Below are 57,671 nucleotides of genomic sequence, written 5' to 3'. Positions count from 1 at the left end.
CGCGTGGCGTTCGAGTACGGGCAGACCTGGTGCGCCTGCTCGACGAGGGACTCGGCCGTCGCCTGGTCGACCCCGCCGATCTCCACGTGCAGGGCGGCACCGAGCCCGTACCCCGCCGCGCCCTCCGCGCGCTGCAGCGTCACCTCGGCGACGACCGCGGAGTCGCTGACGGTGATCCGGCGCTCCGCGGCGACGCCCTTGAGGGCGGAGTGGAAGCAGGCGGCCCAGCCGGCGGCGAAGAGCTGCTCCGGGTTGGTGCCGCCGCCGGCGCCGCCCATCGCGGCGGGCACGGCGAGGGTGACGTCGAGGGCGCCGTCGTCGCTCGTGGCGCGACCGCCGCGGCGGCCCTCGCCGGTGGACGTCGCGACGGCGGTGTAGATGCCGGCCATGCAGTGCTCCTCATCGGTGGCGCCGCGGCACCACGCAGGTAGACGAACTAGTACGTCTGCCATCTCACCACAAGTCGGGGCGCCGGGTGCCATGCTGGGCGGTGTGACCACCGACGTGACCGAGGCGCCGCCCGGTCGGGCCCCGTCGTCGGTCGCGCGGAGGATCCTGGACGCGGCCACGCCGCTGCTGTACGCGCACGGGCTGCGCGCCGTCAGCGCCGACCGGGTCATCGCCGCGGCCGGCGTCAGCAAGGTGACCTTCTACCGGCACTTCCCGACGAAGGACGCGCTCGTCGCGGCCTACCTGGAGAGCTGGCTGGCCCGCGAGCAGGAGGCCACGGCGGCCCTGCTCGCGGAGCACCCCGACCCGGTCGAGGCGCTCGACGCGCTCGGCCGGGCCCTCGCCGACCAGCCCTGCGCGCCCGGCTACCGCGGGTGCGCCTTCGTGCACGCCGCCTCGGAGCTGCCCGACGAGGTCCACCCCGCACGGGCGGTCGTCACCCGGCACCGCGACGGGTGGACGGCTGCCGTGGCGGACCTGCTGGGCCGGGCGGGGGCCGGCGACGCCGACGACGTCGCACGGCGGCTGCTCGTCGTGCGCGACGGGATGCTCGTGGCGGGAGACGCCGCCGCGGCCGCCGGCACCGCCGCGGCGGGCCTGGCCGTCTGGCGCGCGGTCGTCGCCGGAGCCCTCGGCGGCCGCGCGACCTGAGCCGGTGTGCCGGTCGCAGGCGCTACCGTCTGGCCACCCGTCGTCGGCAGGAGGAGCCCCGCATGTCCCTCGTCACCCACTGGATCGACGGGGGGCCCGTGCGTGGCTCCGGGGACGCGACGCAGCCGGTCCACGACCCGTCGACGGGGCAGGTCGTCGCCGAGCTCGGGCTCGGCACGGCGGAGGACGTCGACCGGGCGGTGGCGAGCGCCGTGGTGGCGGCCGAGGCGTGGGCGCAGGTGCCCCTCGGCAAGCGGGCGTCCGTGCTGTTCCGGTTCCGCGAGCTGCTCGTGGCGTCGACGGACGAGCTGGCGGCCCTCGTCTCGCGCGAGCACGGCAAGACCGTGCCGGACGCGAGGGGCGAGATCGCGCGCGGCCTCGAGGTGGTCGAGTTCGCGGCCGGCATCCCGCAGCTGCTCAAGGGGGAGCACTCGGAGCAGGCCGCGACGGGCATCGACGTGTTCTCCACGCGCGAGCCCCTCGGCGTCGTCGCCGGTATCACGCCCTTCAACTTCCCCGTCATGGTGCCGCTGTGGATGAGCCCGGTCGCCATCGCCACGGGCAACGCCTTCGTCCTCAAGCCGTCCGAGCGCGACCCCTCGGCGTCCCTGCTCCTCGCGGACCTCTGGGCGCAGGCGGGGCTGCCGGCCGGCGTCTTCACCGTCGTGCAGGGCGACAAGGTCGTGGTCGACGCGCTGCTGCACCACCCGGACGTCGCGGCCGTCTCGTTCGTCGGGTCGACGCCCGTCGCCCGGTACATCCACGCGACGGCGTCCGCCCAGGGCAAGCGCGTGCAGGCGCTGGGCGGCGCCAAGAACCACGGCGTGGTCCTGGCGGACGCGGACCTCGACGACGCCGCGGACCAGCTGACGGCCGCCGCGTTCGGCGCCGCGGGCGAGCGCTGCATGGCGCTGTCCGTCGCGGTCGTCGAGGAGTCGGTGGCCGACGCCCTCGTCGAGCGGCTGGCGGCGAAGGCCCGGGCCGTCCGCGTCACCGCGGGCGACCAGCCCGGCGCCGACATGGGTCCCGTCATCACGGCGGCGGCCAAGGAGCGCATCGAGGGGCTCATCACCTCGGCGGAGGAGCAGGGGGCGACGCTGGTCGTCGACGGGCGCGGGCTCGTCGTGGACGGGTACGAGGGCGGCTTCTTCGTCGGGCCCACGGTCGTCGACCACGTCCGGCCCGAGCACGACGTGTACCAGCAGGAGGTCTTCGGGCCCGTGCTCGACGTCGTCCGCGTCGCCGGCCTCGACGAGGCGATCGACGTCGTGAACGCCAACCCCTACGGCAACGGGACGGCCGTCTTCACGGCGTCGGGCGAGGCGGCCCGCACGTTCCGCCGCCGGGTGCGGGTCGGCATGGTCGGCGTCAACGTGCCCATCCCCGTGCCGGTGGCCTGGCACTCCTTCGGCGGGTGGAAGGACTCGCTGTTCGGTGAGTCGCACGTGTACGGGCCCGAGGGCGTGCGGTTCTACACGCGCGGCAAGGTCGTCACCGAGCGGTGGCCGCAGCGGACCGCGCCCGCACCGACCGCGTCCTTCCACTTCTCGGGCGACAGCCAGAAGTAGGTCGCTCGCGGGTCCGGTCGGCGGGGTCAGCCGGCGACGAGCGCCGCCCAGCGGTGGACCCGGCCGCCGGCGCCGACGAACACGCCGGACGTCCCCGCCACGCGCGCGAGCGCGGCCGGGGCGTCGTCGGCGAGGACGAGGGCCGCGGTGGCCCACACGTCCGCCCAGAGCGCCGAGCCGGCGACGACGGTCGCAAAGGACCATGTCGGCGCGGCCGGCGTGCCGGTGCGCGGGTCGACGACGTGCGCGCCGCGGGCAGCCGTCCCCGACGTGGCGACCCCGCCGTCGCGGACGTCCACCCACGCGAGCACGCGGCGGCGGTCCGCCGGGTCCTCGACGCCGACGCGCCAGGGCAGCCCGCTCGTCGAGCGGACCGCCAGGTCACCGCCGGCGACGACCGCCACGTCGCCGGGGACGTCGGCGAGGGCGACGAGCGCGCGGTCGAGCGCCCAGCCCTTCGTCAGGCCGGTCGGGTCGAAGCCGTCGCGCCAGGCCCAGGCGTCGACGACGCCGTCCGTGCGCTCGCGGGCCAGCAGGCACAGGTCCCAGACCTCGCGCAGGCCGGCGGGCGCGTCGGGCAGGTGCAGCTCGCCGCGGCGCAGGCGGCTCAGCGCCGAGTCGGTGCGGAAGGGGCTGAGCTCGGCGTCGGCCGCCGCGACGCCGGCGAGGGCGGTGGCGACGGCGTCGGCGGTGGCGGGGGCGTCGGCCGCGTCGCCGCGGACGTGGACGCTCCACGGCATGGCCATGTGGTGCTCGACCCAGGCCCGCCGCGGCAGGGTCGCCGCCGCGGCGACGGCCTCGTCGTCCGTCAGCGGGGGCGCGGCCGTGCCGGCACCGGTGCTCATGCCGAGAACGCCTGGTCGATGGCCGCCTGCAGCGCCTGCTCGTACGCCTGCGAGGTGTAGGTGGCGTGCGAGACGAGCGCGATGGACGCGCTCTGCGCCGACACGGCCTCGGAGGCCAGGACCGGCAGCGCCTGCGCGGCGATCTGCTGGGAGTGCCCGTCGCGCGAGCTCTGCGAGCCCGTCGCGTCGGTGATCGTCCCGTCGCTGACGGTGAGCGTGACGGTCACGGTGCCCTACCGCATGGAGGCCGACGAGGTGTAGGTGCCGGACACGGCGGCGGAGGAGCCCGACGAGGAGCCCGAGGACGTGCCGGTCGAGGCGTCCGACGAGGAGCCCGACGACGTGCCGGTCGACGTGTCCGACGACGTGTCCGACGACCCGGTGGCCGGCTCCGTCGTCGGGAGCGTGGACGGCGAGGTCGTCGTGCCCGACGTGGAGCCCGAGGCGGCGCTCGTCGTCCCGCCGGAGGCGGTCGTCGTGCCGCTGGACGTGACGCCGACGACCCCGTTCGTGCTCGTCGGGTAGGAGAAGAGGAGGACCAGGCCGGCGGCCGTGGCAGACAGGGAGAGGAGGATGCGACGCACGGTGACCTACCAGCTGTAGCTCTCGACGTGGACGGTGGACGGGTCGGCGCCGGCGGCCAGGACGTCGGCGACGACGGCGCGGCTCCACGCGGGCGGGCCGCAGACGAAGACGTCGTGGGCGGGCAGGTCCGGGACGAGCCGTCGGACGGCCTCGGGCCCGGGCACGTGCCCGAGCTCCGCGGGCAGCCACGACGTGCCGGTGCGTGACCGCGGGCCGGGCAGCTCGACCAGGCGCAGGCCCGTGTGGTCCACGAGCCAGCGGGTGTCGGCGCGCAGGGGGACGTGCTCGGGGCTCCGCGACCGCAGGACCAGCGTGTCCGCGCCGGGCTCGTAGGCGTTGTCCTGCAGCAGCCCGACGAGCGGGGCCGCCCCGGCGCCGGCCGCAACGCCGCGATGCGCCGGCGGGTGCGGGTGCTGGTCGTCGTCCGGCCGTACGGGCCCTCGACCAGGACGGGCGTGCCGGGGCGCAGCGTCGCCAGGCGGGCGCCGTCGTCGCCCCGCAGGTCCACGGTGACGCGCAGGCCGGCGGTGGTGGGCTGACCGGACAGGCTGAGGGGGTGCCCGCGCGTCCAGCCGGCGCCGGTGCGGAACCGCCAGACGAAGAACTGGCCGGCCTCGGCGCGCAGCCGGGCCAGGTCGCGGCCCGTCACCGTGACCGTGAGCAGGCCGTGCCCGTCCGGGACCGCGGATGCGACGCGGAAGTCGTGCCGACGGGAGACGACCAGCGGGACCGCGACCCGCCACACGAGCACGGCCACCGCCGCCGCGCCCCACAGCCCCCACCAGTAGGCGGCCGCCCAGGGCCGGCCGACGAAGCTCGTGCCGGTCCAGAGCTGGTGCGGCACCGCCAGGCCCGCGCCGAGGTAGGCGTACAGGTGCAGCAGGTGCCAGGACTCGTAGCGCAGCCGGCGCCGCGCCGCCCGGACGGAGGTGACGACGACGAGGACGAGCAGCGCCGTGCCCGCGGTGGCCAGCAGCATGCCGGGCAGGGTGAGGACCATGCTCACCGCCTCGGCGACGAGCCCCTTCCCCTCCGCCATCGCGTAGGACACGAGCAGCGTGGCGAGGTGCACGCCCAGCAGCCAGAAGGACGTGAACCCCGCCCAGCGGTGCCAGCGCACCAGCCGGTCCTGGCCGACGGCGCGCTCCGCCCACGGGATGCGGGCCATGCCGAGCACCTGCAGGAGCAGGAGCGCGGAGGACCACAGCCCCGCGAGCCGGCCGACCGAGCCCAGCGCCGCCGCCGTCCCACCGAGCAGCGCCGCCGGGCCGCCCGCGGTCGCCCACAGCGCGGTCACGACGAGCCCGTGCGCGCCGACCGTGCCGGCGACGGCATCGCGCCACCAGGCCCGGCGGACCGGCGGCAGGAGGCGGGCGACGTGGGGGCTGGGGGCCGGCACAGGGGTCGGCGCAGGGGGCGGGGCGGGTGGTGGCGCGGACGAGCCGGGCGCGGCGGGCAGGGTCGGCGCGGTCATCGGCGCTCCTCGAGGAGGACGGGAGGCCCCCGGACGGAGGGCGACGAGCCGAACCTCGTGCGCGTCGCTGTGCGGTCGCTGGGACGACGCCCGGACCGGGCTGCGTGGACCGACGAGGTGAGAGGGTGGGCGCGTGCCGGTCCGACCCCTCCTGCTGGCCGCGGTCGTCGCGGTGGTGTTCCTCGTCGCCCTGCGGGTGCTGTCGGGGGTGGTCGCGTGGCAGGACGTGCCGGTCGCGCTGGTGTTCGGGGCGCTGTTCGCGGCCGTCGACCAGCTCCGGCGGCGCATGGCCGACAAGGAGCGACGGCTGCGGGAGCGCGGCGGACGGTAGCGAGGGTGCCCGCCGCGTCCGGGGCTGGGCTATCCTCGTGCCGACCCCTCGTGCGGCGTCATCCCGCTGAACCCCCCCAGGGCCGGAAGGCAGCAAGGGCAGGTGGGCTCTGGCGGGTGTGCGGGGGGTCCTCGCACGTCCGGGGGTGACGCGGGCCGTCGCGCCGAGCACGCCCTGCACAGGGGGCGGAGGGCCCCTGCCGGATGTCAGGGGCGGCACGTAGGGTGCGGGCGTGACGACAGCCCTGTACCGGCGGTACCGCCCCGAGACCTTCGCGGAGGTCATCGGGCAGGACCACGTGACGGCCCCGCTGCGGCAGGCGCTGCGCACCGGCCAGGTCAACCACGCGTACCTGTTCTCCGGCCCGCGCGGGTGCGGCAAGACGTCGTCGGCGCGCATCCTCGCGCGCATCCTCAACTGCGCGCGCAACACCGCCGAGCACCCGACGGACACCCCCTGCGGCGTCTGCGAGTCCTGCGTCGAGCTGGCCCGCGGCGGCCCCGGCAGCCTCGACGTGGTGGAGATCGACGCGGCCAGCCACGGCGGCGTCGACGACGCGCGGGAGCTGCGCGAGCGCGCGACGTTCGCGCCCGCCCGGGACCGGTTCAAGGTCTTCATCCTCGACGAGGCGCACATGGTCTCGCCGCAGGGCTTCAACGCGCTGCTGAAGATCGTCGAGGAGCCGCCGCCCCACGTCCGCTTCATCTTCGCCACCACGGAGCCGGACAAGGTCATCGGGACCATCCGCTCGCGGACCCACCACTACCCCTTCCGTCTCGTCCCGCCGGACGTGCTCGTGCCGTTCCTCGAGACCGTGTGCGGGCAGGAGGGTGTGACGGTCGGTCCGGGCGTGCTGCCGCTCGTCGTGCGCGCCGGCGGAGGGTCCGTCCGGGACACGCTGTCCGTGCTCGACCAGCTCATCGCGGGGTCCGACGAGCGCGGGCTGCAGTACGAGGGGGCGGTCTCGCTCCTGGGCTACACGCACGCCTCCCTGCTCGACGACCTCGTCGACGCCGTGGCCGCGCGCGACGGCGGGGCGGCCTTCCGCGTGGTCGAGCGCGTCATCGCGACCGGGCACGAGCCGCGGCGCTTCGTCGAGGACGTGCTGGAGCGGCTGCGGGACCTCATCGTCATCGCGGCGTCGGGGGACGCGGCCGCCGCCGCCCTCGGTGACCTGCCGGCGGACCAGCTCGCGCGCATGCGGGCGCAGGCGCAGCACCTGGGCATGTCGGAGCTGTCGCGGTCCGCGGACCTGGCCAACGCCGCGCTGACAGAGATGGTCGGGGCGACCTCGCCGCGCCTGCACCTCGAGCTGCTCATGGCCCGGCTCCTGCTGCCCGCCGCCGACGACACGCACGTCGGCCTGGGTGCGCGGCTCGACCGCCTCGAGCGCGTGCGCGCCGCGACGGACCCGGCGCCCTGGCCCGACGAGGGGTCGACCCCCGCCCGACCCGGCGCGCGCGTGCCGGCGGACCCGACCGCCACCGCTGCGCCCTCGGGTGCCGCCGGTGCGGTGCCGCTGGGACGCGTGCGCGTGCCGGAGGAGGCCTCGCCCGCACCGGCCACCCGCCCGGCGGCGGCGCCGTCGCTACGCCCGCTGCCCGTGCCGGTCGTCCCCGGGAGGACCTCGGTACCGGCGACGCTCAAGCCGGCGACACCCGAGCCGGCGACGCCCGAGCCGGCGACGCCCGAGCCGGCGACGAGCGAGGCGGCGACGAGCGCGCCGAGGACGAGCGAGCCGACGACGACCGCGCCGAGGACGAGCGGGCCGACCACGAGCGAGGAGCCCGAGCGGGCATCGGCTCGTGCCGGAGACGCTGACAGGGCCGACGACCGGACCGACGACCGGGCCGCCGACCGGCCCGTCGACGACGCCTCTGCCGCCGGTGCCGAGGTCGTCGAGCCCGTCGTCGCCGACCCCGCGGCGGCGGTGAGCGGGCCGGTCGGGCAGGACACGGAGATGCTGCGCCGGCGGTGGCCGGAGGTGCTCGAGACGATGCGCGGCCTGCGCCGGGCCACCTGGATCCTCGTGAGCCAGAACGCGCAGGTCCAGGACCTCGACGCGACGACGCTGCGCCTGTCGTTCCCGACCGCCGCCCTCGCGGACACCCTGCGCGTCGGCGGGCACGCGGACGTCGTCGCACGTGCGGTGCGGGAGACGCTCGGCTTCGACGTCCGCGTCGACGGGGCGGCCGGTGGCGCAGCCGGTGCGGGGCCGGCAGCGGCACGTCCGTCGACAGCGCCGCCCGCGGCGGCAGCCACGACCGCGAGGTCCGGTGCGATGCCGCCGGCTCACGGTGCCGCACCGCTCGGCGCGACCGCCGCGCCGGCGACGCCGCCGCCCGCGACGAGCCCCGCGTCGACGCCGCCCGCGATGACCGCGGCGTCGACGCCGCCCATGCCGCGCGGTCGGCAGGACGCGTCCCGCACCGGCGGCGAGCCCGAGGACGCCCCGGACGAGGACCCCCACCCGGACGAGGACCCACACTCGGAGGAGGCCGCCGCCGGTCCAGCTGCCGACGCCCGCGGCGACGACGCGGGACGGCGTGACGTCGAGGGCGACCCGGATCCGGACCCCGCTCAGGAGCGCCCTGGTCCGACCGCGGTCGTGCGCGCGCCGGGTGTCCTCTCGCCCGAGGAGGCCGAGGCGTCCTGGGGCTTCACCGTCGCGCCGGTCACCTCGTCCCCGCCGGCTCCGCGGACGTCGGTCGCCTCCACACCGACGGCACCGTCCGCGCCCGTCCGGGCCGCTCCGGCCTCGAGCGGGTCGGCCTCGGGCGCCCCCGCTGCGACCCCGCCGTTGGCACCGCGCAGGGCGGGGAGCGCGGACGACTCGCGCCCGGAGGGGGCCGGGCCGGCGGACCGCACGCGACAGGACGGACCGACCGACCGCCCCGAGCCGGGGTCGGACCGGACGGCGGCAGGATCGGGACGCACCCCTCGCCCCGCCCCGGCAGGGCCGGCGGCTCCGGGTGCGCGGGACCCGCAGCCGGGGTCGCACCTCGACGACATCCCCTTCGCCGACGAGGAGCCGCCCGAGGACGACGGGCCGCCCCCGCCGGAGGACACGGGGTGGCGCCGCCAGGCCGCACCTCCGAGACCTGCAGCGGACGACCGGACGGCCGACCCCGCACCCCGGGCGGCGCGCTCGTCCGCCCCCTCGATCACGCGGCTGACGACGCCTCCCCCCGTCTCCCGACCCGGCGCGCCGGCCCCGTCGGGGCCCGCGACGTCCGCCGCCACCCGTGCGCCCGGTGGTCCGACGACCGCCGCCGCCGGTGACCAGCCCACCGGCGGAGCCGCGGCGGCGACGCGCGGACGCCCGGAGGACCGGTGGGCGGCCGAGCTCGACGAGATGAGCCCCGACGACCCGGACGTCGGGCAGGCGGGCCTCGTCGGCGCACCCCTCGTCGCCCAGCTCCTGGGCGGTCGCGTCATCGACGAGGAGGTGGACGACGGCCTCGGCGGCTGACGGGCGTCCGGCGAGGCGGGCGGACCGTCCGGGGCACGGTGCTACCGCACGGTCCTGCGGCCCGGCGCCGCGGCGACGGGCCGGCCACGCCGTACGCTGACGGGGTGTACGAGGGCGCGGTCCAGGACCTGATCGACGAGCTCGGGCGGCTGCCCGGCGTCGGTCCGAAGAGCGCCCAGCGGATCGCCTTCCACGTGCTGGCCGCGGACCCGCAGGACGTCGCGCGCCTGGCGACGGCGCTGACCGAGGTCAAGGCGCGCGTCCAGTTCTGCGAGATCTGCGGCAACGTCGCGCAGGAGCCGCAGTGCCGCATCTGCCGGGACCCACGCCGCAGCCCGGCGGCCATCTGCGTCGTCGAGGAGCCGAAGGACGTCGTCGCCATCGAGCGCACGCGCGAGTTCCGCGGCCGGTACCACGTGCTGGGCGGCGCGATCAGCCCCATCGCCGGCATCGGCCCGGACGACCTGCGCATCCGCGAGCTCATGACGCGGCTGGCGGACGGCACGGTCACCGAGGTCATCCTCGCCACCGACCCCAACGTCGAGGGCGAGGCGACGGCCGCCTACCTCGGGCGGCTCCTCGTCCCCATGGGGCTGACCGTGAGCCGGCTCGCGTCGGGCCTGCCGGTGGGCGGGGACCTGGAGTACGCCGACGAGGTCACGCTCGGCCGCGCCTTCGAGGGGCGGCGCCGGCTGAGCGCCTGAGACCGGCGCCCGACGCGACACCTGACACGACACATCCGGCGACGACACCCGACGACGACACCGCACGACGAGGGGCAGGAGGACGGCGTGAGCGACGTGACGGCTGGGGCAGGGACGACGGCGGGGGACGGCGAGGAGCTCGGCGAGCTCGCAGACGTCACCGCCGAGGAGGCCCGCGCCTTCCTCAGCACCGTGACAGAGGTCGCGGCCGGGTCCAACCCCGAGCAGGCGCTGCCGCTGCTGCTGCTGGCCGTCTCGGACGTGCTGGCCATCGGGGCGCGCCTCGGGGCGACGACCGACGTCGTGCCCCCGTCGCGCTTCGAGCCCGACGCCGGCCCCGACCCCGACGTGGACCCGCTGCGCACCGGCCTGGCGAACGTCTTCGAGGGCGTGGACGAGTACCTCGAGGTGGTGGACCCGCTGCTCGCGCCGGAGGTCGCGGCGGCGACGGTGTCCGGCGCGCTCGCGTCGGTCGCGCAGGCGCTGGCCACCGGCCTGGCGCACCACGCCGAGGGCCGGCCGGTCGAGGCGCTGTGGTGGTGGCAGTTCTCCTACCTGTCCGACTGGGGCGACCGCGCCTCGAGCGTGCTGCGCGCCCTCCAGACGATGCTCGCCCACCTGCGGCTCGACGTGGACGACGACGTCGCCGCCGAGGCGGAGTACGACGCGCTGCAGCGCTGACCGCCTCCGCCACCCGCGGCGGCCGTCAGGAGCCGCTGCTCCCGCCGGCAGCGGCTGCGCGTCCGCATGACGGGAGCGCCCGCGGACGCCGAGGGGTCCCCGCCTACACTCCGGCACGTCCCCGCCCCCGCGTGAAAGCACTCCCGTGGCCCTCATCGTGCAGAAGTACGGCGGCTCGTCCGTGGCCGACGCCGACAGCATCAAGCGCGTCGCCAAGCGCGTGGCCGAGGCCCGGCGCGCGGGGCACGACGTCGCCGTCGTCGTCTCGGCCATGGGGGACACGACGGACGAGCTCATCGACCTCGCCCACCAGATGACCCCGCTGCCGCCGCAGCGCGAGATGGACATCCTCCTCACGGCGGGCGAGCGCATCTCCATGTCGCTGCTGGCCATCGCCATCACGAGCCTCGGCGTCGAGGCCCGGTCGTTCACCGGCCAGCAGGCCGGCGTCATCACCGACGAGGTGCACGGCAAGGCCCGCATCATCGACGTCACGCCGAGCCGCATCTCCGCCACGCTGGCCGACGGCGCGGTGGCCATCGTCGCCGGGTTCCAGGGCGTCAACCTCGAGACGAACGACGTCACGACGCTGGGCCGCGGCGGCTCGGACACCACCGCCGTCGCCCTCGCGGCCGCGCTGCACGCCGACGTCTGCGAGATCTACACCGACGTGGACGGCGTCTTCACCGCCGACCCGCGCATCGTCCCGACGGCCCGCAAGCTCGAGCGCGTCGGCTACGACGAGATGCTCGAGCTGGCGGCCAGCGGCGCCAAGGTCCTCATGCTGCGCTGCGTGGAGTACGCGCGCCGCTACGGCGTGCCCGTGCACGTCCGCTCGTCGTTCTCCACCCACACCGGCACGCTGGTGACGGACCAGCCCGCCCCGACACCCGAGGAGGCTCCGGTGGAGCAGCCCATGATCGCCGGCGTCGCGCACGACCGGTCGGAGGCCAAGATCACGGTCGTCGGCGTGCCGGACGTGCCGGGCAAGGCCGCCCGCATCTTCGGCGTCGTCGCCAGCGCCGGCGTCAACATCGACATGATCGTCCAGAACGTCTCCGCCGCCCGCACGGGCCTGACGGACATCTCCTTCACGCTCCCCGCGGCGGACGGCGCGGCGGCGCTGGCCGCCCTCGACGCGCGCCAGCCGGACGTCGGCTTCGACTCGCTGCAGTACGACGACACCATCGGCAAGCTCTCGCTCGTCGGGGCCGGCATGAAGTCGCACCCGGGGGTGTCGGCGAAGCTGTTCGGCGCGCTGTCGGACGCGGGCATCAACATCGAGATGATCACGACGTCGGAGATCCGCATCTCCGTCGTCACGCGCGCCGACTCGCTCGACGAGGCGGTGCGGGCCGTCCACACGGCCTTCGACCTGGACGCGGAGACCGCCGAGGCGGTCGTGTACGGAGGGACCGGACGATGAGCGGGCTCGAGGGCGCCGGGGCCGGCGGCGTGCGCGTCGCGGTGGTCGGCGCGACCGGTCAGGTCGGCGCGGTCATGCGCCGGCTGCTGGAGGAGCGCGACTTCCCCGTCGCGAGCATCCGGTACTTGGCCTCCGCGCGGTCGGCGGGCACCACGCTGCCGTGGAAGGGCCAGGACGTCGTCGTCGAGGACGTCGCCACCGCGGACCTGTCCGGCATCGACCTGGCGCTGTTCTCCGCCGGCGCCTCCGGGTCGCGCGAGCACGCGCCCCGCTTCGCGGCCGCCGGCGCGACGGTGGTCGACAACTCCTCCGCCTGGCGGCGCGACCCGCAGGTGCCGCTCGTCGTCTCCGAGGTGAACCCCGGGGCGCTCGACGAGATCCCGCTCGGCATCGTCGCCAACCCCAACTGCACGACGATGGCCGCGATGCCGGTCCTCAAGGTACTGCACGAGGAGGCAGGGCTGCGCCGCCTCGTCGTCTCCACGTACCAGGCGGTCTCCGGCTCCGGCCTCGCGGGCGCCCGTGAGCTCGACGAGCAGGTCCGTGCCGCCGTCGGGCAGGACACCCTCGCGCTCGTGCACGATGGGGGCGCGGTCGACTTCCCGGCGCCGCAGAAGTACGTCGCCCCCATCGCCTTCGACGTCATCCCGCTGGCCGGCTCCATCGTCGAGGACGGGCGCGCGGAGACCGACGAGGAGCAGAAGCTGCGCCACGAGTCGCGCAAGATCCTCGGCCTCCCCGATCTGCTGGTCTCCGGGACGTGCGTGCGCGTGCCGGTGTTCACGGGGCACTCGCTGTCGATCAACGCCGAGTTCGAGCGGCCGCTGTCGCCGGAGCGGGCCACGGAGCTGCTCGCGTCCGCGCCCGGCGTGCAGCTCGCCGACGTCCCGACGCCGCTCGTCGCCGCCGGGCAGGACCCGTCGTTCGTCGGGCGCATCCGGGCCGACGAGGGCGCGCCGGAGGGCCGCGGCCTGGCCCTCTTCGTCTCCAACGACAACCTCCGCAAGGGCGCGGCGCTCAACGCCGTGCAGATCGCCGAGCTGCTGGCCGGCCGCCTCGCGAGCACGCCCGCCTAGCGGCCGCTCGCCTCGCCTCGCCGCGGACGGACGGCCGCCGCCTCACCGGAGGCGGCGGCCGTCCGCCCACACGCCCTCCACGGCGAGCGCAGGACCCAGCACGACGAGGTCCGCCGCGAGGCCGGGCCGCAGCCGGCCGAGCCGGTCGTCGAGCCCGAGGACCCGCGCGGGCGTCGCCGTCAGCGCCGTCACCGCGGTGGCGAGGTCGAGCCCGACCTCCGTGACGGCCAGCCGCAGCGCGGTGTCCAGCGTGAGCGTCGACCCGGCGATCGTCGTGCCCCCGACGAGGGTCGCCACACCGCCGCGCACGAGGACGTCGAGGCCGCCGAGGCGGTAGCCGCCGTCCGGCGCGCCCGCGCCCGCCATCGCGTCGGACACGAGCGCGAGCCGCCCCGGGGCCGCCGCCGCCAGCACGGCGACCAGCGCCGGGTCGACGTGGTGGCCGTCGAGCACGACCTCGAGGGTGACGCGGGGGTCGCGCAGCGCGGCGACGACCGGCCCGGGGGCGCGGTGGTGGATCCCCGGCATCGCGTTGAAGGCGTGCGTGAGCAGCGTCGCGCCGGCGTCGAAGGCGGCGGCCGCGCCCGCGGCGTCGGTCTCCGTGTGCCCGACGGCCACGCGCACGCCGGCCCGGACGAGCCGATCGACCGCCGCCGCGGCACCCGGCAGCTCCGGCGCGAGCGTCACCTGGCGCAGCGTGCCGGCCGCGGCGTCGAGGAGCGCGTCGACGTCCTCGGCGAGCGGGGCGCGCAGGTGCCGCACCTCGTGCGCCCCGTGCCGCTCCGGCGACAGCCACGGCCCCTCGAGGTGGCTGCCGAGGACGAGCGGGTCCTCGCCGGCCAGGGCGGCGACCATCCGCAGGGTCCTCGCCAGCTCCTCCACCGGCCGGGCGACGAGGCTCAGCACCGCCCGGGTCGTCCCGTGCGCACGGTGCGCGGCCAGCGCCGCCCGCGCGGCCTCGGGCCCGTCGTCGTACGACGCGCCGCCCCCGCCGTGCCCGTGCAGGTCGACGAACCCGGGCACGACCAGCGCGCCGCCGAGGTCGAGGACCTCCCCGATGCGGACGTGCCCGTCGGGCGTCCCCCCGGTACCCGTCGCGGCGATGCGGCCGTCCTCGACGAGGAGCCAGCCGTCGGGCACCTCACCGTCCGCGTCGACGCGGTGGGCATGGGTGAGGAGGGTGGAGCTCACGGCCCCATCCTGCCGCGGACGTCTGCCGACGGTGTCGGCCCCGGGGACGACGGAGGGGCCGGACCTGGTGGTCCGGCCCCTCCTGCCCTCCTGACGGAGGATCCCTGGGTCGGGGTGGCGGGATTCGAACCCACGACCTCCTCGTCCCGAACGAGGCGCGCTACCAAGCTGCGCCACACCCCGGGGAGCCGGATCAGCATACCGGACCGCGCGCGCCGCCCGGACCACGCGCCCGCCCAGCGGTCGGACGGTCGAGCGGGCGGACGGGCGGGCGGGCGGCCGGACGGGCGGTCAGGCGGGCAGCAGCGTGAGCAGCGTCGCCTCGGGTCGGCAGGCGAACCGCGCCGGCGCGTACGGGGAGGTCCCCAGCCCCGCCGAGACGTGCAACCAGGTCGACCGGTGCCCGCCCGGGCGGTCGGGGCGCGGCCCGGGCCAGCCGTGCAGCCCCTTGGCCCGACGGCGGTCGAGGTCGCAGTTGGTCACCAGCGCGCCGTACCCCGGGACGCAGAGCTGCCCACCGTGCGTGTGCCCGGCGAGGACCAGGTCGGCACCGTCGGCGTGGAAGGCGTCCAGGACCCGCCGGTAGGGCGCGTGCGTGACCCCGAGGAGCAGGTTGACGTCACCGGCCGTGCCACCGTCCGTGCCACCGTCCGTGCCACCGCCCGTGCCACCGCTCGTGCCACCGACCGTGTCACCGCCCGTGTCGCCGCCGGTGCGCGCGTCGTCGGGACCGCCGGCGGGCGGGTACCGGTCGGCGTCGAGGTGGGCGTCCGACGTCCCGACGAGGGCCACGCGGCGCCCGTCGAGCGTGACGACGCCGCGGCGGTTCTCGAGGTTCGTCCAGCCCGCGTCCTCGAGGGTGGCGACGAGCTCGCGCCACGGGAGCGGCGTCGACTGGGCGGGCGCGCCCCGGGAGTCCGACCGCAGGTAGCGCGCGGGGTTGCGGGGGACGGGGGCCACGTAGTCGTTCGACCCCAGGACGAAGGCGCCCGGCCGGGCGAGGTGCGGCTCGAGCGCCCGCAGCAGCGCCGGCCCCGCCTCCGTGTGCGACCAGTTGTCACCGGTGTCGACGACGAGGTGCGGGTCGAGCGACGCCAGGTCGCGCACCCAGTCCACCTTGCGCCGCTGACCCGGCAGCAGGTGCAGGTCGGCCAGGTGGAGGACCCGCAGCGGCGCCTGGCCGGCGGGCAGCATGGGCACGGCGACCTCGCGCAGCGCGTACAGGTCGCGCTCGACGAGCGTCGCCCACCCCAGCGCCCCGGCGCCGAGGGCGCCGAGCGCCAGCGCGCCGCGCAGGAGCGGGTCGACCGGCCCGCTCACCCCTGCTGCCCGGGCGCGGGCTGCTGACCCGGAGGGGCACCCGCGCCGGCGTCCGCCGGAGCCGGGGGCGCCGTGGGCGTCGGCGACTGCCCGTTGGACAGCGTGAGCGTGATGGTCGCGCCCGCCGTGGCGCTCCGGGCGGACTGCTGGGCGACGGTGCCGGCAGGGTAGGTGGACGACACCTGCTCCTCGGCCACGCGGACCGTGAAGCCGGCGCCCTCGAGCACCGCGCGGGCCGAGGTCGCGGACCGGCCGAGCACTGACGGCACGCTCACGCGGCGGCCGACGACCTGCTCCTGCTCGGGGGCCGCGAACGCGGGCACGGGGATGCCGGCCATGGTCGCGTCCATGTACCGCTTCCACGTCGGTCCGGCGACGGTGGCGCCGTACATGTTGCGGATGTACCGCCCGGCGACGTTCACGCCCTGCATGGCGCGCATGCCCTCGGAGTAGCCGACCCAGACCGCCGCGGCACGCAACGGCGTGTAGCCGACGAACCAGGTGTGCTCGTTCTCCGACGTCGTCCCCGTCTTGCCGGCGGAGGTGTAGGTGGGGGCGCGCATCGACTTCGCGGTGCCGGTCCAGACGTTGCTCAGCGTGTAGTTGATGGCGTTGGCGTACTTCGGCTCGATCTGCTGGTGGCAGCCGGCGTCCGGCACGGGCAGCTCGGTGCCGTCCGCGTCGACGACCCGCGTGATCGCGACCGGCGTGCAGTACACGCCGCCCGAGGCGAAGGCGGCGAAGGCGCCGGCCATGTCGAGCGGGGTGGTGGAGTTCGAGCCGATGACGTTCGCGGGCAGGGCGTCGAAGGTGCCGGTGCCCGAGCGGGGGCCGCCTGCCTTCTCGACGCCGAGGTCCGCCGCGCCCTGCATGATGTTGCAGAGGTCGAGCTGCGTCGCCATGGTCAGGTAGGCGAGGTTGACGGAGTTCTTCGTCGCGTTGAGCACGCTCATCGTCCCGGCGCCGCCCTCGGCGTTGCCCGGGGTGTAGGGCGAGCTCGTCATGCGCTGGCCGCAGGCGCGGAACATGTTGTTGTTCAGCGGTCGCACGGTGCCGTTGACCTGGTCGCTGAGCGACCGGCCCTGCTTGAGCCACTCCAGCAGCGTGAAGGGCTTGAAGGTCGAGCCGGGCGGGAACCCGCCGCTGCCGCCGAGATCGAAGCCGGTGTTGTAGTTGACCGAGGTCTGGCGGTCGACGAGCTCGGCCGTGCTGTTGAAGACGCGGTTCTGCGCCATCGCCTTGATGTTCCCGGTGCCGGGCTCGACCACGACGATCGAGCTCGCGATGCCCGACGGGTCGTCGACCGGCACGCCGGCCTTCACGGACTCGTCCGCCGCCACCTGCTCGGTCGGCACCAGCGTCGTGGTGATGTCGAGGCCGCCCTTGTACAGCAGCGAGATCCGGTCGGACTCCGTCTCCCCGAAGGCCGGGTCGTTGCGGATGACCTGCGTGACGTACTGGCAGAAGAACCCCGAGCCCGCGACGACGTCGCCCGCGGTCATGCAGCCGTTCTTGATCTCCTGCACCCGCAGGGTGTCACCGAGCGGCGTGGCCACCCCGGCCGCGTACTCCTCGTCGGTGATGTAGCCCTGGTTGCGCATGAGCGTGAGCACGGTGTTGCGGCGGCCCTGCGAGCTCTCCGGGTTGCGCACCGGGTCGTAGCGCGTGGGGCTCTGGGTGACGCCGGCGATCGTCGCCGCCTCGAGGTACGTGAGGTCCGCGGCGGACTTGCTGAAGTAGTACTGCGCCGCCGACTCCACCCCGTAGACCGAGGTCCCGAACTGCGCGATGTTGAGGTACTTCTCGAGGATCTGGTCCTTCGTCTGCGTCTGCTCGAGCGTGATCGCCAGCTTCGCCTCGCGCAGCTTGCGGGCGTAGCCCTCGACGCCCTCGGCGCCGCGGGCCGCGTCGAGCGCCGCGTTGCGCTCGGCGTCCGTGTCCTGCTCGAGCGCCTGCTCCACCAGCACGTTCTTCACGTACTGCTGCGTGAGCGTGGACGCGCCCTCCTGGGAGTCCGTGAGGTTGTTGCGCACGAGCGCGCGCATCATGCCCTCGGGGTCGATGCCCGCGTGCTCGTAGAAGCGCCGGTCCTCCGTCGCGACCACCGCGTCCCGCATGGGCTGGGCGATCTGGTCGAGCCCGACGACCACGCGGTTCTGGTCGAAGAACGTCGCGAGCACCGTGCCGTCCTCGGCGCGGATGGTCGACTTCTCCGGCAGCGCGGTCTCGTTCAGCTCGCCCGGCAGCTCGTCGAACGCGGTCGTGCCCACCTGGGTGGCGGTGCTGGCGACGGCGACGGCGGGCAGCAGGAGACCGGCGGTCAGCAGACCGCCGACGCCGGCGACGAGCACCAGGCTCAGCAGCAGCGCCAGCGCCTGGAAGCCGGTGACGCGGCGCCGCGCGCGCGGGGGGTTGGGCATGTCGTCCAGGGTAGACGGGGGCACCCACGCGCCCGGGTCGCCCCCGCCGGACCTCCACCGGACCTGCACGTCCGGCGACCTCCCCGCTGTGACGACGCTGCGGGTGTGACCGACCCGACAGGTCCGCGACGAGGTTCGCCCGATCCGGCCTCTCCCCAGGGAGGACCTCAGCCGCTACGGTCCGAACCGGACAGAACAGACCTGGCCGAGCCTCCCGGGGGCGGGAGGACCCGCACCGTCGTGTGCGCGGCAGGTCACCGAGGAGGCGCACGTGACGAACGTGGGGGGCGACGGCCACTGGACCGCGCTGGCGGCGTGCGGACGGGGGTACCCGGCCGACGCCCTGTTCGTCGAGGGGCCCGCGCAGCGCGAGGCGCGGGCGGTGTGCGAGGGGTGCCCGGTGCGGATGCAGTGCCTGGCGGACGCGCTCGACAACCGCATGGACTTCGGCGTGTGGGGCGGGATGACCGAGCGGGAGCGCCGCGCGCTCCTGCGGCGCCGGCCCGAGGTGCGCTCCTGGCGGTCGGAGCTGCTCGCCGACGGCGCCCCCGCCCTGGAGCGCGTCGGCGCCCGCTGACTAGGGTGGGCCCCATGGCCACCACCCGCTGGGAGTACGCGACCGTCCCGCTCATCGTCCACGCGACGAAGCAGATCCTCGACCAGTGGGGCGAGGACGGCTGGGAGCTGGTCCAGGTGCTCGAGGGCGGGACGGGTCTCGTCGCCTACCTCAAGCGCCCGCGGGAGGCCTGATGCCCACGGCGGCCGAGCGCCTGGCCGCGACCGGGCTCGTCCTGCCGGCGGTCGCGGCGCCCGTCGCCGCCTACGTGCCCGCGGTGCGCACCGGGCTCCACGTCCACACGTCGGGGCAGCTGCCCTTCGTCGACGGTGCGCTGCCGCGCACGGGCAAGGTCGGCGAGGGCGCGGGGCTCGTCGAGCCGGCGGTGGCGGCGGACCTCGCCCGCACCGCGGCGCTCAACGCGCTGGCCGCCGTGGCCGCGCTCGTCGAGCAGGAGGGCGGCCCCGGCGGGGCGGCGGCGCTCGACCGGGTCGCGCGCGTGGTGAAGGTGGTCGGCTTCGTCGCCAGCGACCCGGCCTTCGCCGGGCAGCCCGCCGTCGTCAACGGCGCGAGCACGCTGCTGCACGAGGTGCTGGGCGAGGCGGGCGTGCACGCGCGCTCGGCCGTGGGCGTCGCGGTCCTCCCGCTCGACTCCCCGGTCGAGGTCGAGCTCGTCGTCGAGCTCCACCCCGCCTGACCGTCCCCGCCTGACCGTCCCCTCCTGACCGTCCGAGCAGGGCGACCTCAGCGCGCGCGGCGCTCCAGCCGGTCGAGGTCCAGCAGGACGACGGCCCGGCCCTCGCGGCGCACCCACCGGCGCGCGGCGAAGTCGGCCAGCGCCTTGTTCACCGTCTCCCGCGACGCGCCCACGAGCTGCGCCAGCTCCTCCTGCGTGAGGTCGTGGGCCACCCGCACGCCCTCGTCCGTCTTCTCCCCGAAGCGCGTCGACAGGTCGAGCAGCGCCTTGGCCACGCGACCCGGCACGTCGCTGAAGACGAGGTCGGCGAGCGCCTCGTTCGTCCGGCGCAGGCGCCGGGCCAGCGCCTGCAGCAGGTGCTGCGCGACGCCGGGGTTCGCCTCGAGCCACGCGATGAGCTCCGCGTGCCCCAGCTCGAGGATGACGGCGTCCGCCACGACCGTCGCGGTCGCGGTGCGGGGGCCCGGGTCGAACAGCGAGAGCTCGCCGAACATCTCGCCCGGGCCGAGGACGGCGAGGAGGTTCTCGCGGCCGTCGTTCGAGCGGCGGCCCAGCTTGATCTTGCCGGAGCGCACGACGTAGAGCCGGTCCCCGGGCTCACCCTCGTGGAAGAGCACCTGCCCGCGCACGAAGTCGTGGGTCTTCATGCGCTCGACGAGCGCCGACGACGACTCACGGTCCAGGCCGGCGAACATCGGTGCGGTCAGCACCACGTCGTCCTGCAACGGACACCCCACCCTCTCCTGGTGACCCAGGGCAGCTCGCGGCGGACCGGACGTGCCCCCGCGGGTCCGGGTCCGCCGTGGGGTCCTGTGACCCCGGCCCCAGTGTGCCGCATGACACGTCCGCGACAGGGGCACCACGGGCACCCGGTCCGTCCGCCGTCACTCCTCCGGGTGGTCGTCAGGCGGGCGGCAGCGGGTCGGCCAGCGCGGACAGCACCTCCGCCGGGGCCGCCCCGAGCCGCTCCACCAGCGCGGCGGTGGCCTCGCGGAGCGCGCCCTCCACGCCGGCCTCGTACGCCGCGAGCCGGGCGTCGAGGTCCCGCAGGCCCGCGAGCCGCGCGCCGGGGGAGGTGGGGGGACGGTCCTGGTCCTCCGGCGACGAGGGGCTGCCGGCCCCGGCGGCGGAGCCCGACGCCGGGGGCCCGGCCGCGGTCCGCCCCGCACCCTGCGTCCCCGGGTCCGGCAGCCCGTCGAGGTGCCGCCCGGCCGCGGCGCGCGGACCGCCCAGCACGGCGAGCAGCTCCTCGGCGCGCGGCACCCCGACCGCGACGGCCGGCGGCAGCGCGAAGGCGGCCGCCCCCAGCGTGTCCGGCTGGGCGACGGCCGACAGGGCGACGTCGATCCGTGCGCGCACGAGCCGCCGCCACCAGGCGACGCGCACGAGCTCCACCTGCAGCGTCCTGCGGTCCAGCCGCAGGTCCAGCACCGGCTCCGCACCCGTCCGTGCCATGGGTCCCCCGTCCCCGGCCGCCGGGCACGGCCGTCACGCAGGGCCTCGGCGCCCCCCGCGTGCCGGCTGAGGGCGCCGGCCGCACGTCACCCGGCGGGTCGCCTGGCAGGACGCCCGTGCGGGTGGTCCGCCGTACGCTGCCCGGGTGGCGACGAGGGGCGGGGCGAGGGCGGCGAGCGCGACCGGCGCGACGGGCGCGACGGGCGCGACGGGCGCTGCGGCCGGCGCCGCCGGCACCGCGGGGGACGGCGGGTCCGCGCCGGTGCGCCGCGGCCCGGCGCTGACCGCCGACCGCGCACGCGCCCTCGCGCGCGAGACCCCGCTGGGCCGCACGAGGCGGGCCCGTCGCATCGACCGGGCGCTGGCGGAGCGCTACCCCGACGCGCGCTGCGAGCTGGACTTCCGCACGCCCTTCGAGCTGCTGGTGGCCACGGTCCTGTCGGCCCAGACGACGGACGTGCGGGTCAACCTCACGACGCCGGCGCTCTTCGCGCGGTGGCCGGACGCCACCGCCCTGGCGGCCGCCGACCCCGAGCAGGTGGAGGAGGTGCTGCGCCCCACGGGCTTCTTCCGCGCCAAGACCCGGGCGGTGATCGGGCTCAGCGCGGCCCTCGTCGAGCGGTTCGCGGGGGAGGTGCCGCCGCGGATGGCGGACCTCGTCACGCTGCCGGGGGTCGGGCGCAAGACGGCGAACGTGGTGCTGGGGAACGCGTTCGGCATCCCGGGCCTGCCCGTCGACACGCACGTCCTGCGGCTGTCGGGCCGCCTCGGGCTCTCGACGAGCGAGGACCCGCTCGTCGTCGAGCAGGACCTGTGCGGCCTCGTCGAGAAGCGGGACTGGACGATGCTGTCCCACCGGCTCATCGTGCACGGGCGGCGGACCTGCCACGCCCGGCGGCCCGCCTGCGGGGCGTGCCCGCTGCTGACGGACTGCCCGTCCGCCGGCATCGGGGAGATGGACCCCGACCGCGCGGCGGCCCTGGTCCGCAGCGGCCCCGAGAGCCGCGCCGAGGACGTCTGACCGTGCGTCCGGGCGTACGTCCGACCGTGCGTGACCGCGACTAGCCGACGGGGCTGACGTCGCGCAGCCACTCGAGCAGCAGCGCGGTGACGCGGGCCGGCGCCTGCTCGGCGAGGAAGTGCCCGACGCCGGGCAGCACCTCGTACCGGTAGCGCCCGCCGACCACGGCGGCCGCCGCGGACGAGAGCGGGGCGCGCGCCGAGGAGCGCAGCCCGTCCCGGGTCCCGTGGAGCTGCAGCACGGGCAGCGGCGCCGCCTCGCGCAGCCGGGCCACGTACCGCGCGCCGTCGGGCCGTACGCCCGAGCGCAGCAGCCAGCGCAGCTGCTCGAGCTGGCTGTGCGCGGCGAAGGGCACGCGCGCCGCCCGCCGGTAGGCCTCGAGCGTCGCGGCGTCGGGCCAGCCGGGCACGCCGCCCCACTCGTCGAGCAGTCGGGCGACGAGGTCCCCCGACGTCATCGCCCGCTCGGGCAGGCTCGGGAGCTGCACGAAGGCGAGGCGGCCCACGGCGGACGGGCGCAGCGAGGCGCCGGGCGTCCGCCGCGAGTCCAGCGGGTGCGGTGCGCCCAGCACGGCCACGCCGCGCAGGACCCCCGGCTGGAACGCGGTCATGCCCCAGGCGATCTCCCCGCCCGTGCCCGCTCCGACGACGACCGCGCGGTCGGCACCCAGCGACCCGACGACCCCGGCGACGTCGGTGGCGAGCGTGGGCACGTCGTAGCCCTGCGGCGGCTTGTCCGAGCCGCCGGTGCCGCGCACGTCCATCGCCGCGACGCGGTAGCCGGCCGCGGCGAGCGCCGGGAGCTGGTGCCGCCACGCCCACCAGTACTGCGGCACGCCGTGCAGGAGGACGACGAGCGGCGCGTCGTGGTCCTCGGGCCCGGCGAGCGCCACGTGGAAGCGCGAGCCGTTCGCCGGCACGAACCGGTGGCGCCAGGGACCCTCGACGAGGAGCGTGGCCGAGTCCACCGCCGTCACGGGCTCGACCGTACCGACGCTCATGCCTCCGCCAGCTCGGGGCGCTCCTCGAGGGCGGCGCCCCGGCGGTCCTTCGGCGGGTCGAAGCGGTAGCCGACGTTGCGGACGGTGCCGATGAGCTGCTCGTGCTCGGGGCCGAGCTTCGCGCGCAGGCGCCGCACGTGGACGTCGACCGTGCGGGTGCCCCCGTAGTAGTCGTAGCCCCAGACCTCCTGCAGCAGCTGGGCGCGCGTGAACACGCGCCCCGGGTGCTGGACGAGGTACTTGAGGAGCTCGAACTCCTTGTAGGTGAGGTCCAGGGCGCGCCCCCGGAGGCGGGCCGTGTAGCCGCCCGCGTCGATGGTGAGCTCCCCGGAGCTGATCTCCTGCGGGGCCTCCTCGAACACCGAGGCCGCCGCGCGCTCCATGACGAGCCGGAACCGGGTCTCGACCTCGGCCGGGTTGGCGGTCTCCAGGACGATGTCGTCGGCGCCCCACTCCGCGGTGACGACCGTCAGGCCGCCCTCGGTGAGGACGAGCACGAGCGGGACGGTCAGGCCGGTGGCGCGCAGGAGGCGGCACGTGGTGCGGGCGGTCACGAGGTCGCGCCGGGCGTCGAGCACCACGATGTCCGCGTCGGGCGCGTCGACGAGCGCCGACGGCTCCACGGGCAGGACCCGGACGCGGTGCGAGAGCAGACCCAGGGCGGGCAGCACCTGGGCGGAGCCGCCGGACGCGGGGGTGAGGAGCAGCAGATCTGCCACCGTCAGGCACCTCCTGCGGACGAGTGGGCACAGGCTACCGCCCGCCGTGCGCAGCACGGCCGTCACGTCCGCGTGCCGCTCGTCACCTGCCGTTCATCTGCGAGAATCCTGCCCGTGACCCGCCTGCGCGCCCACCTCCTCCCGCGCGCCCGGCCGACGGCGCCGGGGGCGCCGCGGACGCGATGACGCTCCCCGTGCGGGCGCTCGTCACCGCCGCGGGTGGGGCGCTGGTCGCGCTCGCGGGCCTGGGCGGCGCGTGGCCCGTCGCGGTCGTGGCGGTGGTCCTCGTGGTGGCCCTCGCGCTGGGGTGGCCGGTCCTGCTGGACGTCCCGCGCGGTGCCGGTCCCGGCGCCGTGGTGGTGGCGGGCCTGGCGGGCGTCGGCGCCGTCGTGGCGGCCGCGCTGGTGGGCGCCGGGCCCTACCTGCAGCCGGTGCCGGTGGTCCTCGCGGGCGCGATGCTGCTGGCCTTCGTCGCGCAGATGCTGCGGCGGGACGGGCGGCGCCGGCTGGTGGAGTCCCTCGCCGCGACGGTCGCGGGGGCGCTGCTGGCCGTCACGGCGGCGGGCTGGGTGGCGACGCAGCGCTCCGCGGGCGGCGAGGAGGTGGTCGTCGTCGGGGCCGCGGCCCTGGCCGTCGCGGCCGCCGTCACCGTCGTGCGGGTGCCGGCCTGGCTGACGGCGGTCCTCACCACGGGGCTCGGTGCGGCGGCGGGGGCGGTGGTGGCCTCGGGCGTGAGCACGGGCACGGGCACGGACCTCGTCGCCGGCGTCGTGCTCGGCACGGCGGTCGGGCTGCTCGTCGGGGCGCTGCACGCGCTGACCGCGCGCGTCCCGGCCGTCGCGGGCGCCCGGGCGGGTGTCGCCGCGGCGGTCCTGCCCGTCGTGGTGACCGGCACGCTCGTCTACGTCGTCAGCCGCCTGCTGGGCTGACCGGTCACCGGACCGGTCAGTAGACGAGCGCCTGCACGCCGTCGGCGAGCACCTCCTCGACCAGCGCCGCCGCCCCCGCGATCCGCGCGCCCGGCCGCAGGTCGTCCTGCACCAGGTCCCGCCGCGCCGCGCACTGCGTGCAGACCGTCACCGTGCCCCCGGCGAGCACGGCGGCGACGAGGTCCGGCACCGGGGCCGCGTGCGGCAGGACGAGCTGCGCGTCGCGCCCCGGGACGGCGAACCACACGGCCTCCCCGGTCAGCCACAGGCTCACGCGGGCGCCGGCCGCGACGGCGGTCGCCGCCACCGTCAGCGCCTGGTTGGCGGCCTCCGCGCGCTCGGGTCCGGCGGTGCACTTCACGACGAGGCCACGGGTCACGCCCGCAGCGTAGGGCGGGTGGCGCGGACCGCGGACGGCGGGGGCGTCGGACGGCCGCCCGGTCGTTAGTGTGGACCCATGGGCGCCCTCGAACTCTTCTACGTCGGACTGCTGGTGCTGGCGACGCTCGCGATCGGGTGGATCGCGGGGCTCGTCCTGTGGCGGCTCTACAAGGGCCAGCGCTGATCCGGGACGCACGGCCATGACGTTCGTGCTGCCCGAGGGGCTCGCGCCCGAGGTGTACCCGCTCGCCTGGCTCGTCGGCCGGTGGCGCGGGCCCGGGGTCGTCGGCTACCCCGGCATCGAGGAGGCGGCCTTCACGCAGGAGGTCGAGTTCGACCACGACGGCGGTCCCTACCTGCGCTACCGCTCGACCATCCGCCTCGTCGTCGCGCCCGACGACGTCGCCGGCCTCACCTCCGACGAGCCCGAGGCGCCCGTGTGGACCACGGAGACGGGCTACTGGCGCGTGCCGCCGGAGCGCCCCGACGGCCTGGGTGCCGACCAGCACCCGGTCGAGGTGCTGCTTGCCGACGCCTCGGGCCACGTGGGCCTCTACGTCGGCGCGGTCGGCAACGGCCGGGTCGAGCTCGTCAGCGACGTCATCGCGCGGTCCGCGACGGGCGCCGAGATCACCGCCAGCAAGCGGCTGTACGGCCTCGTCCAGGGCGAGCTCATGTGGGCCAACGACCTGGCGGCGTTCGGGCAGCCGATGCAGTCCTACGCGTCGGCGCGGCTCGCGCGCGTCGGCGACGAGGCCGCGGCGTGAGCGCCCCGGCGGACGTCCGGGCACCCAGCCCCCTGCTCGCCCGTCACGGCGCCGTGCCCGCCGCGGGCCCCGACGCCGGGGTCGCCTGGCACTACGGGGACCCGGTGGCCGAGCAGCGCGCGCTCGAGCGCGGCGGCGCCGTCGTCGACCAGTCGCACCTCGGCGTCGTGCGTGTGGCCGGGCCCGACCGGCTGACCTGGCTGCACTCCATCACCTCGCAGGACCTCACCGCCCTGGCGCCGCGCACCTCCACGGAGCTGCTGGTCCTCGACCCGCACGGGCACGTGGAGCACGCGGCGGGCGTGGTCGACGACGGCGAGGCCACGTGGCTGCTCACCGAGACGGCGCCCGCGCTCGCCGCCTGGCTGGACCGCATGCGGTTCACGCTGCGCGTCGAGGTCGTCGACGTGACGGCCGACTGGGCCGTCCTCGGTGAGCCGGTCGACGCCGAGGGCGCCGCCGACGAGCCCCTCACGTGGCGCGACCCCTGGCCGCGCACGGCCCCCGGCGGCACGCGCTACGGCGCCGACGACGACGCGCACCCCGGCGCGGACCGCCCGTGGCGGCTCGTGCTGGTCCCGCGCGCGTCGCTCGACGAGGCCGTCGCCCGTCGCGAGGCCGCCGGCTGGACGCTGGCCGGCACCTGGGCGGCCGAGGCGCTGCGGGTGGCGGCCTGGCGCCCGCGCGCGAGCCACGAGGTCGACCACCGCACCATCCCGCACGAGCTGGACTGGCTGCGCACCGCCGTGCACCTGCACAAGGGCTGCTACCGCGGGCAGGAGACGGTCGCGCGCGTGCACAACCTGGGCCGTCCGCCGCGGCGGCTCGTGCAGCTCCACCTCGACGGCTCCGGTCACCTCGTGCCCGAGACCGGCGCGGCCGTCCGCACCGCCGACGGCCGCGAGGTCGGCCAGGTCACGACGGTCGCCCGCCACCACGAGCTGGGCCCCGTCGCGCTCGCGGTGATCAAGCGCTCGCTGCCCACCGACGTCGAGGTCCTCGTCGACGCGGACGGCGGCCCCGTCGCCGCCGCGCAGGAGGTCGTCGTGGCGGGGGAGGGCGTGTCCGTCGACCGTCCGCCGGCCCGCGGTCCCGTCGCGCGCGGTCTCGGCCTGCCGCCCACCCGGTGAGCTCGCGGGCCGCGGCAGAGCGCCGACCCGGGCGCAGCGCGGCCTCGCTCACGGCGGCCCGGGCGCGGGGCCGGCAGGGGGTCGCGCGCGTCCGGTCCTCCTGGGTCCCCGTGCTGCAGGCCGCGGTGGCCGGCGGCGTGTCCTACGCCGTCGGGCTGTACGTGCTGGGCCACCCCGCGCCGTTCTTCGCGCCCGTGTCGGCGTGGGTCTGCCTCGGCTTCACGCGGGACCGGTCCGTGCGGCGCGTGTCCGAGCTGGCCGTCGGCGTGGCGGTCGGCGTGGCGCTCGGCGACCTCGTCGTGCACCTCATCGGCACGGGCGCCTGGCAGATCGCGGTGACGCTGTTCGTGGCGGCCCTCGTCGGGCGGTTCCTCGACCGGGGCGTGCTCTTCACGACGCAGGCCGGCGTGCAGGCGATCGTCATCGTCGGGCTGCCGGTGGGCACGGCGACGGGTGGTCCGCTGGGGCGCTGGACGGACGCGCTCGCGGGCGGGCTCGTCGCGCTCGCGGTGGCGGTCCTGACGCCGACGGACCCGCGCACGCACCCCCGGCGGCACGCCCGCGACGCCCTGCTCGCGCTGGCCGACGTCCTGCGGGTGCTCGCGCGCGGCCTCGACCACCGGGACGTGGACGACGTCGAGGACGCCCTCGTGCTGGGCCGCACCTCGCAGCCCGCGCTCGACGGGTGGCAGGAGACCGCGGGCAGCGCGCACGAGCTCGCCCGCCTCTCGCCGGCCGGGCGCCGGCACCGCGACGAGCTGCGCGCGCTCGCCGCCGACGCCGTGCTCGTCGACCGGGCGATGCGCAACACGCGCGTCCTGGCGCGGCGCTCGTCGGCCACGCTCACCGCCGAGCAGGTGCACGACGTGGGGGAGCTGGCGGACGTCGTCGCGCAGGTGGGCGCCGCCGTGGGCGAGCTCGCGCACGACCGCGCGTCCGGCCGCGACCCCGAGGGCCCGCGCCGCACGCTGCACGCCGCGGCGGAGCGCCTGGACCCCTACCGGCTCGGCGCCGAGGACTGGCAGGTCCAGGGGCTGGTGCTGCTGGCGCGCTCGCTCGTCGTGGACCTGCTGGAGGCCGCCGGGGAGGGGCCCGTGGAGGCGCGCGCGGCGCTCCCCCCGCTCTAGCCGCCCCTCGACCCGTACCCTCGGGGACGTGCAGCTGATCGCCTGGGCCCAGACGGCTCTGTTCTTCGTGTTCTACCTGGCCATCTTCGTGCTGTCCGTCGTCGCGCTCCTGGACCTGCTGCGCCGCCCGGCGACCGCGTTCGTCTCGGCCGGGAAGCTGACGAAGGGCAAGTGGGGCGCGATCCTCGGGGTCGCGACCGCCGTGGCGTTCATGGCGCTGCCGGCGCCGCTGGGCCTCGGGCTGCTCGGGTTCCTCGCCATCGGGGCGGCGGTGGCGGCCATCGTCTACCTCGTCGACGTCAAGCCCGCCGTGTCCCCCTACCGGGGCCGCGGCGGCGGGGGCGGTCGGCCCGGGGGCTGGTAGGCCCGCGTGCGCGCCGTCGTCCAGCGGGTGCTGCGCGCCTCGGTCACGGTGGGCGACGAGGTCGTCGGCGCGGTCGACCGGCCCGGCCTGCTCGTCCTCGTCGGCGTCACCCCGGGGGACGGGCCGGCGCAGGTCGCGCACGTGGCCCGCAAGGTGGCGGAGCTGCGCATCCTGCGCGACGAGCGGTCGGCGCTCGAGGCCGGTGCGCCCGTCCTCGTCGTCAGCCAGTTCACGCTCTACGCCGACACCCGCAAGGGCCGGCGGCCGACCTGGAACGCGGCGGCTCCCGGGCCGGTGGCCGAGCCGCTGGTGCAGGCGGTCGTCGACGACCTGCGCGGGCGCGGGCTCGAGGTGGCGACGGGCCGCTTCGGCGCGGACATGGCCGTCGAGCTCGTCAACGACGGGCCCGTGACGATCCTCCTCGAGAGCGCCCCGGACGCCTGAGAGGCGGCTGCGCGCGGACGGGTGAGCGGTGGCGCGTCCGCCCGCCGCACGCGTGAGGATCACGCCCGTGGAGACCACCCGCCTGCTCGACGGCTACCCCGTCGACGCCCCCCGGCTGACCGGGCCCGTGCTGCTGGACCAGCGCTGGGAGGATCTGGCGTTCGTGCACCGGCCGGTGGCGCCGGCGGCGGTGGCGCGGTTCTTCCCGCCGGGCACGCGGCCGGACATCGACGCCGACGGCCGGACGTGGGTCGGCTACGTGCCGTTCCGCATGGCCGGGGCGGGTTTCGGGCGGGGGCGGCCGGTGCCGTTCTTCGGGTCGTTCCTCGAGACGAACGTCCGGCTGTACTCCGTCGACGACGCCGGTCGGCACGGCGTCGTGTTCCGGTCGCTGGACACCGAGCGGCTGGCGGTCCTGCCGTTCGCCCGTGGGGTGTTCGGCACGCCCTACCTGTGGGCGGCCATGGACCTGACGCGGTCCGGGGACGTGCTCACGTACACCACACGGCGTCGGTTCCCCGGCCCGCCGGCGCGGTCGCGCCTCGTGCTGCGGGTCGGGTCGGTCGTGGAGCCCACGGACCTCGAGGTGTGGCTGACCGCGCGGTGGGGCCTGCACTCGCGTCTGCGCGGGCGCACCTGGTGGGTGCCCAACGAGCACGACGCGTGGCCGCTGCACGCGGCGGAGGTGCTGGCGCTGGACGACGACCTCGTCGCCGCGGCCGGCGTCCGTCCCGAGGGGGCGGCGCTGCGGGCCCTGTGGTCGCCGGGCGTGCGGACGCGGTTCGGGCTGCCGGTCAGGGTGCGGTGAGCAGGACGCGCCGAACAGGACGTGCCGAACAGGGTGCGTTGGACAGGGTGTGGTGACCAGGGTGCGCTGATCAGGTGGTCCGTCCGGCGGGTGGGGCGTCCGCGGCTGCGCGCGACGGCGACGAGGCCCTACGGTCGGGGCCATGAACGCGCCGGGAACACCCCCCGACGGCACGGTGGACGGCATGGTGGACGGGACGGTGGACGCGTCCGGGCACGGGCCGGTGGGCACCCTCGCCGAACGCCGCGACCTGCGCCGCCGGGAGCTGCTGGAGCGGGTGGCGGACCACGTCCTGGCCGTCGGCATGGGCGGGGCCTCGCTGCGCAGCGTCGCCGCGGCGACGGGCTCGAACAACCGCATGCTCCTCTACTACTTCGGCAGCCGGGAGGCGATGCTCGCGGCGGCCTACCCGGTGGCGGTCGCGCGCTTCCCCGGCGTCCGCACGGCGCTCGGACGTCTGCGCGACGCGTCCGTCCCGCTCGAGGAGCGGCTCCTGACGGCGTGGACGATGCTCGGCGACCCGGAGAACCGGCCCGTCATCCGGCTCTTCTTCGAGGTGCTCGGGCGGCTGGAGTACGAGCCGACCGAGGTGGGTTCGGCGGTGCTGGTGCGCGCCGACCATTGGGTGGAGGCCGCGTCGGACGCCTTCGAGGCGGAGGGCCTGCCGCGCGACGACGCGGCCACCCTGGGGCTGGCGGTGGTGAGCGGCTGGCGCGGGCTGCTCGTCACCCTGCTCGCCGGTGGGGACGCGCGACGTGCGGACATGTCGGCGCACTCGCTGGCCACGTCCGTGGCGGAGCTCGTCGGGTCGTGGGGCCCGACGACGACGGCTCTGGATGTGAACTGGGTCACATATGCGCTGAGAAGTAGCGCGACGTATGAACCGACCGGTTCAATGGTGCTCGGCGCGGACGCGCCGTCCGGACCCCCTGACCCGGGCGGCACGTCCGCACCGTCCGCCGCGCGGGTGGGTGCCACCGGCGCCGCGGGGAACCGCTCGAGCAGCGTGGCGGCCACCCCCGTCGTCGCCGGGGCCCTGCGCCGGGCCCGCGTGCCGACCGGGAGTCCGGCACGGCCTGCTCCGAGACGCGACCACGTCGACGGCGGCCGGGTCCGCACGACGTGGACCTCGCCCCACGCCACTCTCGTCGAGCTGGTGCTGGGCGCCGGCGAGTGCTCCGGCTGGGGCGCCGCCGCCGCCGAGGAGGTCTGGCTGTGGCAGGGGCCGACGCCCGTGGCGCTGCAGGCCGGGGGGACGGGGTCGTCACCGCAGCCCGGGGACGTGCGGGTGCTGGGCGACGACGCGGCGGCCGGCCAGGTGACGCAGGCCGTGGTGCCCGCCGGCGGGTGGCGGCGCACCCTGCCCGCGCAGGGCGACGTGCGGGTGACGCTCCTGGTCACCGCGGCCCCCGGCGCCCGGGCCGAGGACCGGCGCGCGTAGCCTGCCGGGCGTGCCACGCCTCGCCCCGCACGCCGCGACCATCCCCGGCTCGCAGATCCGCCTCGTCACGGAGCGCGCCTGGCGCACGCCGGGCGCCGTGGTGCTCAGCGTGGGGGAGCCGTCGGCGCCCACGGCACCGCACGTCCTGGCGGCGGCGGCGGACGCCCTCGCCCGCGACGACACGGGGTACACGCCCAACGCCGGCATCCGCCCGCTGCGCGAGGCCCTGGCCGCCGACCTGTCGTCGTCGCACGGCCGTCCGGTCGAGGCGGACCGTGTGTGGATCACGGCCGGCGGTGCGCAGGCGCTGCACCTCGGGCTGACCCTGACGCTCTCCCCGGGCGACGAGGTGCTCGTCCCCGACCCGGGCTACCCGCCGTTCGCCATGACCGCGCACCTGCTCGACGCCCGGCCCGTGCGGTACCGCCTCGACCCGGGCGACGGCTTCCTGCCCGACCCGGCGGTCGTCGAGGCCGCGGTCACGTCCCGGACGCGGGTGCTGCTGCTCAACTCGCCGTCGAACCCGCTCGGCACGGTGCTGCCCGCGGACCGGACGGCCGCCCTCCTGGACGTCGCCCGGCGGCACGACCTGTGGGTGCTGTCCGACGAGTGCTACGCGCGCCTGACGTTCGACGTCCCGCACGTCCCGCCGGCCGCCCTCGACGAGGACGACCGCGTGCTGACCCTGCACTCGTTCTCGAAGACGTACGGCATGACGGGGATGCGGGTGGGGGCCCTCGTCGTGCCCGCCACCGCGCTGCCCGTCCTGGGGTCGGTGCAGGAGTCGGTCGTCTCCTGCGTCAACACGCCGGCCCAGCACGCCGCCCTCGCGGCGCTGACCGGGCCGCAGGACGGGGTGGAGGAGGCGCGTGCGACGTACCGGCGCCTGCGCGACGTCGTCACCGGCGTCCTGGCCTCCGGTGGCATCCGGGCCCTGCCCGCCGCCGGCGGCATGTACGTCTGGGCCGACGTCGGCGACCGCGCGGGCGGTGACGTGCTGGGCTGGTGCCTGCGCCTCGTCGACGAGCACGGGGTCGCGCTCGCGCCGGGCACAGCGTTCGGCTCCGGCGGCGAGGGGTGGGTCCGGATCTCGTTGGGCGCGTCGGAGGCCGACCTGCTGACCGGGCTGGGACGGGTCCCGCGCTGACCGCCGGCCGTCGTGCCCGGTAGCGTGCCGTCGGCGCGGGAGCCGCGCGCGACCCGGGGGAGGGGCGACGTGGACGAGGGTGCCGGACGGGCCGCACGCGGGCGCTTCGAGCTGCGCGTGCGCTGGTCGGACGTCGACCTGTTCGGGCACGTCAACAACGGGGCGTTCCTGCGCTACCTCGACGACGCGCGCTTCGCGGTGCTGCCGACGATGGGCGTGGACGCCACTGGCCGGCTGACGGACACGATGCTCGTCGTCGTCAAGCACGAGATCGACTACGTGGCGCCGGCGCCCTTCCGGCCCGAGCCGCTGGCGGTCGAGCTGTGGGTGCCGCGGATCGGGCGGACCTCGGTGGACATCGCCTACGAGGTCCTCGACGCGACGGGCGACGCGCCGGCCACCTACGTGCGGGCGCTGTCGCGGATGGTGCAGGTCGAGGCGCTCACGCAGGCGCCCCGCGCCTTCGACGAGGAGCAGCGCGGGCTGCTGGGTGCGTGGTCCGGGCCGGGGCCGGTGCTGCGGGGCTGGTGAGCGTCAGGCGATGAGCACGGCCGGCGGCGTCAGAGCCCGGGGACGTCGAGGTCGAAGGTGGCGGCCAGGGTGCGCAGCACGCCGTTGACGTGGTTGCCCGGGGCGATGAACCGCGCCGCCGCGCGCACGTCCGGGTGCGCGTTGTCCATCGCGACGCCGTACCCGACCGCGCGGAGCATGCGCAGGTCGTTGAGGTAGTCGCCGAAGGCCATCGTCTGCGCCGCGGTCACCCCGAGGGCGTCCTGCACGTGGCGCAGGCCGACCTCCTTGTCCGCGTCGGGGTGCATGAGGTCGACCCAGTGCTGCCCGGAGACGAGGACGCGCAGCCCGCCGGCCACGTCCGCAACCGCCGCCGACGTGCCGTCCTCGACGTCGCCCGCGTCGAAGACCGCCAGCTTGAGCACGACGTCGTCGACCGCGAGCACGTCGTCCACGTGCTCGACGAGCGCGTAGTGCGCGTGCACCGAGCCGAGGAACGCGGCGCTGCCGCCCTCCACCCAGGCGGACCGGGCGCCGCAGACGACCACCCCGACGTCGCGGCCCGCGGCGGCGAGCGCACGCACGGCGTCGACCACCGCGGCGCCGCTGCCGTCCGGCAGCGGCTGCGTGCCGAGCACGGTGTCCCCGCGCACGACGAGGCTGCCGTTCTCGGCGATGAACGGCAAGCCGTCGCCCGTCGAGCCGAGCAGCACCCGGAGGTTGGCGAGCTGGCGGCCGCTGGCGGGGCAGAAGGCGATCCCTCGCTCGGCCAGGGCGGCCACGACGGCGGCCGTCGCGGCGGGCAGCCGCTTCGCGGGGTCGAGCAGCGAGCCGTCCATGTCGGTGACGACGAGGCGGACCGGGGTCGTCAGGGGGATCGCCGGGGCGGCGCCCTCGTCGGGCAGCGCCGCGGCGGGGACGGCCTCGTCGGGCAGGGCGGTGCCGGGGACGGCCGGGGAGGGGGTCACGTGCCCATCCTCCCAGCCGTCCCCGGACGATCCGGCCCGCCCGGCGTCAGCGGACCGCCGCGTCCAGCCGCGAGAGCTCGGCGGGCGTGAGGACGAGGTCGGCGGCGCGCACCGAGTCCTGGATCGTCTCGGGCCGGCTGGAGCCCGGGATCGGCACGACGACGTCGGACTGCGCGAGCTCCCAGGCGAGGGCGACCTGCTGCGGGCTGACGCCGTGCTCCTGCGCCACCTCCGCGAAGGCGGAGTGCTGCCCGCCGAGGTCCCCGGCCTTGGAGATGCCGCCGAGCGGGCTCCACGGCAGGAACGCGATCCCGAGCTGCGCGCACAGCTCGAGCTCGGGGTGCGAGGACGTGAAGGCGGGGGAGTACTGGTTCTGCACCGACACGAGCCGGCCGCCGAGCACCTCCTGCGCCTCCGCGATCTGCGCGGGGTCGGCGTTGGAGATGCCGGCCATGCGGATGGTGCCGGCGTCGAGCAGCTCGGCCAGCACGCCGACGGAGTCCGCGTAGGGCACGGCCGGGTCGGGCCGGTGGAACTGGTAGAGGCCGATGGCCTCGACGCCGAGGCGGCGGGCGCTGTCCTGCACCGCGCGGCGCAGGTGCTCGGGGCTGCCGTCCTGCGTCCAGGAGCCGTCGCCGGGGCGCAGGTGGCCGCCCTTCGTGGCGACGAGGACGCCGTCGGTGCTGCCGCCGTACGTGCGCAGGGCCTCCGCGACGAGCTCCTCGTTGTGGCCGACCTCGTCGGCGTGCAGGTGGTAGGCGTCGGCGGTGTCGATGAGCGTGACGCCCGCGTCGAGCGCGGCGTGCACGGTGGCGAGGGCGCGCTCGCGGTCCGGGCGCCCCTCGATGGACAGGGGCATGCCGCCCAGGCCGATGGCGCTGACCTGCGAGTCCCCGATGCGTCGTGCCTGCATGCGGCAAGGAGAACCCGTCCCGGGGACGTGCGCACCTCGGGGCGGCGTGGTGAGACGCGGCTCTCGTCGGGCAGCCCGACCGCCCAGCCGGACAGGCGGTCGCACCGGGCGGGGACGCAGGTGCCCCCGGTCGCGCAGGGGGGCGTGCGACCGGGGGCGAGAGGAACTGTAGGGCCTCGACCTGTGTGCTGGTGCCATGTGGCGCGACCCGACCGGGTGACGGGGCGCCACCGCGCTCACGGTGCCCCCTGTCCGGCCGATGGGCCCTCCTGAGCAGCAGCACGACGTCCACCCCCGAGGAGCCCCGCGATGAGCACCGACACCGTCCGCCGCCGTTCGGTGCGCGACCTCCCTGTCGCCCTGAAGATCCTGTCCGCCGTCGCCGTGGCGGCCCTCGTCGCCGTCGTCGTCGGCGTCGTGGGCATGGCCAGCGTCGACCGGACGCGCACCTCGACCGAGGAGCTGTACGGCAAGGGTTTCACCGGCCTCGCGGCGCTCGGGGACCTGCGGGCGTCGCTCTACCTCATGCGCACCTCCATCGCGAGCCAGGCGCTGGCCCACACCGACGAGCTGATGGACAAGTACGAGGCCGACTTCGCGTCGCAGGCAGGGGAGGTCGAGGAGGCGCTGGCCGACTACGACGCGCTCCCGCTGACCGACGAGCAGCAGGCCCTGCTCGACGACTTCGCGATGCAGTTCGCGGCCTACCGCGACGTCGCGACGGAGGAGCTCCTGCCCCTGGGCCGGGCGAACGACATCCCCACCTGGATGGAGGTGCGTGAGTCCCAGGCCACCCCCGTCGTCAAGAAGGCGATCGCGGACCTCGAGGGCCTCGTGCAGTCCCAGGTCGACGAGGGCGACGCCCTCGCCGTGGGCGCCCAGGCCACCGCGACCACGTCCCGCACGGTGGTCCTGGTGACGCTCGTCGCCGGGCTGCTGCTGGCGGTGGGCCTCGCGGTCGTCGTCGCCCGCGCCATCACCGGCAACCTGCGGCGCGTCCGCGACGTGACCGACGCGCTCGAGGCGAACGACCTCACCGTCCGGTCCGGCCTGACCACGGGCGACGAGGTCGGCGTCATGGGTCGCGGCCTGGACCGCGCGGCCGAGAGCCTGAAGGGTCTCGTCGGGCGCATCGAGACCTCCGCCGTCTCGCTGGCCGGGGCCGTGGAGGAGTTCTCCGCGACGACGACGCAGATCGCCGCCTCCGCGCAGGAGACCTCCGCGCAGGCCGGCCTCGTCTCCGCCGCCGCCGAGCAGATCAGCCGCAACATCCAGACCGTCAGCACGGGCTCGGAGGAGATGGGCAGCTCCATCCGCGAGATCGCCCGCAACGCGACGGACGCGACGAAGGTCGCGACGCAGGCCGTCGAGGCCGCGCAGGAGACGACGACGACCGTCGCCCGCCTCGGCGAGTCGAGCCGCGAGATCGCGGACGTCGTCAAGGTCATCACCTCCATCGCCGAGCAGACGAACCTGCTGGCCCTCAACGCCACGATCGAGGCCGCGCGCGCGGGCGAGGCCGGCAAGGGCTTCGCGGTCGTCGCGGGGGAGGTCAAGGAGCTCGCGCAGGAGACGGCGAAGGCGACGGAGGACATCGCCCGGCGCGTCGAGGCCATCCAGTCGGACACCGGCTCGGCGGTGCACGCCATCGAGGGCATCTCCGAGGTCATCTACTCCATCAGCGGCTACCAGTCGACGATCGCCGCCGCCGTCGAGGAGCAGACCGCGACGACGAACGAGATGAACCGGAACGTCTCCGAGTCCTCCACGGGTGCGCAGGACATCGCGCGCAACATCCTCAGCGTCTCGGGCGCGGCGGAGATGACCTCGACGGCCGTGGGGCAGGCGAGCACGGCCGTGGCCGAGCTGGCGCGCATGTCCGCCGACCTGCGGGGCGTCGTGCAGCAGTTCCGGGTCTGACGCGGGTTCGGCGGGCAGGGCCGGCGGAGGACCTCGGAGCGTTGGCCGGTCGCGATCATCTGCCGCGACGGTCCATGCCGCTCGGAGCCGGTGGCCGGGCCTGCCCCTGACGTGATCCGCCCGCCCCTGTCCACAGCCGCCCCCATCGGGAGCCCCGGCCGTGTCGGTGGCTCGGTCTACGGTGGGCGGCATGGCGGAGAACGGCGCGAAGGCGCAGGTCAGGAGCGGTATTGCTGCTCCTGACGCTGCCGTGCCGGCGGCTCTGACGGCCGTGCCCGACGAGGGGGTGGCCGGTCAGGTCGCCGCGTTGCGGGCGGTCCTGGCAGGGGTGGCGACGCCGGTAGGGATGCCGGTGCCTGCAGACGTCCTGGTGCCGCCGGCATCGCCGGAGGGAGCCGGGCCCGGAGGCGCTCGGACCGGGGCGGCGGTGGTGCTGCCCGGCGGCGCGGAGGGGTGGGCGTTGCTGCTCGTTGGAGGAGCTGAAGTCGGCGGTGCGCGCGAGGCAGGCGGTCCTGGCGGTGCGGCTGGACGCCCAGGAACGGGCCCGGCAGGCCGACGCCGGGGTCCCGGCGGCGCGGCGTGGGCGGGGTGTGGCGGCGCAGGTGGGGTTGGCGCGGCGGTGCTCGCCGCACCAGGGGCAGGTCCTGCTCGGTGCGGCCACGGCGTGGACGGAGATGCCCGCGACGTCGCGGGCGTTGGCGGCCGGCGCGGTGGACGAGTGGTCGGCGGTGCTGCTGGCCCGGGAGACGGCGTGCCTGCAGGTGATGGACCGGGCGCGGGTCGACGAGCTGGTCTGCGGGGACCTGACAGGGCTGGAGGGGCAGGGCCCGCGGCGGCTGGTCGCCGCCGCCCGGCGGCACGCGGCGGGGATCGACCCGGGTGCGCTGGTGCGGCGGGCGCGGCGGGCAGCGGGCGACCGGACGGTGACGTTGCGGCCGGCGCCGGACACGATGACGTACCTGACCGCGCTGCTGCCGGTCGCGCAGGGCGTGGCCGCGCTGGCGGCGCTGCAACGCCACGCCGACGGCCTGCGCGCGGGCGGGGACACGCGGGGACGGGGGCAGGTCATGGCCGACACCCTCGTCGAACGCCTCACCGGGCAGGTCACCGCCGAGCGGGTACCGGTGTGCCTGAACGTGGTCCTGCCCGCGACCGCCCTGACCGGCGGGGCCGAGGCCGGCCTGCTGCTGGAGGGCGGCACGGTCCTGCCCGCCCCCCTGGCCCACGACCTGGTCCTGACCGCCGCCGGCAGCGGCACCAGCACCGACCAGCAGGCCGCCGGCGCCACGGCCGAGGGTGATCCGGCATCGGCGTGGGTGCGGCGGTTGTACGCCGATCCCGGCGGGACGCTGATCGCCTCGACCAGCAGCTCACGCCTGCACCCCGACGCCCTGGCCACGCTCGTGCGGGCCCGGGACGGCGGGATCTGCCGGACCCCCTGGTGCGACGCGCCGGTCCGGCACACCGACCACGTCATCCCCGCCGCCGACGGCGGACCGACCGACCTGCCCAACGCGCAGGGGCTGTGCGTGGCCTGCAACCACGCCAAGCAGACCCCCGGCTGGTCCCAGCACCTGGTCCCCACCGCCACCGGGCACACCGTCACCACGACCACGCCCTGGGGCATGAGCGCCACCAGCACCGCGCCACGCGCCCTGCTCCCCGAGGCGCTGCCCGCCGCGGTCGAGCAGCCGACGTGGGGCGAGCCGCCGATCGTCGCGGCCCGTCCTGCGCTACCGCCGTCCCTCCTGCCCGAGCCCTTGCCGCCCGAGCCAGGTCCTGCGCTCGTGCTGCCTAGGAGCGCACCGCCCGTGCCGCTGCTGCCCGCGTCCGTGCTGCCCGGTGCCCCGGCACGGGGCCGCGGCGCGTTCGAGGCGTCGGTGGTGCGTGCTCACCGTCGCCGACGGCCCACGGGCCGCGTCCGGCGGCGTCGAGGGCGCCCCGGTCCACGTCCGGGCATGCGCGACGCCGCGGTGCACCTGTCGACACCCTCGGCGGTCGAGCGGTGCCTGCGGGCGCTGGTCGGCGACCTGATCGGCGAGGGCACCGGAGGCCGCGGCAGCAGCCGGGGGGCGGAGGGCGGCTGACCGGCAGGACGTCTGGCAGCATCCAGCTCATGGTCGGACCGGGGGTCGCGCCCCAGCACGCCTGCGTCTTCTGCGCCATCGCGGCGGGCCGTGCGGAGGCGAGCGTCGTCCACGAGGACGCGACGGTGGTGGCGTTCATGTCGCTGCACCCCGTGGTGCCGGGGCACCTCCTCGTCGTGCCGCGCCAGCACGTCGTGGGTCTCGAGGACATGGACGTCGTCACGGGCGCCCACGTGTGGTCGGTGGGCCACCGCATGGCCCGCGCGCTCCGGCGATCCCGCCTGCGCTGCGAGGGCATCAATGTCTTCCTCTGCGACGGCGAGGTCGCCTTCCAGACGGTGTTCCACCTCCACCTGCACGTCATCCCGCGCTACACGGGCGACGGCTGGAGGATCCTGCCGGACGAGGTGGAACGGGACCGTTCACTCCTCGACGGCGAGGCGCGAGCGATCAGGGACGCCCTCGCGTCGGAGGGCTGACGCCCGGCTAGATGCGGTCGTGGAGGTCGAAGCGGCTCGTGACCCCGATGAGGTCCAGGAGCGTGCGGACCCGGGGCGGTGTGCCCAGGACCGTGAGGCGCCCACCGCCGGTGTGCTCGCGCAGCCGCAGCAGGAAGGAGACGCCGACGGAGTCGATGTAGGTGAGCTCCTCGGCGTCGACGACGAGGCCGCCCGCGCCGCCGCTGCGCACCACGGCGTCGAGCGCGGCGTCCATCTGCGGCTGGAGACCGGCGTCGACCTCGCCGGTCAGCACGACGACGATGCCGTCGGACGTCCCCGTCCGGGTCGTGACCTCACCGGCAGGGCCGCGGTGGTCGGACGGGGTGGCGGGCGGCATCGGTGCTCCTCTCGGCCTCGACGTCGGACGCGTGCGGGCCGTCCGGGGCAGTAGACCCCGCCCCCGCGGTGGTGGCCACTGGAGGCGGTCCGAGGTCCTCAGGCCTCCGCCCCCCCGTGCCACCAGGACGTCACCGCCGCCACGACGGGCCCGTCCGCCGGTTCGTGCCCGCCGGGCACCGCGACGAGCGTCAGCGGCCCGGGGACCGCGGCCAGGTGCGCGGCCTGCTCGTCCGGCCGGCCGAAGGGGTCGCGCTCGCCGATCACCGCCAGCACCGGCAGGTCCAGGGCCGGCAGGTGCTCGACGCGCAGCCGGTCCGGCCGCCCGGGCGGGTGCAGCGGGTAGGACAGGAGCACCAGGCCCGCGGCTGGCTGCCCCTCGGCGACGGCCATCGACGCCATCCGACCGCCGAAGGACCGCCCGCCGAGCACCAGCCGCTCCGGACCCACGCCCAGCTCGGCGGCCCACCGGTCGGCGACCTCGCGCACGTGCGGGACGGCGACGGCCGCCCGCTCGGGCCCCCGACGACCGGCCGCGCGGCCGGGGAAGTCGACGCGCAGCACGGGCAGCGGCGCGAGCGCGGCCTCGAGGGCGACGAGCGTGCGGTGGTCGCGGTCCGCCCCGGCACCCGGCAGCAGCAGCAGGCCCGCGGCGTCCGGTGCCGGTCCGGCCGTCGGGACGACGCCCTCGTCGGGCCGCGGCGACCTCTGCTCCACGGCCCGAGCCTGCCACGTCGCCCGGTGGGCCCTCCCGTCCTCGGGACGCCTGCTCACCTAGCATGGCCGCGTGGCCGTGCCCGCCCCCGAGCCGCCCGTGGACCCGGCCCCCGCGCCGGTGCCCGGGCCCCGGGGCGTGCCCGACGCCCGCGCCGCGGCGCCCGCCCCGCTCGTCCGGCTGCCGGACGGCACGGTGAAGCAGGTGTCCCCGCTGACCGGGACGGTGGTGTGGACGGTGCCGGGGCGCGCGGAGCGTCCGGTGCCGACCGCCCCCGTCGAGCGGCGCCATCTCGACCCGGCGCGGCGGGACCGGCTGTGCGCCTTCTGCGCCGGCCGCTACGCCGAGACGCCGCCGGAGCGCGCGCGCCTCGTCGCCGGGCCGGAGGGGCCGCGGGTCCTCACGGGCCTGCCGGCGTCGCGCCTGACCGCCACGGTGGCCGAGGTGCGCCGCATCCCCAACCTGTACGCGGTGCTGCCCACGGACTACTGGCGCACCAACCACGGCTACGTGCCGGGTCCCGAGGTCCTCGAGCGGGTGGACGCCTACCTGGCCGAGCCCGAGGGCCGGATGCACGTGATGGCGGTGCTGGCCCGGCGCGAGGCGTCGGCGGGACGGCAGGACTCCTGGCTGCGCTCGCCGGCGGACCAGCGCCGGGCGGCGGCGCTCGAGCTGTTCGCGGGGGCGCACGACCTCGTCGTCGCCCGGCGGCACGTCGTCGACGGCGCCCGGTTCGAGGACGAGCTCGCGGGCGCGGGCACCCTCACGCCCGACGAGCACCACGCCTACGTGGCGATGACGGTCGAGGGGCTGCGCGACGTCTACGAGCGGCAGCCGCACGCCCGCTACGTCGTCGCCTTCCAGAACTGGCTGCGCCCTGCGGGGGCCTCCTTCGACCACCTGCACAAGCAGCTCGTCGCCGTCGACGAGCCCGGTCCGCAGGTGGCCCACGAGACGCGCCTCGTACGCCGCGACCCGGACGTCTACCAGCGCCTCGTCCACCACGCGCGCGCCGAGGGGCTCGTCGTCGCCCGCAACCTGCACGCCGTCGCGGTGGCGGGCGTCGGGCACCCCTTCCCGTCGCTCGAGGTGTACCCCGTGGGCCGCCCGCGGCAGCCGTGGGAGCACTCCGCCGACGAGCTGCGCGGCGTCTCCGACCTGCTGCACGCGCTGCACGCCGCCACGGGCCCGACCGTGCCGACGAACGAGGAGTGGCACCACCGGCCCCCGGGCGTCGACGCGCCCCTCCGCTGGCGCGTCGTCCTCGCGTGGCGGGTGTCGACCCCCGCCGGGTTCGAGGGCGGGACCGGCATCCACGTGAGCACGGTCGACCCCTGGACGGTGCGCGAGCGCGTCGTCGGGGCGCTGCGCGGGCTGCGGGACGCGGGGCTCGTCGCGCCCGTGCAGCTGGGCGACGAGGCCGCCCGCGGCCCCCTCACGCTCCTGCCGCCGCTGCGGCCGTCGGGACCGGCCCCCGCGCGGACGCCGCGGGGACGTGCGGAGCGTGCGCCGGCCCGCTGACGACGTCGACGACGCCAGAAGGGGCCGATCCGCCTGCGGCGAACAACGGCATGGGGGTGGGGGTCCCGCCGTTAGTCTCGAACAACGCCGCCTCGTACCTCGCGGACCGGGCCCTGCCGGGCTCTCGTCGGGGGATCCGCCACGGGGCACGCCGTCGCTCGTGAGGAGTGCTGCATGTTCGAGAGATTCACGGACCGAGCCCGCCGCGTGGTCGTCCTCGCCCAGGAAGAGGCGCGGATGCTCAACCACAACTACATCGGGACCGAGCACATCCTCCTGGGCCTGATCCACGAGGGCGAGGGTGTCGCGGCCAAGGCCCTGGAGTCGCTCGGCATCTCGCTCGACGCGGTCCGCGCCCAGGTCCAGGAGATCATCGGTGAGGGCACGCAGGCGCCGTCGGGGCACATCCCCTTCACGCCGCGCGCGAAGAAGGTCCTCGAGCTGTCCCTGCGCGAGGCGCTGCAGCTCGGCCACAACTACATCGGGACCGAGCACATCCTGCTCGGCCTCATCCGCGAGGGTGAGGGCGTCGCCGCCCAGGTCCTCAACAAGCTCGGCGCCGACCTCAACCGCGTGCGCCAGACCGTCATCCAGCTGCTGTCGGGCTACCAGGGCAAGGAGCCCGTGGCGGCCGGCGGCCCCGCGGAGGGCCAGCCCTCGGGCTCGGCCGTGCTCGACCAGTTCGGGCGCAACCTCACGCAGGCCGCGCGCGACGGCAAGCTCGACCCGGTCATCGGGCGCGCCAAGGAGATCGAGCGCGTCATGCAGGTCCTGTCGCGCCGGACGAAGAACAACCCCGTCCTCATCGGCGAGCCCGGCGTCGGCAAGACCGCCGTCGTCGAGGGCCTGGCGCAGGACATCGTCCGCGGCGACGTGCCGGAGACGCTGAAGGACAAGCAGCTCTACACGCTGGACCTCGGCGCGCTCGTCGCCGGCTCCCGCTACCGCGGCGACTTCGAGGAGCGCCTGAAGAAGGTGCTCAAGGAGATCCGCACCCGCGGCGACATCATCCTGTTCATCGACGAGATCCACACGCTCGTCGGGGCGGGTGCCGCCGAGGGCGCGATCGACGCCGCCAGCATCCTCAAGCCGATGCTGGCCCGCGGCGAGCTGCAGACGGTCGGCGCCACGACGCTCGACGAGTACCGCAAGTACGTCGAGAAGGACCCGGCCCTCGAGCGGCGCTTCCAGCCGATCCAGGTCTCGGAGCCGTCGCTAACGCACGCCATCGAGATCCTCAAGGGCCTGCGCGACCGGTACGAGGCGCACCACCGCGTCTCCATCACCGACGCCGCGCTCGTCGCCGCCGCCACGCTGGCCGACCGGTACGTCAACGACCGGTACCTGCCGGACAAGGCGATCGACCTCGTCGACGAGGCGGGCGCGCGCCTGCGCATCCGTCGCATGACGGCCCCGCCGGAGCTGCGCGAGCTCGACGAGCAGATCGCCGAGACGCGCCGCGACAAGGAGTCGGCGATCGACGAGCAGGACTTCGAGAAGGCCGCGCGCCTGCGCGACCAGGAGAAGCAGCTCGGCCTCAAGCGCGCCGAGAAGGAGAAGGCCTGGAAGAACGGCGACCTGGACGCCGTCGCCGAGGTCGACGAGGAGCTCATCGCCGAGGTGCTGGCCAACGCCACGGGCATCCCGGTCTTCAAGCTCACCGAGGAGGAGTCCAGCCGGCTGCTCCACATGGAGGACAACCTGCACAAGCGCGTGGTGGGCCAGGACGCGGCCATCAAGTCGCTCTCGCAGGCCATCCGCCGCACGCGTGCCGGCCTCAAGGACCCCAAGCGCCCCGGCGGCTCGTTCATCTTCGCCGGCCCCACCGGTGTCGGGAAGACCGAGCTGGCCAAGGCTCTCGCGGAGTTCCTGTTCGGCGACGAGGACGCCCTCATCCAGCTCGACATGTCGGAGTTCAGCGAGAAGCACACCGTCTCGCGGCTCTTCGGCTCGCCCCCCGGCTACGTCGGGTACGACGAGGGTGGCCAGCTCACCGAGAAGGTGCGCCGCCGGCCGTTCTCCGTCGTCCTGTTCGACGAGGTCGAGAAGGCGCACGCGGACATCTTCAACTCGCTGCTGCAGATCCTCGAGGACGGTCGCCTGACCGACTCGCAGGGCCGGGTGGTCGACTTCAAGAACACCGTCATCATCATGACCACGAACCTCGGCACGCGGGACATCGCCAAGGGCGTCATGACCGGCTTCCAGGCCGGCGGCGACCTGTCGACGTCCTACGACCGGATGAAGGTCAAGGTCAACGAGGAGCTCAAGCAGCACTTCCGCCCCGAGTTCCTCAACCGCGTCGACGACGTGGTGGTCTTCCCGCAGCTCTCGCAGCCGGAGATCTTCCAGATCGTCGACCTCATGATCGCCAAGCTCGACAAGCGCCTGCGCGACAAGGACATGGGCATCACGCTCACCGACGAGGCCAAGCGCCTGCTGTCGGAGAAGGGCTACGACCCGGTCCTCGGCGCCCGGCCGCTGCGCCGCGCGATCCAGCGGGAGATCGAGGACGTCCTGTCCGAGAAGATCCTGTTCGGCGAGATCAAGGCCGGCGAGATGGTCGTCGTGGACGCGCAGGGGGAGGGCCTCCTCGGGGAGTTCATCTTCCGGTCCGAGCCCCGCGGCTCGCTCGTGAAGGAGCCGGTCGGCGTCGGCGCGAGCATCGGCACGCCGGGCTCCGGCACCGACCTGCCGGCGGCCCCGCCGATCTCGCAGGCCGGCGACGGCGGCACGGGCACGCTCCCGCAGCTCGGCTGAGGCCCTCGCGGCACGACGGACGCCCCGTCCTCCTCACGGAGGGCGGGGCGTCCGTCGTCCGGCGGGCACCCACCGTGCGGTGGGTCGCTGCCGCGAGAGGTGGGGTCGGGCATGCTGACGCCGTGGAGCGTGCGGAGGCTGCGTCGCGGGCGGCGGCTCCGCGACCTGGTGACGGCTGGACGCGCGGGCGGCAGCGGGACCTGGCCGCCCCGGCGCGGGCGTGGCCGGTCACGTTCGCGGTGCTCGTGCTCGGTGGCCTGCTCGCGCTCGTCGACGGCTACGCCGCCTTCATCGGCACGGCCTCGTTCCTGGGCTCGACGCCCACACCGCAGGACGCGCTGCGGGCGAGCGCGACGTGCCTGACGGGCCTGTTGGCGCTGGCCGCCATGGCCGTCCTCGCGCTGCTGCACGGGTCCCGCTGGGGCCTGGTCCTGCTCGCGCTGCCCGCGGCCGTCCTGCTGGCGTTCGGTGGAGGGCTGCCGGGGGTGCACGTCGTCAACGCCCCGCCGGGCGGGCCGGGCCTGGACGCCCTCAAGGGTGAGGGCACCGGGCTCAACTGGACGGTGACGGTGCTCGCGCTGGCCGGGGTCGGGGCAACGCTCCTGGTCCGTCGGCGTCGGCGGACGCGGGACCGGCCGCCGGGCGGGCGCCGCTGACTGCGGTGCCCGGCGCCCGCCCGGCCGGCTGGACGGCCACGACCAGCCGGTTGCGGCCGCCGGTCTTGGCGGCGTAGAGCGCCTCGTCGGCGCGGCGCAGCAGGGTGGAGGGGTCCTCGGTCCCGTCCCAGCGGGCCACGCCCACCGAGCACGTCTGGTCGTCGGGGACGAGCGTCCGGAGGCCGTCGAGGACGGCGACGGCCTCCTCCGCGCACGGGCCCGGCAGGAGGACGGCGAACTCCTCGCCACCCCACCGCGCGAGCACGCCGCGGTTCCCGAGGGCGTCGCCCCACGCGGCCGTGACCGCCTTGAGCAGGGCGTCGCCGGCCTGGTGGCCGCGGGAGTCGTTGTAGGCCTTGAAGTGGTCGAGGTCGAGCAGCCCGACGACGAGCGAGGTGCCGTCCCGCAGGGCGGTAGCGCACGCGCGCGACAGCTCGTGGTCCCACGTGCGACGGTTCGCGATCCCGGTGAGCGGGTCGGTCCGGGCCAGCGCCGCGAGCTGCACGGCCTGCGACCGGTTCTGCTGCAGGAGCGTCCAGATCCGGGCGACGACGAGGGCGACCAGGACGAGCGAGCCCGCGGCCAGGAGCGCGACCGTCGACATCTCCGACCGCGCCGCCTCCACCAGGAGGAGCACGGACGGCAGCATCGCCGCCAGCGCCAGCGTGGCCAGGCGCGGGACGGTCAGGCCGAGCGTGCTGCGCGGCTTCTTCTCGGCCAGGGACGGCGCCGAGGCACTCCAGGCCGCCGCCGCGAGCAGGACGTAGAAGAGCTGCCACAGGACGTTGGCGCCGCGCGGCGAGGCGTCGTCGCCCGTGGTCAGCTGCACCACGTTCATGACGACGTCGGCGCCCAGCTCGGCGGCCGTCGCGGCGACGAGCAGCCAGAACGCCGCGGTCCGCTTGGCCGGACCCGTGAGCATCCGGGCCAGCAGGTGCACGAGCAGGATGTCGATGGTCGGGTACGCGCACGCGAGCACCCGGTCCCGGAGGACGGCCGTGCCGTCGGAGGCGAGCGGCACGATGAGCACCACGCCCCACACGGTCGCCGCGCTGACGGTCACGATCGTGGCGTCGAGCAGCCCCGAGCGGTGGCCGGCCCCGCGCGGCCGCGAGAAGCCGACGTACCCGGCGGCCAGGGGCAGGAAGGCGAGCAGGTAGAGGACGTCGGCCGGCGTCGGCCACGCGACGGACCCGGCCAGGCCGAGACCCCACTGCAGCAGCTCGCCGGCCAGCAGCATGACCTGGGCGACGAGGATCGCCCGCCACGGCCCCCGGCGGGCGGGCGGGACGCGCCGGACGCCGGCGGCGAGGAGCGCCGTGGCGCCGACCACCGGCAGCAGGTACAGCGTCGAGGCGAGGTCCCCGGCGGGGTCCGGCACGGCGGACATCGCGACGAGCACGAGCAGGGTGAGCAGCACCAGCGACACGCCACGCGACGGCAGGCGTGGCGGTACCGCCACGGGCCGCGGGCGCGCAGGGGTACCGGTCACGTCCTGGTCGTCGGCAGGTCGACCGCCCCGCGTGAGCGGTGCGGCTCGTGTCTCACCCTTCGGGACCTGGGGTGCGGCACGCGGTGGTGACGGATCTCCTCCAACGGGCGGGCGAGCGCTTTCCACCATGCGGCACGGGTGTTGACGTGCGGCACAGCCGACGCCTAGGAAGAGACGTCCCCGATCCCGACGAGGCGGTCGCCCGGACGTCTGAAACGTTGCAACCCGCGCATCGCCGCACGGGGTACGTCCAGCGCCGAGCGCCCGTCGGGACCCCTCGACGACGAGACGAAGGTGACCATGACCCACCCCCACCCGACCCCGCCGGACGTGCGGCGTCGCCGATCGCGCTGGACGGCGGCGCTGGCGGCAGCGCTGGTGGCGACGACCTGCACGCCCGCGATGGCGGCACCGGCGCTGCGGGCGGCGCCGGTGGCCGCCGCCACGACCACGTCCACCCTCGTCGCGCCGACAGCCCTGCGCATGGCGCACGTGACAGCCGACGCGGTCCACCTGCGCTGGGACGAGGTACCCGGCGCCACGGGCTACGTGCTGAGCCGGGCGGAGAGCCCCGAGGGGCCCTTCGTGGACGTCGCCACGACCTCCGGCGACGTGTTCGTCACCGACGTCGTCAGCACGGCGGTCCCGCACTGGTACCGCGTGCAGGCGCGGGACGCCGCGGGTGCCGGCGCATCGTCCGCCATCGCGGTGAGCAGCCTGTCCGTGCCGGCGCCCCCGGTGCCGGCGGAAGGTCTGCGCTTCGACCTCGGCCCCGGTCCCGCTGCACCGGGGTTCGTCGGCCTCGGCGCCCGCACGGTCTGGACCGCGGAGCGCCGCTACGGGTTCGTCGACACCGCGGCCGTCACCGACGTGGACCGCGGGGGCGCGGACCAGCTGCGCGGTGACCACGTCCTCGTCGGCGACACCGAGCTCGTCGTCGACCTGCCGCCCGGGGACTACCGCGTCGACCTCGTCGCCGGGGACCCGCAGGCCGCGACGGACGTCTCGCTCACGGCCGAGCAGGTCGTCAAGGTCCAGCCCACGGCGAGACCGGCGGGCCAGTACCTGGAGATGTCCTTCGACATCGCGCTCGTCGACGGGCAGCTCAACCTCGACCTCGGCGGGACGGCGCCCCGGCTCGCCGCGCTGTCGATCACCCCGACGACCCCCCGCACGGCAGGCCAGGAGCCGACCCTGTGGATCACGGGCGACTCCACGGTCCAGACGTACACCGCCGACTACGTCCCGCAGGCGGGCTGGGGCCAGATGATCAGCCGCTTCCTCGACGACGGCGTGGGCGTCGAGAACCGCGCGATCGGCGGCCGCTCGTCGAAGAACTTCATCTCCCAGGGCCGCCTGGACGAGGTGCTGCGGCAGGTGCGGCCCGGCGACTACCTGTTCGCCCAGTTCGGCCACAACGACAACAGCTACGGCGTCGACGACCGCTTCGCCGCGCCCGCCGACTACGCGAACTACCTGCGGACCTTCGTCGAGGGCGCACGCCAGCGCGGCGCGACCCCGGTGCTCGTCACGCCCGTCTCCCGCCGGAGCTTCGCGGCCGACGGGACGGCGAACGTCTCGTTCCCCGCGTACGTCGACGCCGCGAAGGCACTGGCGGCGGAGACCGGCACCCCGCTGGTGGACCTGTCGGCCTCCAGCCGCGAGTACCTCACGCAGATCGGGCCGGAGGAGGCGAAGTCGGTCTTCCTCTGGGTGCCGGCGGGCGTCTACTCGAACCGCCCGACGGGGACGCAGGACGACACGCACTTCCAGGAGTACGGCGCCATCCAGATGGCGCGTCTCGTCGCCGGTGGCGTGCAGGCGCTCGACGACCCGCTGGCGGCGCACGTCGCAGGCGCGCAGCTGCCCGACGAGGTGCCGGCCACGCCGACGGGCGTCGTGGCCGGGGCCGTCTCGAGCTCCGGCGCGAGCCTCACCTGGCCGGCGGTGGAGGGCGCGGACATCTACAAGGTGTTCAGCAAGCCGGCCGCGGCCGGCGACGAGGCCTGGGCCCTGGTCACCACGTCGACGCTGCCCCAGGCCGCCGTCACGGGGCTGACCGAGGGCGGCACCTACGACCTGCGCGTCGTCGCGGTCAACGGGCGCGGGCCGTCGGCCCCGTCGGCGGCCGTGCGGATCACGACGAAGGCGCCGGTGCTGCGGCTCGACGTGCAGCTGGCCGGCAACGTGCTCATGCCCGGCTACGCCGAGCTGAGCGAGAGGACCGTCTACACGGAGGAGCGCGGCTGGGGCTGGAAGGACGTCACGGGTCTCGGCGGCCGCGACCGCGGGATCGGCTTCACCCCGCCGCCCACCGCCCTCGAGCGCGACTTCCTCCTGCCGGGGCCGGGTCACGAGCTGCTCGTCGACGTGCCCAACGGCACGTACGCCGTGAAGACCTGGAACGGCGACTGGATCGGCACCAGCCGGTCCAACGTGCAGATCGAGGGGCGCGACTTCGGCGCCGCCAACGCGGGCCGCGCGTCGGTGGCGCAGAAGACGAGCCAGCCGGTGATGGTCACCGACGGGCAGATCAACCTCGTGATGACGGGCTCGTCGTCCCGCCTCAACGGCGTGGAGGTGACGCCCCTGCTGCTGGCGCCGGGTGCGCTCACGCTGTCGGACCTGACCATCGACGGCACCGCGGTGTCCGTGGGCCTGTCCTGGACCGGCAGCCCGGACGCGCAGGGCTACCGCGTGCTGCGGACCGCCGCCGGCGGGGCCGCCCAGGCCGTCGGGGAGGTGGCCGGGACGACGTTCGTCGACACGACCGCCGACGTCGGCCAGACGTACACCTACACCGTCGTCGCGCTCGACCCCGTCGGGACGCAGTCGGTCCCGTCCGCGGCGCTCGAGGTCGTCACCGTCGACCCCGACGTCGCCGTGCCCGCGGTCCCCCAGGGGCTCGCGGTCGGCGCCGTGGGCAAGAACGAGGTCCCGCTGACGTGGGACCCGGTCGAGGACGCGCTCTTCTACCTCGTCCACAGGCTCGACGAGCGGGTGGGTGAGGACGACGTGTGGGAGCAGGTCGGCCGCGCCACCGAGGCCCGCTGGACCGACACCGGGGTGCTCACCACCGTCGGTTTCACCTATGCGGTGACGGCGGTCAACGCCGGCGGCGCCTCCGCGCGCTCGGTGTCCGTGACGTCCGACGCGCCGACGCGGCTGTCCCGGCAGGCGGAGCGGCTGGACCGCGCGCCCGTGGCCGTCGACACGGCGGACGGGGTCTACGTGGGCTGGCGCCTGCTGGGCGACGACCCGCAGGCCCTCGGGTTCCACGTCTACCGGGACGGCCGCCGCATCACGGCGGCACCCGTGACCGCGTCGACGAACCTGCTGGACGCCGACGGCACCGCGGCGTCGACCTACCGCGTCGCGACCGTCGTGGACGGGATCGAGCGGTGGGCGACCGCGCCGTTCGTCGTGCAGGACGCGCAGACGCTCGACGTGCCGCTCGACAAGCCTGCCGACGCCGTCACGAAGGACGGCCAGCCCTACTCCTACCGGGCCAACGACGCGAGCGTCGGGGACCTGGACGGTGACGGGCAGTACGAGCTCGTCCTGAAGTGGGACCCGACGAACAGCAGGGACAACTCCCAGGCGGGGTACACCGGCACGGTCTACGTCGACGCCTACCGGCTGGACGGGACGCGCCTGTGGCGGATCGACCTCGGGGACAACATCCGCGCCGGCGCGCACTACACGCAGGTGCAGGTCTTCGACTACGACGGCGACGGCCGGGCGGAGGTGGTCATGAAGACCGCCGACGGCACGGTGGACGGCACCGGCACGGTGATCGGCGACCCGCGCGCCGACCACCGCAACTCCTCGGGCTACGTCCTCACCGGGCCGGAGTTCCTCACGGTCTTCGACGGTGCGACGGGCGCCGCGCTCGACACGGTCGACTACACCCCGGCCCGCGGTGACGTGGGCGCCTGGGGCGACACGTACGGCAACCGCGTCGACCGCTTCCTGGCCGGCACCGCATACCTCGACGGGGAGCACCCCAGCGTCCTGGCGGCCCGCGGGTACTACACCCGGATGGTCGTGGCGGCCTACGACTGGGACGGGAGGGAGCTGACGCGCCGGTGGGTGTTCGACACCGACGAGGCGGGCGAGGAGTACGAGCACCAGGGCAACCACAACCTGTCCGTGGCGGACGTGGACGGCGACCAGAAGGACGAGGTCGTCTACGGCTCGCTCACGATCGACGACGACGGCGAGGTCCGGTACAGCACCGGGCTCGGCCACGGCGACGCGCTGCACGTGTCCGACTTCGACCCGGCGCGCCCGGGCCTCGAGGTGTTCGCCGCGCACGAGGACATGGGATCGTCGGGCAACCGCGGGGCCACCTACCGCGACGCCGCCACGGGCGAGGTGCTGTGGAGCATCCCGGCCACCCGCGACACCGGGCGCGCCGCGATGGCGGACGTCGACGGCGCCCACCCCGGCGCCGAGGGCTGGGCGATCGGAGGCGACGCGGCGTGGAACTCGCGCGTCGGGGAGCTGCGGGCGGCGGACGGGACCGTGCTCTCGACGAGCATCCCGGCCGCGAACTTCCTCACCTGGTGGGACGGCGACCTCCTGCGGGAGATCGGCGACCACGACTACAGCGACGCCCTCGGCGCCGGTGTGCCGACCATCGGCAAGTGGGACACGGGGGCCGGTGCGACCGACGAGGTCTACCGCGCCACCGGGACCCTGTCCGCCAACGGCACGAAGGGCACGCCCGCACTGCAGGCGGACCTGCTCGGCGACTGGCGCGAGGAGCTCGTGACGCGCACGGACGACTCGACCGCGCTGCGCATCGCCACCACGGTGGACGTGACGGAGCACCGGCTGCGGACGCTCGTGTCCGACCCGGTCTACCGGCTCGGCGTCGCCTGGCAGAACACGGGCTACAACCAGCCCCCGCACACGTCCTACTTCCTGGGCGAGGGCATGGAGACGCCTGCGCCGCCGCGGCTGGCCTTCACGGCTGACGCCCCGGCGGCCGAGCGGGTGCCCGGTCCGGCGACACGTGCGCCCGCCGTGGCCAAGCTGTCCCACGACAACGCGGCGGACCAGGACGGCAGCTACACCGTCACGGTGGACGTGGGCCGCGGCGGGCAGAACGCCCAGACCGTCGTCCTCCTCGAGGACGGCCGCGAGGTCGCGCGGCGGGACGTCGTGGATGCGACGCCGGCGGCACAGGTGGTGCGCTTCGCGCTCACGGGCCGGTCGAAGGGTGACCACGTCTACACCGCGGTGCTGAGCAACCGGCACGGGTCGACGACGAGCAAGGCGGTGACGGTCAAGGTCAAGAGGTGACCCGACCGGTCACCCCGACGGGGTGACGCCGGCCCGGGCCCGGGTGCTGCCGCTGCGGCGGTGGTGCCCGGGCCCGCGGCGTGCCGGTCGACGTACGCTCGTCGGGTGCCCCGGGACCGCGACGAGATCATCGCCGACCCCCTCGCCCCGGCGCGGCCGCCGGTGCGCTTCCTCGTCAAGGGCCGGGTCGAGGCCCTGCCGCGGCGGCGGGCGGACAAGGACCAGGTGCTGAGCTGGGTCGTCGCGCAGCTCGTGCCCGTGCACGACCCCGTCGACGAGCGGACCCTCACCGACCGGCTCGCCGGGCTCGTGCGCGACCCGGTCGGGATCCGCCGCGAGCTGGTCGACGCGGGTCTCCTCCGCCGGACGCGCGACGGGGCCGAGTACTGGCGCACGCTGGTGACGGAGTACGACGCCCTGTGACGGGCCCCGCCGTCCACCGGTACGGCCCCGACCCCGACCAGCACGCCGAGCTGTGGCTGCCCGCGGACGGCGGGACGCCGCGCGGGGTCGTCGTGGTGGTGCACGGCGGCTTCTGGCGGGCGCGGTACGACCTCTCGCTCGGCCGGCCGCCGGCGGCCTCCCTCGTCGCGCACGGGTGGGCGGCCTGGAACCTGGAGTACCGGCGGGAGCGGGGTGCGGCCGCCACGCTGGCCGACGTGGCAGCCGGGGTCGACGCGCTCGCGGACGTGCCCGGCCTGGCGGCGCTGCACGCGGAGGGTCGGCCCGTCGTCGTGCTCGGGCACTCCGCGGGCGGGCACCTGGCCGCGTGGGTGGCGGGCGCCCGGCGGCTGCCGGACGGCGGGACGACCGGCACCGCACGGGTGGCCGTGACCGGGGTCGTCAGCCAGGCGGGCGTGCTCGACCTGGCGACCGCGCACGTGCAGGGCCTGGGGGGCGGGGCGGTGGCCGACTTCCTGGGGCGGCCGCCGCGACGGGACGACGAGCCCGTCGACCCGATGGCGGAGGCGCCGCTCGCCGTCCCGGTGCGGTGCGTGCACGGGGTCGCCGACGACGTCGTGCCTCCGGCGCAGTCCGAGGCGTACGTCGCCCGCGCCGGGAGGCTCGGCGGCGACGCGGCGCTCGTCGCCGTCCCCGGGGGGCACATGGACCTCGTCGACCCCCGCACCGCCGCGTGGGACCGCACGCTCGGGCTGCTCGAGGGGCTGGCCGGGTTGTCCTGAGCCGTCCCCAGCCCCGCTCCCGGATCCCGTTTGCAACGATTCAGTCGCCTCCGTTGACAGAGGAACCGGCCGCCACCTAGCGTGCGGAATGCGCTTTCAGGCATACATCCGAGCGAGGAGGCTCATCGCGATGAAGCGATAAATCGTCCGCACAGCCGCACTGACGGCCGGCGTCGCGCTGGCCCTGTCGGCCTGCGGCAGCGGCGGGAACGAGGCGGCCGCACCCTCGGCCGCCCAGACCACCGCGTCCGGCCCCGTGACGCTCAACTTCACGTTCTGGGGCAACGACGACCGCGCGTCCCGGTACCAGCAGGCGATCGACCTGTTCAACGAGGAGTACACGGACATCTCGATCACCAGCAGCTTCGCCGCTTTCGCGGACTACTGGCCCGCCCGGACCACGGAGGCCGCCGGGCGTGCGCTGCCGGACGTCATGCAGTTCGACCTGTCCTACCTGCGGGAGTTCAGCGAGAACGGCCAGCTCCTCGACCTCGCGCCCTACGTCGAGAACGAGACGATCGACCTGTCCGGCTACGACGAGACGCTGCTCGAGGCGGGTGTGCTCGACGGCAAGACGATCGGCATCCCCACCTCGACGAACACCCTGGCCATGTTCGAGAACCCGAACGTCACCCAGGCCGCCGGGGCCACGTTCCCCGACGACGCGGACTACAGCTGGGAGGACCTCAACGGCTTCATCGAGGACGTGTCCGCCTCCGGGACGAGCACGGCCGACGGGTACCAGCTCTACGGGTCCGGCGACTACACCGGCACCTTCTGGTTCTTCATCCAGTGGCTGCTGCAGAACGGCGTGACGCCGTTCAACGAGGACGGGACGCTCGGGTTCGACGAGGCCGACGTCGTCGAGTTCCTCGGCCTGACCGCGGACCTGCGCGAGGCCGACCAGCTCTACCCCGTCGAGCGCGCGACGTCGCTGCTGCCCAAGGGCGGCTTCACCGTCAACGAGGTCGCCTCGGAGATGAGCTGGGACAACTTCCTGACCCAGTACACGACCGACTCGGGCACCGACAACCTCGAGATGCACCAGCTCCCGTCGATCGAGCCGGGCGAGAAGGCGCTGTTCTACAAGCCGTCGATGCTGCTGTCGGCCGGCGCGAACACCGAGCACCCGGTCGAGGCCGCGCTGTTCATCAACTTCCTGCTGACCGACCCCGAGGTCGGGACGATCTTCGGCACCTCGAAGGGCGTCCCCGCCGACGAGGAGCAGCGCGCGGCGGTCGACGTCACCGAGGGCAGCGTCGACGCGAAGGTGATCGCGTACGAGGAGGAGGTCGCGGAGCAGGTCACGGAGGCCACCCCCATCCCCGTCAAGGGCTTCGGCACCATCGAGGCGAAGTGGCGCACGCTCGCGGAGGAGCTCGCGTACGGCAACCTTGACCCCGAGGGCTTCGCGACCGAGTGGTTCGCCGAGGCCGAGATGGCCATCAGCTGACCTGAGGCCGACCGGGCGGGCCGGTGACCCCGGCCCGCCCCACGACCCTCGATCCTGCGACGATCGGAACCCCACCGTGACCCTCACCGCCGAGGCGCCCCCCACGCGGGCGGCACGTCCTGCCCGACGGCCCTCCAGCCGTCGACGATCCCTGCGCGAGGCCGGCGCGGGGTACGCGTTCCTGACGCCGTGGCTGCTGGGCTTCCTGCTGCTGACGGCCGGGCCGATGGCCGCGTCGCTGTACCTGGCGTTCACCGACTACAACCTGTTCGCGCCGCCGCAGTGGGTGGGGCTGGAGAACTTCACGCGGTTGTTCTCCGACCCCAACTACACGCAGGCGTGGAAGGTCACGGCGCTGTACGTGGTCGTGGGCACGCCGGTGAAGCTGCTGGCGTCGTTGCTGGTGGCGATGCTGCTGAACAACGCGTTCCGCGGCAAGGGGTTCTACCGCTCGGCGTTCTACCTGCCCTCGCTGGTGGGTGCGTCGGTGTCGATCGCCATCGTGTGGAAGGCGATGTTCATCGACGGCGGCGTGGTCGACCGGGGCCAGCAGCTGCTGGGGTTCTCCGCCGGTGGGTGGGTCGGCGACCCCAACCGCACGGTGCCGATGCTCATCCTGCTGACGGTGTGGCAGTTCGGTGCCCCGATGGTCATCTTCCTGGCGGGCCTGAAGCAGGTGCCCACCGAGCTGTACGAGGCCGCCGCGGTCGACGGCGCCGGTCCGGTGCGCAAGTTCTTCCGCATCACGCTGCCGATGCTCTCGCCCGTGCTGTTCTTCAATTTGCTGCTGGAGACGATCCACGCGTTCCAGATCTTCAACAGCGCGTTCATCATCTCCAACGGCACTGGCGGCCCGGCGCGCTCGACGTTGTTCTACACGTTCTACTTGTACATCCGCGGTTTCCAGGACTTCCAGATGGGCTACGCCTCGGCGATGGCCTGGGTGCTGGTCCTGGTGGTCGGCGCCATCAGCCTGGTCCTGTTCCAGACCCAGAACCGCTGGGTGCACTACTCGGGGGAGTCCAAGTGAGCACCAGCACCTCGACCCAGCCGGCCGGTCCGGTCGCGACGGCGCGTTCGACCGTCAGCGACGAGCACTCCGCACGGCTGCGACGCACCGCGCGCAACCGGCGCGGCGCCCGGGAGATCGTCTTCCACGTCGTGACGCTGCTGATCGTGGCCGTCATCCTCTACCCCGCGGTGTGGATGGTCGTCTCGGCGTTCAAGCCGTCCAACCAGATCGTCGGGAACGTGGGGATCATCCCCACCGACGCCTCGTTCGACAACTTCACCAAGGCACTGCAGGGCATCGGCGGGGTCTCGTTCTGGACGTTCTTCAAGAACTCCCTGATCCTGGCCGTGCTGTCGGTGGTCGGGATCGTGATCTCCTGCTCGGTGTCCGCCTACGCGTTCGCGCGGATCGAGTTCCCGGGGCGGAAGATCTTCTTCTCGTTGATGATCGGAACGCTGCTCCTGCCGTTCCACGTCGTGATCATCCCGCAGTACATCGTGTTCAACAACCTCGGCCTGGTGAACACCTTCATCCCGCTGCTCATCGGCAAGTTCCTGGCCGCCGAGGCGTTCTTCGTGTTCCTCATGGTGCAGTTCATGCGCAACCTGCCGCGGGAGCTGGACGAGGCCGCGCGCATCGACGGGGCCGGGCACGTGCGGATCTTCACCGCGATCATGCTGCCGCTCATGAAGCCCGCGCTCGTGACGAGCTCGATCTTCGCGTTCATCTGGTCCTGGAACGACTTCTTCGGGCCGTTGTTGTACCTGAAGAACCCGGACCTGTACTCCATGCCGATCGCGCTGCGGCTGTTCGTGGACCAGACCACCACGTCGGACTACGGCGCCCAGATGGCCATGGCGGTGCTCGCGCTGGTGCCGGTGCTCCTGTTCTTCCTCGTCTTCCAGCGCTACCTCGTCGAGGGCGTCGCCACCCAGGGCCTCAAGGGCTGAGCCCTTCCGCCCCGGCGCGCCCCACCCCACCCACCCGGAGGTCCCCGTGTCCCGCACCACCGTCCGCGCCGGCGTCGCCGCGGCAGGTCTCGTGCTCGCCCTCGCCGCCTGCGGCGGCACCTCGTCGGCCGACGGGTCGTCCCCGTCGGCGGGTGGAGCCGGGGAGGGGGCGACGAGCGCGGGCCCGGTGACGCTCGACCTCGTCTGGTGGGGCAACGACGACCGGGCGGCCCGCTACGAGGAGGCCGTCGCGCTCTTCGAGGAGCAGCACCCGGACATCACGGTGAACACGAGCTTCGCGGCGTTCTCGGACTACTGGACCGCACGCTCCACCGAGTCGGCGGCCCGCGCGCTGCCGGACGTCATGCAGATCGACTCCACCTACCTGCGGCAGTACGTGGCCACGGGCCAGCTCCTCGACCTGACCGACCTGCTCGGCGACGAGATCGACACCTCCGGCCTGCAGGACACGCTGCTGACGGAGGCCACGCTCGACGGGCGCACGTACGCGATGCCGACGGCGACGAACATGCTGGCCATGTTCGTCAACGAGGACGTGCTGGCGCGCACGGGCGTCGCGGCCCCCCCGGAGGGGTACACCTGGGAGGACCTGAACGCCTTCATCGCCGACGTGCGGGCGTCCGGGGCGACGACGGACGAGGGCGCGGCGCTGTACGGCTCCGCCGACTACACCGCCACGTTCTGGTTCTTCCTCCAGTGGCTCGTGCAGCAGGGCGTCACGCCCTTCACCGAGGACGGCGGGATCGGGTTCGACGAGGACGACGTCGTGGAGTTCCTGTCGCTCACGGACGACCTGCGCGCGGACGGTGCGCTCTTCCCGACGGAGCGCACCGTGGCGCTGGCGCCGCTCGGCGGCTTCACCGTCAACGAGGTCGCCTCGGAGATGAGCTGGGACAACTTCCTGGCCGGCTACGTGGCGGACTCGGGCACCGAGAACATCTCCATGCTGCCGATGCCCTCCGGCGAGGACGGACCGGCCCTCTTCAGCCGCACGTTCATGATGGCGGCGGGCGCGAACACCGAGCACCCGCAGGAGGTCGCCGAGCTGCTCGACTTCTTCCTCAACGAGCCCGAGGTGGGCCGCATCTTCGGCACCTCGAAGGGCGTGCCGGCGACGGCCGCCCAGCGCGACGCCATGGAGCTCGCCGGGGTGGACGCGAAGGTGGTGGCCTACGAGGAGCAG

54 protein-coding genes, 1 tRNA gene, 1 other RNA gene and 1 pseudogene (2 of these 57 only partly in view) are annotated in these 57,671 nt (G+C 75.5%); 37 read left to right on the top strand and 20 right to left on the bottom strand.

Going from position 1 to position 57,671, the window contains the following annotated elements; translation table 11 throughout:
* Positions 1-389: the 5' portion of an Ohr family peroxiredoxin gene (locus BM048_RS05315; protein ID WP_090031347.1), read on the bottom strand. 40 nt of this gene lie to the left of the window's left edge; 389 of the gene's 429 nt are visible here — the first part of the coding sequence; its start codon is at positions 387-389; the stop codon falls past the left edge of the window.
* Between the two features lie 103 nt (positions 390-492).
* Here BM048_RS05315 and BM048_RS05310 point away from each other — a divergent pair, with 103 nt between their 5' ends.
* Together BM048_RS05310 and BM048_RS05305 are read left to right on the top strand one after the other, a co-directional pair.
* Positions 493-1,101, top strand: a complete 609-nt coding sequence (locus tag BM048_RS05310; RefSeq protein WP_175499294.1) for a TetR/AcrR family transcriptional regulator — start codon at positions 493-495, stop codon at positions 1,099-1,101.
* Between the two features lie 62 nt (positions 1,102-1,163).
* Positions 1,164-2,669: a CoA-acylating methylmalonate-semialdehyde dehydrogenase gene (locus BM048_RS05305; RefSeq protein ID WP_090031239.1), complete on the top strand. Its 1,506-nt coding sequence runs from the start codon at positions 1,164-1,166 to the stop codon at positions 2,667-2,669.
* A 26-nt stretch (positions 2,670-2,695) separates the two neighbouring features.
* Here BM048_RS05305 and BM048_RS05300 read toward each other — a convergent pair whose 3' ends face one another.
* Positions 2,696-3,514 (bottom strand): FAD:protein FMN transferase, encoded by an 819-nt coding sequence (locus BM048_RS05300; protein WP_090031238.1) that lies wholly within the window; start codon positions 3,512-3,514, stop codon positions 2,696-2,698.
* Entirely contained in the window at positions 3,511-3,741 is a 231-nt protein-coding gene (locus BM048_RS18630; protein ID WP_175499292.1) for an FMN-binding protein, read from the bottom strand. Before BM048_RS18630 ends, BM048_RS05300 begins: the two co-directional genes overlap by 4 nt.
* A gap of 34 nt (positions 3,742-3,775) precedes the next feature.
* Between BM048_RS18630 and BM048_RS18625 the strand changes: the two genes are divergently transcribed.
* Positions 3,776-4,039 carry a hypothetical protein gene (locus BM048_RS18625; RefSeq protein ID WP_239079006.1) on the top strand — a complete coding sequence of 88 codons (264 nt, stop codon included), beginning with the start codon at positions 3,776-3,778 and terminating at the stop codon, positions 4,037-4,039.
* 65 nt (positions 4,040-4,104) lie between these two features.
* Here BM048_RS18625 and BM048_RS18620 read toward each other — a convergent pair whose 3' ends face one another.
* Both BM048_RS18620 and BM048_RS18615 read right to left on the bottom strand, forming a co-directional pair.
* The gene (locus tag BM048_RS18620; RefSeq protein ID WP_090031236.1) at positions 4,105-4,350 is read right to left on the bottom strand and encodes a hypothetical protein; all 246 of its coding nucleotides are present in this window, start codon (positions 4,348-4,350) and stop codon (positions 4,105-4,107) included.
* 653 nt (positions 4,351-5,003) lie between these two features.
* Positions 5,004-5,267: pseudogene (locus tag BM048_RS18615) on the bottom strand (ferric reductase-like transmembrane domain-containing protein); the annotation flags it as partial.
* Positions 5,268-5,706: 439 nt separating this feature from the next.
* Here BM048_RS18615 and BM048_RS18065 point away from each other — a divergent pair.
* From BM048_RS18065 to BM048_RS05250, 7 genes are all read left to right on the top strand, one after another.
* The gene (locus BM048_RS18065) at positions 5,707-5,904 is read left to right on the top strand and encodes a hypothetical protein (protein WP_175499288.1); all 198 of its coding nucleotides are present in this window, start codon (positions 5,707-5,709) and stop codon (positions 5,902-5,904) included.
* 39 nt (positions 5,905-5,943) lie between these two features.
* Positions 5,944-6,040, top strand: an RNA gene (ffs, locus tag BM048_RS05275) — signal recognition particle sRNA small type.
* 96 nt (positions 6,041-6,136) lie between these two features.
* Positions 6,137-9,376 (top strand): DNA polymerase III subunit gamma and tau, encoded by a 3,240-nt coding sequence (locus BM048_RS05270; RefSeq protein ID WP_090031233.1) that lies wholly within the window; start codon positions 6,137-6,139, stop codon positions 9,374-9,376.
* A gap of 104 nt (positions 9,377-9,480) precedes the next feature.
* Positions 9,481-10,080 (top strand): recombination mediator RecR, encoded by a 600-nt coding sequence (recR, locus tag BM048_RS05265; RefSeq protein ID WP_090031231.1) that lies wholly within the window; start codon positions 9,481-9,483, stop codon positions 10,078-10,080.
* Positions 10,081-10,176: 96 nt separating this feature from the next.
* The gene (locus tag BM048_RS05260) at positions 10,177-10,761 is read left to right on the top strand and encodes a DUF5063 domain-containing protein (protein ID WP_090031345.1); all 585 of its coding nucleotides are present in this window, start codon (positions 10,177-10,179) and stop codon (positions 10,759-10,761) included.
* Between the two features lie 145 nt (positions 10,762-10,906).
* Entirely contained in the window at positions 10,907-12,187 is a 1,281-nt protein-coding gene (locus BM048_RS05255; RefSeq protein ID WP_090031230.1) for an aspartate kinase, read from the top strand.
* Positions 12,184-13,263, top strand: a complete 1,080-nt coding sequence (locus tag BM048_RS05250) for an aspartate-semialdehyde dehydrogenase (RefSeq protein ID WP_090031228.1) — start codon at positions 12,184-12,186, stop codon at positions 13,261-13,263. The genes BM048_RS05255 and BM048_RS05250 overlap by 4 nt, the downstream gene beginning before the upstream one ends.
* Positions 13,264-13,305: 42 nt before the next feature.
* Here the strand turns inward: BM048_RS05250 and nagA are convergent, their stop codons facing one another.
* The 4 genes from nagA to BM048_RS05230 all read right to left on the bottom strand — a co-directional run bounded on the left by nagA (position 13,306) and on the right by BM048_RS05230 (position 18,194).
* Complete coding sequence (gene nagA, locus BM048_RS05245; RefSeq protein WP_175499286.1) at positions 13,306-14,454, bottom strand: N-acetylglucosamine-6-phosphate deacetylase; 1,149 nt, start codon at positions 14,452-14,454, stop codon at positions 13,306-13,308.
* A gap of 109 nt (positions 14,455-14,563) precedes the next feature.
* Positions 14,564-14,637 (bottom strand) — tRNA-Pro (locus BM048_RS05240).
* Positions 14,638-14,745: 108 nt separating this feature from the next.
* Positions 14,746-15,774: a metallophosphoesterase gene (locus BM048_RS05235; protein WP_090031225.1), complete on the bottom strand. Its 1,029-nt coding sequence runs from the start codon at positions 15,772-15,774 to the stop codon at positions 14,746-14,748.
* Positions 15,771-18,194 carry a transglycosylase domain-containing protein gene (locus BM048_RS05230; protein ID WP_090031223.1) on the bottom strand — a complete coding sequence of 808 codons (2,424 nt, stop codon included), beginning with the start codon at positions 18,192-18,194 and terminating at the stop codon, positions 15,771-15,773. The genes BM048_RS05235 and BM048_RS05230 overlap by 4 nt, the downstream gene beginning before the upstream one ends.
* Before the next feature lie 271 nt (positions 18,195-18,465).
* Between BM048_RS05230 and BM048_RS05225 the strand changes: the two genes are divergently transcribed.
* The 3 genes from BM048_RS05225 to BM048_RS05215 are packed head-to-tail and all read left to right on the top strand — an operon-like array spanning position 18,466 to position 19,447.
* Complete coding sequence (locus BM048_RS05225; RefSeq protein ID WP_425319171.1) at positions 18,466-18,771, top strand: WhiB family transcriptional regulator; 306 nt, start codon at positions 18,466-18,468, stop codon at positions 18,769-18,771.
* 14 nt (positions 18,772-18,785) lie between these two features.
* On the top strand, positions 18,786-18,944 hold the full coding sequence (gene sp36, locus BM048_RS05220; RefSeq protein WP_090031222.1) for a Sp36 family protein: 159 nt from the start codon (positions 18,786-18,788) through the stop codon (positions 18,942-18,944).
* Positions 18,944-19,447 carry a RidA family protein gene (locus BM048_RS05215; RefSeq protein ID WP_090031220.1) on the top strand — a complete coding sequence of 168 codons (504 nt, stop codon included), beginning with the start codon at positions 18,944-18,946 and terminating at the stop codon, positions 19,445-19,447. The genes sp36 and BM048_RS05215 overlap by 1 nt, the downstream gene beginning before the upstream one ends.
* Positions 19,448-19,494: 47 nt before the next feature.
* Here BM048_RS05215 and BM048_RS05210 read toward each other — a convergent pair whose 3' ends face one another.
* Positions 19,495-20,172 (bottom strand): Crp/Fnr family transcriptional regulator, encoded by a 678-nt coding sequence (locus tag BM048_RS05210; RefSeq protein ID WP_090031219.1) that lies wholly within the window; start codon positions 20,170-20,172, stop codon positions 19,495-19,497.
* 178 nt (positions 20,173-20,350) lie between these two features.
* Positions 20,351-20,902: a hypothetical protein gene (locus BM048_RS05205; protein WP_090031218.1), complete on the bottom strand. Its 552-nt coding sequence runs from the start codon at positions 20,900-20,902 to the stop codon at positions 20,351-20,353.
* Between the two features lie 280 nt (positions 20,903-21,182).
* Between BM048_RS05205 and nth the strand changes: the two genes are divergently transcribed.
* Positions 21,183-21,923, top strand: a complete 741-nt coding sequence (gene nth / locus BM048_RS05200; RefSeq protein ID WP_203708971.1) for an endonuclease III — start codon at positions 21,183-21,185, stop codon at positions 21,921-21,923.
* Positions 21,924-21,963: 40 nt separating this feature from the next.
* On the opposite strand, the gene BM048_RS05195 is transcribed toward nth, so the two are convergent.
* Positions 21,964-22,923, bottom strand: coding sequence for an alpha/beta fold hydrolase (locus BM048_RS05195; protein ID WP_239079004.1), 960 nt, complete (start codon positions 22,921-22,923; stop codon positions 21,964-21,966).
* A complete protein-coding gene (locus BM048_RS05190; RefSeq protein ID WP_090031214.1) occupies positions 22,920-23,642 on the bottom strand; it encodes a winged helix-turn-helix transcriptional regulator in 723 nt (240 codons plus the stop codon). The genes BM048_RS05195 and BM048_RS05190 overlap by 4 nt, the downstream gene beginning before the upstream one ends.
* Before the next feature lie 182 nt (positions 23,643-23,824).
* On the opposite strand from BM048_RS05190, the gene BM048_RS05185 reads away from it, so the two are divergent.
* Positions 23,825-24,571, top strand: a complete 747-nt coding sequence (locus tag BM048_RS05185) for a hypothetical protein (RefSeq protein WP_090031213.1) — start codon at positions 23,825-23,827, stop codon at positions 24,569-24,571.
* A 16-nt stretch (positions 24,572-24,587) separates the two neighbouring features.
* Here BM048_RS05185 and BM048_RS05180 read toward each other — a convergent pair whose 3' ends face one another.
* The gene (locus BM048_RS05180; protein WP_090031211.1) at positions 24,588-24,950 is read right to left on the bottom strand and encodes a DsrE family protein; all 363 of its coding nucleotides are present in this window, start codon (positions 24,948-24,950) and stop codon (positions 24,588-24,590) included.
* Between the two features lie 202 nt (positions 24,951-25,152).
* On the opposite strand from BM048_RS05180, the gene BM048_RS05175 reads away from it, so the two are divergent.
* The 9 genes from BM048_RS05175 (at position 25,153) to BM048_RS05135 (ending at position 32,711) form a co-directional block, all read left to right on the top strand.
* Positions 25,153-25,719: a heme-binding beta-barrel domain-containing protein gene (locus BM048_RS05175; RefSeq protein WP_090031210.1), complete on the top strand. Its 567-nt coding sequence runs from the start codon at positions 25,153-25,155 to the stop codon at positions 25,717-25,719.
* Entirely contained in the window at positions 25,716-26,849 is a 1,134-nt protein-coding gene (ygfZ, locus tag BM048_RS05170) for a CAF17-like 4Fe-4S cluster assembly/insertion protein YgfZ (protein WP_239079003.1), read from the top strand. Before BM048_RS05175 ends, ygfZ begins: the two co-directional genes overlap by 4 nt.
* Before the next feature lie 110 nt (positions 26,850-26,959).
* Complete coding sequence (locus BM048_RS05165) at positions 26,960-27,976, top strand: FUSC family protein (RefSeq protein ID WP_239079002.1); 1,017 nt, start codon at positions 26,960-26,962, stop codon at positions 27,974-27,976.
* A gap of 28 nt (positions 27,977-28,004) precedes the next feature.
* Positions 28,005-28,340: a DUF2516 family protein gene (locus tag BM048_RS05160; protein ID WP_308439550.1), complete on the top strand. Its 336-nt coding sequence runs from the start codon at positions 28,005-28,007 to the stop codon at positions 28,338-28,340.
* Positions 28,341-28,346: 6 nt separating this feature from the next.
* Positions 28,347-28,784 carry a D-aminoacyl-tRNA deacylase gene (dtd, locus tag BM048_RS05155; protein WP_090031207.1) on the top strand — a complete coding sequence of 146 codons (438 nt, stop codon included), beginning with the start codon at positions 28,347-28,349 and terminating at the stop codon, positions 28,782-28,784.
* A gap of 67 nt (positions 28,785-28,851) precedes the next feature.
* The gene (locus BM048_RS05150) at positions 28,852-29,592 is read left to right on the top strand and encodes a YqjF family protein (protein ID WP_239079001.1); all 741 of its coding nucleotides are present in this window, start codon (positions 28,852-28,854) and stop codon (positions 29,590-29,592) included.
* A 142-nt stretch (positions 29,593-29,734) separates the two neighbouring features.
* Entirely contained in the window at positions 29,735-31,033 is a 1,299-nt protein-coding gene (locus BM048_RS18610; RefSeq protein WP_139224304.1) for a cupin domain-containing protein, read from the top strand.
* A gap of 10 nt (positions 31,034-31,043) precedes the next feature.
* Positions 31,044-32,180 carry a pyridoxal phosphate-dependent aminotransferase gene (locus tag BM048_RS05140; protein WP_175499285.1) on the top strand — a complete coding sequence of 379 codons (1,137 nt, stop codon included), beginning with the start codon at positions 31,044-31,046 and terminating at the stop codon, positions 32,178-32,180.
* Positions 32,181-32,249: 69 nt separating this feature from the next.
* A complete protein-coding gene (locus BM048_RS05135) occupies positions 32,250-32,711 on the top strand; it encodes an acyl-CoA thioesterase (protein WP_090031201.1) in 462 nt (153 codons plus the stop codon).
* Between the two features lie 29 nt (positions 32,712-32,740).
* Here the strand turns inward: BM048_RS05135 and BM048_RS05130 are convergent, their stop codons facing one another.
* Entirely contained in the window at positions 32,741-33,658 is a 918-nt protein-coding gene (locus BM048_RS05130; protein ID WP_239079000.1) for an HAD family hydrolase, read from the bottom strand.
* A 46-nt stretch (positions 33,659-33,704) separates the two neighbouring features.
* Complete coding sequence (locus tag BM048_RS05125) at positions 33,705-34,571, bottom strand: aldo/keto reductase (RefSeq protein ID WP_090031199.1); 867 nt, start codon at positions 34,569-34,571, stop codon at positions 33,705-33,707.
* Between the two features lie 309 nt (positions 34,572-34,880).
* On the opposite strand from BM048_RS05125, the gene BM048_RS05120 reads away from it, so the two are divergent.
* From BM048_RS05120 to BM048_RS05110, 3 genes are all read left to right on the top strand, one after another.
* Positions 34,881-36,491, top strand: a complete 1,611-nt coding sequence (locus BM048_RS05120) for a methyl-accepting chemotaxis protein (RefSeq protein ID WP_090031198.1) — start codon at positions 34,881-34,883, stop codon at positions 36,489-36,491.
* A gap of 491 nt (positions 36,492-36,982) precedes the next feature.
* Positions 36,983-38,578: an HNH endonuclease gene (locus tag BM048_RS05115; protein ID WP_239078619.1), complete on the top strand. Its 1,596-nt coding sequence runs from the start codon at positions 36,983-36,985 to the stop codon at positions 38,576-38,578.
* Positions 38,579-38,607: 29 nt separating this feature from the next.
* Entirely contained in the window at positions 38,608-39,057 is a 450-nt protein-coding gene (locus BM048_RS05110; RefSeq protein WP_090031196.1) for an HIT family protein, read from the top strand.
* Between the two features lie 7 nt (positions 39,058-39,064).
* Here the strand turns inward: BM048_RS05110 and BM048_RS05105 are convergent, their stop codons facing one another.
* Both BM048_RS05105 and BM048_RS05100 read right to left on the bottom strand, forming a co-directional pair.
* Complete coding sequence (locus BM048_RS05105; protein ID WP_090031194.1) at positions 39,065-39,415, bottom strand: STAS domain-containing protein; 351 nt, start codon at positions 39,413-39,415, stop codon at positions 39,065-39,067.
* A gap of 98 nt (positions 39,416-39,513) precedes the next feature.
* Positions 39,514-40,131 carry an alpha/beta hydrolase family protein gene (locus BM048_RS05100; RefSeq protein ID WP_239078618.1) on the bottom strand — a complete coding sequence of 206 codons (618 nt, stop codon included), beginning with the start codon at positions 40,129-40,131 and terminating at the stop codon, positions 39,514-39,516.
* Between the two features lie 70 nt (positions 40,132-40,201).
* Between BM048_RS05100 and BM048_RS05095 the strand changes: the two genes are divergently transcribed.
* The 3 genes from BM048_RS05095 to BM048_RS17695 all read left to right on the top strand — a co-directional run bounded on the left by BM048_RS05095 (position 40,202) and on the right by BM048_RS17695 (position 45,066).
* A complete protein-coding gene (locus tag BM048_RS05095) occupies positions 40,202-41,650 on the top strand; it encodes a DUF4921 family protein (RefSeq protein ID WP_239078617.1) in 1,449 nt (482 codons plus the stop codon).
* A 174-nt stretch (positions 41,651-41,824) separates the two neighbouring features.
* Positions 41,825-44,410: an ATP-dependent Clp protease ATP-binding subunit gene (locus BM048_RS05090; RefSeq protein WP_090031193.1), complete on the top strand. Its 2,586-nt coding sequence runs from the start codon at positions 41,825-41,827 to the stop codon at positions 44,408-44,410.
* A gap of 122 nt (positions 44,411-44,532) precedes the next feature.
* Complete coding sequence (locus tag BM048_RS17695) at positions 44,533-45,066, top strand: hypothetical protein (protein WP_139224302.1); 534 nt, start codon at positions 44,533-44,535, stop codon at positions 45,064-45,066.
* Here BM048_RS17695 and BM048_RS05085 read toward each other — a convergent pair.
* Complete coding sequence (locus BM048_RS05085; RefSeq protein WP_175499283.1) at positions 44,963-46,486, bottom strand: GGDEF domain-containing protein; 1,524 nt, start codon at positions 46,484-46,486, stop codon at positions 44,963-44,965. The two genes, BM048_RS17695 and BM048_RS05085, sit on opposite strands and share 104 nt — an antisense overlap.
* A gap of 372 nt (positions 46,487-46,858) precedes the next feature.
* Between BM048_RS05085 and BM048_RS19020 the strand changes: the two genes are divergently transcribed.
* From BM048_RS19020 to BM048_RS05065, 3 genes are all read left to right on the top strand, one after another.
* Complete coding sequence (locus BM048_RS19020; protein ID WP_139224301.1) at positions 46,859-51,868, top strand: rhamnogalacturonan lyase family protein; 5,010 nt, start codon at positions 46,859-46,861, stop codon at positions 51,866-51,868.
* Between the two features lie 105 nt (positions 51,869-51,973).
* On the top strand, positions 51,974-52,291 hold the full coding sequence (locus tag BM048_RS05070) for a DUF2087 domain-containing protein (RefSeq protein WP_090031186.1): 318 nt from the start codon (positions 51,974-51,976) through the stop codon (positions 52,289-52,291).
* Entirely contained in the window at positions 52,288-53,052 is a 765-nt protein-coding gene (locus BM048_RS05065) for an alpha/beta hydrolase family protein (protein WP_203708689.1), read from the top strand. Before BM048_RS05070 ends, BM048_RS05065 begins: the two co-directional genes overlap by 4 nt.
* A gap of 96 nt (positions 53,053-53,148) precedes the next feature.
* Here the strand turns inward: BM048_RS05065 and BM048_RS18600 are convergent, their stop codons facing one another.
* The gene (locus tag BM048_RS18600; RefSeq protein ID WP_239078616.1) at positions 53,149-53,325 is read right to left on the bottom strand and encodes a hypothetical protein; all 177 of its coding nucleotides are present in this window, start codon (positions 53,323-53,325) and stop codon (positions 53,149-53,151) included.
* Between BM048_RS18600 and BM048_RS05060 the strand changes: the two genes are divergently transcribed.
* From BM048_RS05060 to BM048_RS05045, 4 genes are all read left to right on the top strand, one after another.
* The gene (locus BM048_RS05060) at positions 53,309-54,505 is read left to right on the top strand and encodes an ABC transporter substrate-binding protein (protein ID WP_239078615.1); all 1,197 of its coding nucleotides are present in this window, start codon (positions 53,309-53,311) and stop codon (positions 54,503-54,505) included. The genes BM048_RS18600 and BM048_RS05060 overlap by 17 nt on opposite strands.
* A 76-nt stretch (positions 54,506-54,581) precedes the next feature.
* On the top strand, positions 54,582-55,535 hold the full coding sequence (locus BM048_RS05055; protein WP_090031184.1) for a carbohydrate ABC transporter permease: 954 nt from the start codon (positions 54,582-54,584) through the stop codon (positions 55,533-55,535).
* Positions 55,532-56,467: a carbohydrate ABC transporter permease gene (locus tag BM048_RS05050; protein WP_090031182.1), complete on the top strand. Its 936-nt coding sequence runs from the start codon at positions 55,532-55,534 to the stop codon at positions 56,465-56,467. The genes BM048_RS05055 and BM048_RS05050 overlap by 4 nt, the downstream gene beginning before the upstream one ends.
* Positions 56,468-56,513: 46 nt before the next feature.
* On the top strand, positions 56,514-57,671 hold the 5' portion of the coding sequence (locus BM048_RS05045) for an ABC transporter substrate-binding protein (protein ID WP_239078614.1). The gene runs 162 nt beyond the window's last position; the window shows 1,158 of its 1,320 coding nt (coding positions 1-1,158); its start codon is at positions 56,514-56,516; the stop codon falls past the right edge of the window.

It is taken from the genome of Cellulomonas marina (genome assembly GCF_900111925.1).
GTDB lineage: Bacteria > Actinomycetota > Actinomycetes > Actinomycetales > Cellulomonadaceae > Cellulomonas > Cellulomonas marina.
The sequence above is the reverse complement of the archived record's forward strand: the minus strand, read 5'-3'. Positions and strand labels throughout refer to the sequence as shown.

Coding starts and splice junctions, on each gene's coding strand:
- BM048_RS05305 (WP_090031239.1), top strand. CDS start 1,164: ATGTCCCTCGTCACCCACTGGATCGACGGGGGGCCCGTGCGTGGCTCC.
- BM048_RS05300 (WP_090031238.1), bottom strand. CDS start 3,514: ATGAGCACCGGTGCCGGCACGGCCGCGCCCCCGCTGACGGACGACGAG.
- BM048_RS05250 (WP_090031228.1), top strand. CDS start 12,184: ATGAGCGGGCTCGAGGGCGCCGGGGCCGGCGGCGTGCGCGTCGCGGTG.
- BM048_RS05230 (WP_090031223.1), bottom strand. CDS start 18,194: ATGCCCAACCCCCCGCGCGCGCGGCGCCGCGTCACCGGCTTCCAGGCG.
- sp36 (WP_090031222.1), top strand. CDS start 18,786: ATGGCCACCACCCGCTGGGAGTACGCGACCGTCCCGCTCATCGTCCAC.
- BM048_RS05215 (WP_090031220.1), top strand. CDS start 18,944: ATGCCCACGGCGGCCGAGCGCCTGGCCGCGACCGGGCTCGTCCTGCCG.
- BM048_RS05205 (WP_090031218.1), bottom strand. CDS start 20,902: ATGGCACGGACGGGTGCGGAGCCGGTGCTGGACCTGCGGCTGGACCGC.
- BM048_RS05195 (WP_239079004.1), bottom strand. CDS start 22,923: ATGAGCGTCGGTACGGTCGAGCCCGTGACGGCGGTGGACTCGGCCACG.
- BM048_RS05185 (WP_090031213.1), top strand. CDS start 23,825: ATGACGCTCCCCGTGCGGGCGCTCGTCACCGCCGCGGGTGGGGCGCTG.
- BM048_RS05175 (WP_090031210.1), top strand. CDS start 25,153: ATGACGTTCGTGCTGCCCGAGGGGCTCGCGCCCGAGGTGTACCCGCTC.
- BM048_RS18610 (WP_139224304.1), top strand. CDS start 29,735: ATGAACGCGCCGGGAACACCCCCCGACGGCACGGTGGACGGCATGGTG.
- BM048_RS05125 (WP_090031199.1), bottom strand. CDS start 34,571: ATGCAGGCACGACGCATCGGGGACTCGCAGGTCAGCGCCATCGGCCTG.
- BM048_RS05120 (WP_090031198.1), top strand. CDS start 34,881: ATGAGCACCGACACCGTCCGCCGCCGTTCGGTGCGCGACCTCCCTGTC.
- BM048_RS05110 (WP_090031196.1), top strand. CDS start 38,608: ATGGTCGGACCGGGGGTCGCGCCCCAGCACGCCTGCGTCTTCTGCGCC.
- BM048_RS05105 (WP_090031194.1), bottom strand. CDS start 39,415: ATGCCGCCCGCCACCCCGTCCGACCACCGCGGCCCTGCCGGTGAGGTC.
- BM048_RS05090 (WP_090031193.1), top strand. CDS start 41,825: ATGTTCGAGAGATTCACGGACCGAGCCCGCCGCGTGGTCGTCCTCGCC.
- BM048_RS19020 (WP_139224301.1), top strand. CDS start 46,859: ATGACCCACCCCCACCCGACCCCGCCGGACGTGCGGCGTCGCCGATCG.